General features: G+C 71.6%; 48 protein-coding genes and 1 pseudogene (1 of these 49 cut by a window edge). 17 read left to right on the forward strand and 32 right to left on the reverse strand.

Going from position 1 to position 56653, the window contains the following annotated elements; translation table 11 throughout:
* From ACFY1E_RS27770 to ACFY1E_RS27790, 5 genes are all read right to left on the reverse strand, one after another.
* Positions 1–187, reverse strand: partial view of a carbohydrate ABC transporter permease gene (locus ACFY1E_RS27770; RefSeq protein WP_389080537.1) — the start only. 776 nt of this gene lie to the left of the window's left edge; only the first 187 of its 963 coding nucleotides appear in the window; it begins with the start codon at positions 185–187; the stop codon falls past the left edge of the window.
* A 59-nt stretch (positions 188–246) separates the two neighbouring features.
* Positions 247–1623 carry an extracellular solute-binding protein gene (locus ACFY1E_RS27775; protein WP_389080333.1) on the reverse strand — a complete coding sequence of 459 codons (1377 nt, stop codon included), beginning with the start codon at positions 1621–1623 and terminating at the stop codon, positions 247–249.
* 142 nt (positions 1624–1765) lie between these two features.
* Positions 1766–2476: a peptidyl-prolyl cis-trans isomerase gene (locus ACFY1E_RS27780; protein ID WP_389080335.1), complete on the reverse strand. Its 711-nt coding sequence runs from the start codon at positions 2474–2476 to the stop codon at positions 1766–1768.
* Positions 2473–6684 (reverse strand): NEW3 domain-containing protein, encoded by a 4212-nt coding sequence (locus ACFY1E_RS27785; RefSeq protein WP_389080336.1) that lies wholly within the window; start codon positions 6682–6684, stop codon positions 2473–2475. Before ACFY1E_RS27785 ends, ACFY1E_RS27780 begins: the two co-directional genes overlap by 4 nt.
* Before the next feature lie 110 nt (positions 6685–6794).
* Positions 6795–7679, reverse strand: a complete 885-nt coding sequence (locus tag ACFY1E_RS27790) for a MurR/RpiR family transcriptional regulator (RefSeq protein ID WP_123968103.1) — start codon at positions 7677–7679, stop codon at positions 6795–6797.
* A 170-nt stretch (positions 7680–7849) separates the two neighbouring features.
* On the opposite strand from ACFY1E_RS27790, the gene ACFY1E_RS27795 reads away from it, so the two are divergent.
* Both ACFY1E_RS27795 and ACFY1E_RS27800 read left to right on the forward strand, forming a co-directional pair.
* Positions 7850–8614: a sugar isomerase domain-containing protein gene (locus ACFY1E_RS27795; protein ID WP_389080338.1), complete on the forward strand. Its 765-nt coding sequence runs from the start codon at positions 7850–7852 to the stop codon at positions 8612–8614.
* Positions 8615–8885: 271 nt separating this feature from the next.
* Entirely contained in the window at positions 8886–11753 is a 2868-nt protein-coding gene (locus ACFY1E_RS27800; RefSeq protein WP_389080340.1) for a SpoIIE family protein phosphatase, read from the forward strand.
* 2 nt (positions 11754–11755) lie between these two features.
* On the opposite strand, the gene ACFY1E_RS27805 is transcribed toward ACFY1E_RS27800, so the two are convergent.
* A complete protein-coding gene (locus ACFY1E_RS27805) occupies positions 11756–13069 on the reverse strand; it encodes a hypothetical protein (protein WP_389080341.1) in 1314 nt (437 codons plus the stop codon).
* Between the two features lie 115 nt (positions 13070–13184).
* On the opposite strand from ACFY1E_RS27805, the gene ACFY1E_RS27810 reads away from it, so the two are divergent.
* Positions 13185–14423 (forward strand): molybdopterin-dependent oxidoreductase, encoded by a 1239-nt coding sequence (locus ACFY1E_RS27810; protein WP_389080343.1) that lies wholly within the window; start codon positions 13185–13187, stop codon positions 14421–14423.
* Positions 14423–14878: a hypothetical protein gene (locus tag ACFY1E_RS27815; RefSeq protein ID WP_389080344.1), complete on the forward strand. Its 456-nt coding sequence runs from the start codon at positions 14423–14425 to the stop codon at positions 14876–14878. The genes ACFY1E_RS27810 and ACFY1E_RS27815 overlap by 1 nt, the downstream gene beginning before the upstream one ends.
* Positions 14879–15152: 274 nt before the next feature.
* On the opposite strand, the gene ACFY1E_RS27820 is transcribed toward ACFY1E_RS27815, so the two are convergent.
* The 3 genes from ACFY1E_RS27820 to ACFY1E_RS27830 all read right to left on the reverse strand — a co-directional run bounded on the left by ACFY1E_RS27820 (position 15153) and on the right by ACFY1E_RS27830 (position 17877).
* Positions 15153–15851 carry a methyltransferase domain-containing protein gene (locus ACFY1E_RS27820; RefSeq protein WP_389080538.1) on the reverse strand — a complete coding sequence of 233 codons (699 nt, stop codon included), beginning with the start codon at positions 15849–15851 and terminating at the stop codon, positions 15153–15155.
* Positions 15852–16579: 728 nt separating this feature from the next.
* Positions 16580–17188, reverse strand: a complete 609-nt coding sequence (locus ACFY1E_RS27825; protein WP_389080540.1) for a DUF2064 domain-containing protein — start codon at positions 17186–17188, stop codon at positions 16580–16582.
* A gap of 5 nt (positions 17189–17193) precedes the next feature.
* Positions 17194–17877, reverse strand: a complete 684-nt coding sequence (locus ACFY1E_RS27830) for a glycosyltransferase family 2 protein (RefSeq protein ID WP_389080541.1) — start codon at positions 17875–17877, stop codon at positions 17194–17196.
* A 184-nt stretch (positions 17878–18061) separates the two neighbouring features.
* Between ACFY1E_RS27830 and ACFY1E_RS27835 the strand changes: the two genes are divergently transcribed.
* Both ACFY1E_RS27835 and ACFY1E_RS27840 read left to right on the forward strand, forming a co-directional pair.
* Positions 18062–18799: a response regulator transcription factor gene (locus ACFY1E_RS27835; RefSeq protein WP_389080345.1), complete on the forward strand. Its 738-nt coding sequence runs from the start codon at positions 18062–18064 to the stop codon at positions 18797–18799.
* Between the two features lie 2 nt (positions 18800–18801).
* Positions 18802–19914 carry a sensor histidine kinase gene (locus ACFY1E_RS27840; RefSeq protein ID WP_389080346.1) on the forward strand — a complete coding sequence of 371 codons (1113 nt, stop codon included), beginning with the start codon at positions 18802–18804 and terminating at the stop codon, positions 19912–19914.
* Between the two features lie 4 nt (positions 19915–19918).
* Here the strand turns inward: ACFY1E_RS27840 and ACFY1E_RS27845 are convergent, their stop codons facing one another.
* The 4 genes from ACFY1E_RS27845 to ACFY1E_RS27860 all read right to left on the reverse strand — a co-directional run bounded on the left by ACFY1E_RS27845 (position 19919) and on the right by ACFY1E_RS27860 (position 23630).
* Positions 19919–20224 carry a hypothetical protein gene (locus ACFY1E_RS27845; protein ID WP_389080348.1) on the reverse strand — a complete coding sequence of 102 codons (306 nt, stop codon included), beginning with the start codon at positions 20222–20224 and terminating at the stop codon, positions 19919–19921.
* Between the two features lie 200 nt (positions 20225–20424).
* Positions 20425–21426 carry an NAD-dependent epimerase/dehydratase family protein gene (locus ACFY1E_RS27850; RefSeq protein WP_389080349.1) on the reverse strand — a complete coding sequence of 334 codons (1002 nt, stop codon included), beginning with the start codon at positions 21424–21426 and terminating at the stop codon, positions 20425–20427.
* Positions 21427–21507: 81 nt separating this feature from the next.
* Positions 21508–22944, reverse strand: coding sequence for a sensor histidine kinase (locus tag ACFY1E_RS27855; RefSeq protein WP_389080350.1), 1437 nt, complete (start codon positions 22942–22944; stop codon positions 21508–21510).
* A complete protein-coding gene (locus ACFY1E_RS27860) occupies positions 22941–23630 on the reverse strand; it encodes a response regulator transcription factor (RefSeq protein WP_389080352.1) in 690 nt (229 codons plus the stop codon). The genes ACFY1E_RS27855 and ACFY1E_RS27860 overlap by 4 nt, the downstream gene beginning before the upstream one ends.
* Positions 23631–23783: 153 nt before the next feature.
* On the opposite strand from ACFY1E_RS27860, the gene ACFY1E_RS27865 reads away from it, so the two are divergent.
* Genes ACFY1E_RS27865 through ACFY1E_RS27880 form a run of 4 tightly spaced genes read left to right on the forward strand, consistent with a single transcriptional unit; the run spans position 23784 to position 29726 of the window.
* On the forward strand, positions 23784–25121 hold the full coding sequence (locus ACFY1E_RS27865) for a ferric reductase-like transmembrane domain-containing protein (protein WP_389080353.1): 1338 nt from the start codon (positions 23784–23786) through the stop codon (positions 25119–25121).
* 19 nt (positions 25122–25140) lie between these two features.
* Positions 25141–25839, forward strand: a complete 699-nt coding sequence (locus ACFY1E_RS27870) for an FMN-binding protein (RefSeq protein ID WP_389080354.1) — start codon at positions 25141–25143, stop codon at positions 25837–25839.
* 5 nt (positions 25840–25844) lie between these two features.
* On the forward strand, positions 25845–26585 hold the full coding sequence (locus ACFY1E_RS27875) for an FAD:protein FMN transferase (RefSeq protein ID WP_389080356.1): 741 nt from the start codon (positions 25845–25847) through the stop codon (positions 26583–26585).
* Positions 26586–26618: 33 nt separating this feature from the next.
* Positions 26619–29726 carry an ATP-binding protein gene (locus tag ACFY1E_RS27880; RefSeq protein WP_389080357.1) on the forward strand — a complete coding sequence of 1036 codons (3108 nt, stop codon included), beginning with the start codon at positions 26619–26621 and terminating at the stop codon, positions 29724–29726.
* Here ACFY1E_RS27880 and ACFY1E_RS27885 read toward each other — a convergent pair.
* The 3 genes from ACFY1E_RS27885 to ACFY1E_RS27895 are packed head-to-tail and all read right to left on the reverse strand — an operon-like array spanning position 29716 to position 32767.
* Positions 29716–30945, reverse strand: coding sequence for a cytochrome P450 (locus ACFY1E_RS27885; RefSeq protein ID WP_389080358.1), 1230 nt, complete (start codon positions 30943–30945; stop codon positions 29716–29718). The two genes, ACFY1E_RS27880 and ACFY1E_RS27885, sit on opposite strands and share 11 nt — an antisense overlap.
* A 35-nt stretch (positions 30946–30980) precedes the next feature.
* On the reverse strand, positions 30981–31778 hold the full coding sequence (locus ACFY1E_RS27890; RefSeq protein WP_389080360.1) for an ABC transporter permease: 798 nt from the start codon (positions 31776–31778) through the stop codon (positions 30981–30983).
* Positions 31775–32767, reverse strand: a complete 993-nt coding sequence (locus ACFY1E_RS27895; protein ID WP_389080361.1) for an ATP-binding cassette domain-containing protein — start codon at positions 32765–32767, stop codon at positions 31775–31777. The genes ACFY1E_RS27890 and ACFY1E_RS27895 overlap by 4 nt, the downstream gene beginning before the upstream one ends.
* A gap of 244 nt (positions 32768–33011) precedes the next feature.
* On the opposite strand from ACFY1E_RS27895, the gene ACFY1E_RS27900 reads away from it, so the two are divergent.
* From ACFY1E_RS27900 to ACFY1E_RS27910, 3 genes are read left to right on the forward strand one after another with little or no spacing between them, the layout of a single operon-like run.
* Positions 33012–34139: an ABC transporter ATP-binding protein gene (locus ACFY1E_RS27900; protein WP_389080362.1), complete on the forward strand. Its 1128-nt coding sequence runs from the start codon at positions 33012–33014 to the stop codon at positions 34137–34139.
* The gene (locus ACFY1E_RS27905; protein ID WP_389080363.1) at positions 34136–34846 is read left to right on the forward strand and encodes an ABC transporter permease; all 711 of its coding nucleotides are present in this window, start codon (positions 34136–34138) and stop codon (positions 34844–34846) included. Before ACFY1E_RS27900 ends, ACFY1E_RS27905 begins: the two co-directional genes overlap by 4 nt.
* On the forward strand, positions 34843–35514 hold the full coding sequence (locus ACFY1E_RS27910) for an ABC transporter permease (RefSeq protein ID WP_389080365.1): 672 nt from the start codon (positions 34843–34845) through the stop codon (positions 35512–35514). Before ACFY1E_RS27905 ends, ACFY1E_RS27910 begins: the two co-directional genes overlap by 4 nt.
* A 94-nt stretch (positions 35515–35608) precedes the next feature.
* Here the strand turns inward: ACFY1E_RS27910 and ACFY1E_RS27915 are convergent, their stop codons facing one another.
* Genes ACFY1E_RS27915 through ACFY1E_RS27930 form a run of 4 tightly spaced genes read right to left on the reverse strand, consistent with a single transcriptional unit; the run spans position 35609 to position 39930 of the window.
* The gene (locus ACFY1E_RS27915; protein ID WP_389080366.1) at positions 35609–36211 is read right to left on the reverse strand and encodes an ATP/GTP-binding protein; all 603 of its coding nucleotides are present in this window, start codon (positions 36209–36211) and stop codon (positions 35609–35611) included.
* Positions 36198–36614 carry a DUF742 domain-containing protein gene (locus ACFY1E_RS27920; protein ID WP_266961866.1) on the reverse strand — a complete coding sequence of 139 codons (417 nt, stop codon included), beginning with the start codon at positions 36612–36614 and terminating at the stop codon, positions 36198–36200. Before ACFY1E_RS27920 ends, ACFY1E_RS27915 begins: the two co-directional genes overlap by 14 nt.
* A gap of 17 nt (positions 36615–36631) precedes the next feature.
* Positions 36632–37090, reverse strand: coding sequence for a roadblock/LC7 domain-containing protein (locus ACFY1E_RS27925; RefSeq protein ID WP_389080368.1), 459 nt, complete (start codon positions 37088–37090; stop codon positions 36632–36634).
* Positions 37087–39930 carry an ATP-binding protein gene (locus tag ACFY1E_RS27930; protein ID WP_389080369.1) on the reverse strand — a complete coding sequence of 948 codons (2844 nt, stop codon included), beginning with the start codon at positions 39928–39930 and terminating at the stop codon, positions 37087–37089. The genes ACFY1E_RS27925 and ACFY1E_RS27930 overlap by 4 nt, the downstream gene beginning before the upstream one ends.
* Positions 39931–40194: 264 nt before the next feature.
* Between ACFY1E_RS27930 and ACFY1E_RS27935 the strand changes: the two genes are divergently transcribed.
* Positions 40195–41154, forward strand: a complete 960-nt coding sequence (locus ACFY1E_RS27935; RefSeq protein WP_389080371.1) for an ABC transporter substrate-binding protein — start codon at positions 40195–40197, stop codon at positions 41152–41154.
* 65 nt (positions 41155–41219) lie between these two features.
* On the opposite strand, the gene ACFY1E_RS27940 is transcribed toward ACFY1E_RS27935, so the two are convergent.
* From ACFY1E_RS27940 to ACFY1E_RS27975, 8 genes and pseudogenes are all read right to left on the reverse strand, one after another.
* Entirely contained in the window at positions 41220–42626 is a 1407-nt protein-coding gene (locus tag ACFY1E_RS27940) for a glycoside hydrolase family 43 protein (RefSeq protein WP_389080372.1), read from the reverse strand.
* A 110-nt stretch (positions 42627–42736) separates the two neighbouring features.
* On the reverse strand, positions 42737–43339 hold the full coding sequence (locus tag ACFY1E_RS27945; protein WP_389080374.1) for an ATP/GTP-binding protein: 603 nt from the start codon (positions 43337–43339) through the stop codon (positions 42737–42739).
* The gene (locus ACFY1E_RS27950) at positions 43326–43685 is read right to left on the reverse strand and encodes a DUF742 domain-containing protein (protein ID WP_389080375.1); all 360 of its coding nucleotides are present in this window, start codon (positions 43683–43685) and stop codon (positions 43326–43328) included. Before ACFY1E_RS27950 ends, ACFY1E_RS27945 begins: the two co-directional genes overlap by 14 nt.
* A gap of 1 nt (position 43686) precedes the next feature.
* Complete coding sequence (locus ACFY1E_RS27955) at positions 43687–44118, reverse strand: roadblock/LC7 domain-containing protein (protein ID WP_030940055.1); 432 nt, start codon at positions 44116–44118, stop codon at positions 43687–43689.
* 15 nt (positions 44119–44133) lie between these two features.
* Positions 44134–46485: a nitrate- and nitrite sensing domain-containing protein gene (locus ACFY1E_RS27960; protein ID WP_389080377.1), complete on the reverse strand. Its 2352-nt coding sequence runs from the start codon at positions 46483–46485 to the stop codon at positions 44134–44136.
* A 172-nt stretch (positions 46486–46657) separates the two neighbouring features.
* The gene (locus ACFY1E_RS27965) at positions 46658–47665 is read right to left on the reverse strand and encodes a substrate-binding domain-containing protein (protein WP_389080378.1); all 1008 of its coding nucleotides are present in this window, start codon (positions 47663–47665) and stop codon (positions 46658–46660) included.
* 236 nt (positions 47666–47901) lie between these two features.
* A pseudogene (locus ACFY1E_RS27970) lies at positions 47902–48009 on the reverse strand (SAM-dependent methyltransferase); the annotation flags it as partial.
* 105 nt (positions 48010–48114) lie between these two features.
* Complete coding sequence (locus ACFY1E_RS27975; RefSeq protein WP_389080380.1) at positions 48115–48801, reverse strand: Lrp/AsnC ligand binding domain-containing protein; 687 nt, start codon at positions 48799–48801, stop codon at positions 48115–48117.
* 388 nt (positions 48802–49189) lie between these two features.
* On the opposite strand from ACFY1E_RS27975, the gene ACFY1E_RS27980 reads away from it, so the two are divergent.
* Positions 49190–50641, forward strand: a complete 1452-nt coding sequence (locus ACFY1E_RS27980; protein WP_389080381.1) for an MFS transporter — start codon at positions 49190–49192, stop codon at positions 50639–50641.
* A 293-nt stretch (positions 50642–50934) separates the two neighbouring features.
* On the opposite strand, the gene ACFY1E_RS27985 is transcribed toward ACFY1E_RS27980, so the two are convergent.
* The gene (locus tag ACFY1E_RS27985) at positions 50935–51954 is read right to left on the reverse strand and encodes an Lrp/AsnC family transcriptional regulator (protein WP_389080383.1); all 1020 of its coding nucleotides are present in this window, start codon (positions 51952–51954) and stop codon (positions 50935–50937) included.
* A 40-nt stretch (positions 51955–51994) separates the two neighbouring features.
* Between ACFY1E_RS27985 and ACFY1E_RS27990 the strand changes: the two genes are divergently transcribed.
* Entirely contained in the window at positions 51995–52690 is a 696-nt protein-coding gene (locus ACFY1E_RS27990) for a magnesium transporter (RefSeq protein ID WP_389080384.1), read from the forward strand.
* Positions 52691–52795: 105 nt separating this feature from the next.
* Here ACFY1E_RS27990 and ACFY1E_RS27995 read toward each other — a convergent pair whose 3' ends face one another.
* Complete coding sequence (locus ACFY1E_RS27995; protein ID WP_389080386.1) at positions 52796–53224, reverse strand: DUF6114 domain-containing protein; 429 nt, start codon at positions 53222–53224, stop codon at positions 52796–52798.
* Positions 53224–53877 (reverse strand): DUF6230 family protein, encoded by a 654-nt coding sequence (locus ACFY1E_RS28000; RefSeq protein ID WP_389080388.1) that lies wholly within the window; start codon positions 53875–53877, stop codon positions 53224–53226. Before ACFY1E_RS28000 ends, ACFY1E_RS27995 begins: the two co-directional genes overlap by 1 nt.
* Before the next feature lie 662 nt (positions 53878–54539).
* Between ACFY1E_RS28000 and ACFY1E_RS28005 the strand changes: the two genes are divergently transcribed.
* A complete protein-coding gene (locus ACFY1E_RS28005; RefSeq protein ID WP_389080389.1) occupies positions 54540–55193 on the forward strand; it encodes a Tat pathway signal sequence domain protein in 654 nt (217 codons plus the stop codon).
* Positions 55194–55211: 18 nt separating this feature from the next.
* Here ACFY1E_RS28005 and ACFY1E_RS28010 read toward each other — a convergent pair whose 3' ends face one another.
* A complete protein-coding gene (locus ACFY1E_RS28010; RefSeq protein ID WP_389080391.1) occupies positions 55212–56147 on the reverse strand; it encodes a lytic polysaccharide monooxygenase in 936 nt (311 codons plus the stop codon).
* Between the last annotated feature and the right edge of the window lie 506 nt (positions 56148–56653).

Here is a 56653-nt window from a genome sequence, read left to right on the forward strand (position 1 = left end):
ACGACAGGAGGACGGTGTTGAGGAACGGGAACACCCCGAACACCACCGCGCACACGATCGCGGGCGCGGTCCACAGCCAGGGCAGCCACCAACGGCGGTACAGCGCCGCGCCGTTGGCGCCCGGCACGGGGCCGGGCAGCAGGGCCCGGCCGATGCGGCGGATGCGGGACGGGGCCGTGCCCGGCACGGCGGCAGTACGCCCCGTACCAGGCACGGTCACCGGCTCAGCGGTCTCGGTCGCCACGCTCAGCCCGCCTGCTTCAGCAGCTCGTTCGCCTTCGCCTGGGCGTCCTTGACGGCCTGCGCGGGGCTCTTCTTGCCCTGCATGGCCAGCTGCACCTGCCCCACGATCGCGTTCTGCACGGCCGGGGAGAGATTGGTCTGGTTGGTGTCGGCCGTCTTGAGCTGGTCGGCGACCAGCTTGCGGGCCTGGGAGAACGGGTCGCTGCCGGTGACGTTCTGGAAGAACGGGTCGTTCAGCGAGTCCGTGGTCGTCGGGAAGATCACCACGTTGGGGTCCTTGCACCAGGCCGTCTGGTTCTCGGCGTTGGTGAGGTACTCGGCGAAGGCGAGCGCCACCGGCGCGTGCTTGCTGGTCGCCGCGACCGAGATGTACTGCGGGGCACCGGCGGAGGCGCGGCCGAGCGCGTCGTAGGGCTGCTGGCCCACGGCCGTCCTGGCGTAGATCGACGGGCTGTTCTGCTTCACGAAGCGCACGAAACTCGGGTTCGTCGAGCCGTAGGCGACCTTGCCCTGGCTGTACAGCGTGGACGGGTCGTTGCTGGAGGACAGCGAGTCCTTCGGCATCGCGCCCTCCTTGTACAGCTTCGCCATCCAGGCCACCCACTGGGTGGTCCTCGGATCATCGGCGAAGACGGCGGACCTGCCGTCCGCAGAGAGCGTCTTGATGTTCATCTGGTCGAAGTCCGACGGTATCCGCCAGATCGGGTTGGCCATCGTCGCGTAGAACTTGCCCTTGCCCGCCTTGGCGACCTTCTCGTAGTCGGCGAACAGGCCGAACAGCGTCGTCGGCGGCTTCGCCGGGTCGATGCCCGCCTTGTTCAGCAGGTCCTTGTTGTACGTCAGCAGGACGCCGCCGGTGTACCAGGGGAGCGTGGTGTGGATCGCCGAGCCGGAGGCGTCCTTGAAGGTGGCGGACTTCCAGAAAGACGGCACGAACGGCTTCGCGACCTGCGGATCCTTCACGCTCAGGTTCAGCAGGTAGCCGGCCTTGGTGAGGGCGGTCGCGGTCGGGGCGTTGACGTTGATGACGTCCGGCAACGTACAGGCCTGGGCGTCGGCGACGGTCCGCTGGGTGAAGGTGTTGTCGCCCGGGTCGTCGATCCACTTGACCTTGGCGCCGGGGTGCGCCTTCTCGAAGGAGGCGATCACCCCGTTGAAGAAGCTCCCGAAGTCCTTCTTCAGGTTCGTCGTCTGGAAGGTGATCTGGCCCGCGACGTCACCTGTCAGCTTGCCCGAGCCGACGTTGCCCTTGTCGACCTTGCAGCCCCCGGCGGTGCCGTCCCCGCCGCCGGATCCGCCGCCGGACAGGCCGCAGCCGGCCGCCGTCAGCGTCAGGGCGATGATTCCCGCCACGGATGCGGTGAGTCTTCCAGCGCGCATGTCCACCCTCCTGGGACCAGCCGAGAGACTGGTTCAATCAACCAACTTCGACTCCGATTGATGAAAAGGTGGACCAGAATTCATCGGAGGTCAATGGTTTCCCGTGTTGCGTTTCGGTTCCGCCCGTGGTTCCGCCGATGACTCAGTGGCGGTGCTCGTGGTCCGGGTGCGTGGGGTCGCCGGGGTGCTCGTGCCCCGCGGCGTACACCACGTCGGCCCGTGCCTGGTCGAACCAGGCGAAGAAGGCACGTCGGCCTGCGGCGCGGCGCAGGTCCCGCGCGATGCCCTCGCGGGCCTGTTCGTACGGCAGGAAGTCCGCGGGCGCCGCCCTCCGTCCGAACGGGTCGACTCCCCGCCGTAGGGCGTCCGGGGTGAGGAAGCGGTCCCGGTTGCGGTCGTAGTAGTCCTGTACGGCTTCCTCGGGGATGTGCTGCTCGGCCTCGAGTTCGGTGAGGAGGGTGCGGGCGGCGGGGGAGTGGGTGAGGGCGGCTGCGACGATGCTGCCGAGGTCTGCGACGTCGTTTTCGGCCACGGCCAGCAGCTGTGTCGGGGACGCCTCTGCCACCGGGGGCAGGCCCCGTTCCGCTACGGCCCTGCGGGCCAGTTCGTCGGCGACGACCACCTGCGTGGCCCAGCGTCTGCGTTGGCGCTCCGCGCGGGCCGGGGCGGATAGTGCCGCGTAATGTCGGTGGTTGACCGACTCGCCGTCGTGGCTGGTCGCGCCCCGCGGCGGAGCCGCTGATGAATGCAGCCCCGCGCCCCTGAGGGGGCGCTCTGGCACCGTCTCCAGGAAAGCGTCCACGCGGTTCTTGGGGACCGGCTCGCCCTGTACTACGGCCGCGGGCTCCGTCATGGCGTTACCTCCAGCTCTACGGCCTTCGTGTAGGCCACCCGGCCGTGCCAGGCGAGCTTTGCCAGCAGCCAGTACGAGCCCGGTGTTAGCGCGGCGCCGTTCACGTCGATCGTGCAGTCCAGTTGTTGCCCGGCCGCGATCGTGAAGCCCTGGCAGCCAGGGGTGACCCCGGGCCAGGTGCCCCAGGAGGAGACCGCCCAGAGGGTGCCGTTGACGGGGCCGTGGGTGGTGTTGTGCAGGGTCACCGGGACGTGGGCGCGTTCGCCGCTCCTGACCGTGATCCGGTCAACTCCCAGATCCGTCAGCAGAGTTGGCCCAGCCGGTTCGCCCGGTACGTCGACGGCCACGACGTCCTCGTACGTCTGCCCCTCGTACGACAGCCGTGCCGCCAGCCAGTGTCGGCCGGCTGGTGCGTCGGGCGGCGGCGTCACCGTGACCTCGGTGAGGGTGAAGCCGCCGGGGGCCAGGGCGTACGGCAGTGCGGCGGGCTCAACGGACCAGCCGGGCGGGGACTCGACGGCCACCGTGCCCGAGACGGGGGCGTCGGTGACCTCCGAGGAGATGCGGACGGTCGCGTTGAAGGGGCCGTCGGAGGCGGTGAGCGTCGTCGGTGAGATGTACACCGCGACCGGCATGTTGCCGCGGGGTGCGGGGCCGGAGTTGTGGAGCCAGTAGCGGGTGTGGACCGGCTGGGCGGGCTCGTGGGCGGCGACTCCGGGGTCGTAGGGAACGCGGATGCCCTCGGTGGGCGTGGCCAGGACCGTCGCGACCTCGAACCCCGTCAGGCCGGTGGGGAGCGCTCCCTGTTCGTCCGGCGCCAGTTGCTCCCCGGGTGTTTCCAGTACGTCGGTGCGGGCGCCCCGCGTCCAGGGCCGCGGCCCGTGCACGCGCGCCCGTACCGGACGGCCGTTGACCTCGTGCATCCGCACGACGACCCCGCGCTGTGGGTCCGCCGGTGCCACGCTCCCGCGGGCGAGCGGCGAACCGGCCGGCTTGAGGGCGTCGAGCAGCACCTCACCCGCCGGTTCCAGGCGCAGCAGGCTCAACTCCCTTGGTAGGCAAGCCGCTTCCGATGCCCGGCGCACACGGGCGCTCAGCGGGTGGTTGAACTCATGCCCCACGCGGGGCAGTTGCTGCTCGCGCCAGTCGCCCTCGCCGCCCACCACCGCGTACTCGAAGGTGTGGGACCAGCGTTGGAGCTGGAAGCCCGAGCCGTCGGGCGCCGTGCGGCGGGGCGGGTCGACCCAGATACCGGAGGGCCAGCCCGTGCAGGAGCGCATCAGTGACATGTAGAGGTCGCCGGAGGAGGTGACGACACAGCCCGGCGTGCCGCGGTTGAGGACGGCGAAGCCGCGCCCGTCCCAGGCGTCGCCCGGCGGCAGGGCCTCGCCACCGCCGGCCGCCGTCGCCGTGACGGTCGCGTCGTCCAGGTCGGCGATCAGTGCGTCGACCGCCTTCGCGTCGCCCGCCGCGTCGGCGCCCGCCACCACCAGCAGCGGCAGCCGTTCGAGGTCCCGCAGGTCGGCCCCGGGCACCCACTCCTCGCGCAGTGAGGCGCGCGGCGCGACCCAGACAGCGGCCACGCCGCCCTCGGCGAGCTGCCGGTGCAGCTCGCGCCCGGCCGCCGGATCCCAGCCCAGCGCCTCGGCGACGAGGGAGTTGCGGTCCGGGCCGCCGACGGCGATCCGGATGTCGGGCAGGTTGGAGTCGACCTCCAGGTCGCCGTAGCGCGGGCCCTCGGCGATCGTCGAGGTCGCCGTGACCCCGGCGCGCACCAGGGCGGCCGCGAGCGGCGTCCCCAGCTCACCGGCCTCGTCCCAGGAGGCGTACACCAGCTCGGCGACCCCGATCGACCGGCGGCCGAGCAACGCGCCCGTGTCGTCGCGCAGTTCGACCCGCGCAGTCGACCCGAGCCCGAACCAGGTGTTGGCCGGGTTGTCCAGCGTCCACGGGAACTCCTCGCTGTCCACGTCGACGAAGCCGAACCCACGCCCGATCACCGCGTCCGCCACCTCGTGCACCGGCAGCCCGCCCTGCACGTCGGACGGCCAGCGCACCCGGATCAGCCGGTCGGCGCCGTCGTAGCCGTCGACGGTGGTCGTCACGTCGACGCGTGGAACGCCGGTCCACAGCGTCAGGCGCTGGGTGTAGCGGAACAGGCCGAGGTCGCCGCGGACGGTGATCCGGGACCCCGCCGGAGAATGTGTCACTTCCACGGAAGCTGTCACGTTTCCGCCGCGCGCCACCGTCGTACCCGTCGGCGTGAGGTGCCAGGGCCCCTCGCCGAACCGCGGGTGCCTGGGGTACTCCTCCTGCACGACGAGCTCGTTGCCGATGTCCCCGGCGCGCAGCAGCTCCCGGCCGCCCTCGACGAGCGCGCGCAGGCTGCTGACGCCGCCGCCGCGCGCCGGGTCGACGGTGACCTCGTAGAACTCGTTGCGGACGGTGGCGCCCTCCCCGGGCACCCACTCGGGGGCGGTGCCATCGGTGAGGGGGAGGGCCTTGAGTCCCATGCCGGGCAACTCCGGTACGACGATGTGGAGTTGCCCGTTCTCGCGGACCGCGGGGACGACTCCCGGGTCGTCGACCGTGAGGACGTCCCGCCGCTGCCAGGTCGCGGAGTTGAAGACGACCAGGTCGGCGCCCTCGCCCGGGGTGACCCGGTCGGCCAGTGCCTGTGTGGCGTCGGCGTGCACGGTCTCGGCCAGGTCGGCCAGCTCGCGCCAGCCGGTCATCAGGTCGATGTAGACCTGGTCGGACTCGGAACCCGTGATGGCGTCGTGGTGGGCTCCGTAGATCAGCTGCCGCCAGGCCTTGTCGAGCGCCGCGTCCGGGTACGGATGCCCGGTGACCAGCGAGGCGAGCGTCGCCCAGGCCTCCGCGTCGGCGAGCAGCGTCTCGCCGTACCGCTGGGCCTGCTTGGTGTCGATGTAGGAGACGTCCTTGCCGGTGTAGACCGGGTTCATGTCCCGCGTCTGCGGGGACGCCTTGCGGCCCTCCGCGTCGAGCTCGGCGCGCACCGCGGCGAAGAAGTCGCGCGGTGTGCCGCTGATGAAGCGCGGCCAGACGTAACGGGCGTTCCAGTCCCGGTGGATGTCCATCACCCAGCGGCACGGCGGCGCGTAGTCGCCGCCGACCGGGAGCAGCACGTTGCGCGTGAGGGCGACCGACCTCAAACCCCGGAACAGCTTGAGGGCGGCCGCCTCCGCCGCCGGCAGGGTGGGCGCGTTGTCGATCGCCCAGCCGGCGCCGTAGTGGTTGACCATGTAGGCCGTCAGCAGCCCGCGACCCGACGGGGCGATCCAGCTGAACTCGGCCGGGAACTGCATCCGCCCGGGGTCGCGCGGCTCCTCGCCGAAGACGGAGAGCGTCGGCCCCCACTGGTGGAACGGCCCGCGCGCCCACGAACTGGAGCTGATCCCCGCGTCCGCCATCAGCCCCGGGAACTGCGGATCGTGCCCGAACGCGTCCAGTTGCCAGGCCGTCTCCGGCGACGAGCCCATGATCCCCCGCTGGAACCCGTCGCCGTACAGAGCGTTGCGTACGGTGGCCTCGGCGCCGGTGAGGTTGGTGTTGGGCTCGTTGTAGGTGCCGCCCATGATCTCGACGCGGCCGGTGCGGATCAGCTCCCGCAGGAAGGCGCGCTCCTCCGGGAAGGAGTCCCAGTACGGCTTGAGGTAGTCGACCTCGGCGAGCACGAAGGTGTACGCCGGGTCGCGGCGGGCCAGGTCGCAGTGGGCGCGGACCAGGCTCATCCCGGACTGGCCGCGCGAGTCGAAGGTCCGGGCGGGCAGTCCGGTGGAGGCCGGGTCGTCGGCGACGTCCCAGGTCTCGGTGTAGGCGGCCTGGGTGTTCCACCACACGGGGTCGTAGTGGAAGTGGCTGACCATGAACATGGTCCAGCCGGGCTCCGCGGCCGTGAAGGGGACCGTGAGCGCACCGGTCTGCGCGGGGTCGCCGGCATCCTCGGCGGTGACCGTGACATGGGTGCCGGCGCCGGGGGCGAGGTCGGTCGTCACGGCTGTCTCGGCGCGGACCGTGCCGTCGTCGCCCGTCGTCGCGACCGTCGTCCCCAAGACGCCCGGGCCGGCGACGGTGATGCGGACCGTGCGGCCCGGGGCGTGGCTCAGCTCTACGGCCATCACCTGGCGCGGATGCTCGGCGGTCCCGACGAAGAGCTCGGTCGACTCGGCAGAGGTGACGCGCATGGGTCTCCTACGAGAATGCTCGGGGGAGCCCCATCCTGGCACCGCCGGGATGATTCAAACAACCACCTTCACGCATTCTCGGTGGTTCATCCATGCAGTCGTGTCCGGTTTCACCTCGTCCGGCGCGACTTCACCGCGTGCTGCGGGGCGATGTGGTCGGTGAGGGCGAGTGAGGCGCTGGCCCGCTGGTAGGAGAGCTGGCCGACCCGGACGTAGAGGCAGTCGACGATCATCAGGACCGAGTGGCGGCCGCCGATGCTGCCCGTACGGAAGCTGGTCTCCGAGGTGGCCGAGATGAGCCGGATGTCGGCGGCCCGGGCGAGCGGTGAGCGCGGGTCGGTGGTGATCGCGACGGTGGTGGCGCCGCGCTCCTTGGCCATCTCGAACGGTTCCAGGGTCTCGCGGGTGGCGCCGGAGTGGGAGATGCCGATGGCCACGTCGGCAGGCGTGAGCAGGGCCGCGGAGGTGGCCGCGCCGTGCACCTCGGTCCAGCCGCGGACCGCGCAGCCGATGCGGAACAGCCGGGTCTCGGTCTCCTGCGCCACCGTGCCGCTGCCGCCGACGCCGTACACGTCGATCCGCCGGGCCTTGGCCAGCGCCTGGGCCGCGCGCTCGACGGCGTCGAGGTCGATCCGGTCGATGGTCTGCTGGATCGCCCGCAGGTCGGCGCTGCCGACGACCTGGACGACCCGCTCCAGGCTGTCGTCCGGTGAGATGTCCGGCCCGATCTCGGCGGAGCCCCAGTCGGAGACCTCGCCGCGGCCGCGCTCCTGGGCCAGCTCGATCAGCAGGTGCTGGTAGGAGTCGAGCCCGATGGCGCGGCAGAAGCGGGTCACCGTGGCCTGTGAGGTGCCGGTGCGGCGGCCCAGTTCGGCGGCCGAGCAGTGGGTCACGGCGGCCGGATCCTCCAGGATCAGCTCGCCGACCTTGCGAAGGGATCCGGCCAGCCGGGGAAGCTCGGTGCGGATCAGTGTGGTGACGTCCGTCGAGGGCATGAAGAGAAGGTACCAGCCACCCACAGGCGGATGGATTGAATACCAGGACCACAAAGACGAGCCATGTTCATGCATCGGCCCGCGCATTGCTCGCTGCATGGCGCATGTGATTTATTGATTCATCTATAGAGTCGGATGGGGTGGTTCAATCCACCAGTGGGGAGTGTCGTGTGTCCGTCGAGTCTGTGAGCGCCGAGGGCTTCGCACGGGAGAGCCTGGCCGTCCTGGCGAACCTCACCGAGTCCGCACGCGAGGAGGTGGCGGGCGCCGCCGGACTGATCGCCGACTGCGTCCGCTCGGACGGCGTGATCCAGGCCTTCGGCACCGGCCACTCCCAGGCGATGGTCCTCGAAGTCGCGGGCCGGGCGGGCGGTCTGGTCCCCACCAACCGGCTCCAGATCGCCGACCTCGTCCTGTACGGCGGCGACGCCCCGAGCGTTCTCGACGATCCGCTCCTGGAGCGCGAGCCCGGTGTGGCCGAGCGGCTCTACCACCTTGCGGCGCCGAGCCCCCAGGACCTTTTCGTGATCATCTCCAACTCCGGCGTCAACAACGTGATCGTCGAGATGGCGCTGGCCGCCAAGGAGCGGGGGCACCGGGTTCTGGCGATCACCTCCCTCACGCACACCAGGGCCGTCCCCGCCGGACACCCGAGCGGGAAGAAGCTCGCCGATCTGGCCGATGTGGTGCTGGACAATCGGGCGCCGCGGGGGGACGCGTTGCTGGGGCTTCCGGGGGGCGGGGCGGTTTGTGCGCTGTCCACCCTCACCGGGGTGATGTTGGTCCAGATGGCCGTCGCCGAGGCTTCGAAGCTGTTGCTTGCCGCCGGTGAGCGGCCGCCCGTGTATGTGTCGGCCAATGTGCCCGGTGGGTTCGAGGGGAACCTGGAGCTGGAGAAGCGGTACGCCGGGCGGATTCGGCGTACGGCCAGTTGAGAACTCCTTTTATTGGTGTTGTGGTCGGCTGCGGGTCGGTTGGGGTTGAACGCGCCCCGCGGCGGAGCCGCTCATGTCACAGCCCCGAGCCCCTAGGGGGCAGTGCCACCGCCAGGGGATGTGCGCCGGTGGCGAAGGGTGCCCCTGCTGTCTCCGTGAGGGCCTGATGTTGTGGTGTGGGTCACAGCGGAGCTAGGGTGAAGGCGCTTGGAGGACCACGCCCGGGCGTACCGATCGGCGGCGCGCGACCGGGCCTGCTCCAGGTGAGGAAGTGATCTCGGTGTCCGTCGCCTGGGACGACATCGGCGGACTCGTCGATGCCCACGAACGTTTCCTGGCGGGTGCGCGGGTCGAGGCGGACGTCCGGGGTTCGGTACTCGAATCCTGGAAGCGCTGCCGATCCGCGGGGCTCGAACCCGGCCAACTGCTGGTCCCCTACGAGCAGGGCCTGACGCTGGACGAACGGTTCCTGCGCGCGGCCGACCCCGTGCTGACGAAACTGGGCGCCTCCCTGGCGGAAATGGGCATGTCGATCGCGCTGTGCGACGCGCGGGGCCGCATGGTGCGGCGTCTCGACGGCGACCGGCAGCTGCGCGACCGGCTGGACGAGGTGAACTTCGCCCCGGGCTTCGACGCCTCCGAGCCGGTGGTCGGCACCAACGGCGTCGGCACCGCCCTCGCCGAGCGCGGCCCGATCTATGTCGTCGGCCGTGAGCACTTCGCCGACTGTCTGCAGCCCTTCGCCTGCGCCGGCTCACCCGTTCGCAACCCGCTGAGCGGCCGCATCGAGGCCGTCCTGGACCTCACCTGCCTGCGCGACGACGGCGACATCACCATGCTGCGGCTGGTCCGGGCGGCCGCCCGGGACATCGAGGGCCGCCTCCTCGAACAGGCCACGGAACGGGAACGCGCACTCCTCGCCGCCTACCGGCGGGCCGCCCTCCATGTGCGCGGAACGGCACGGCCGGCCGTCCCCTCGGCGCCGGTCGACGGCGACGGGCACGACGGCGACGGCCTCGGCCGGGTCGACCTGGCCGTACTGCGCGAGCGGGCCGAGGAACTCATCGCCTCGCCGGGCCGCACCCTCGACGAGGTTCCGCTCTCGGGCGGCCGTATCGCCACGCTGCTGCGGCGTCAGGTGATGGGCGAGGCCGGGGAGACGGGCGTCGCCGTGGAGGCGCGCATCCTGGGCGGGCCACGGCTGAGCGGCCTCGGGCTGCCGACGTCGCCACCGGTCGCCGGGCCGGTGCCGGTGGCGACCCCCGGGCCGAACGGGGCGCCGGTGGCCGCGCGCGAGGCGACAGCCCCGACGGTGTCCCGGCCCGCCGTCGTCGTACGAGCCGTCGTGCCTCCGCCCCAGCCTCCGGTGCCACAGCCCGCCGAAACCGTCGGCGACATCCTCGACGGCGCCGAGAGCCGGCTGCTGCTCGTCGGGGAACCCGGGGTCGGCCGGCTGGCCGTACTCGCGCGCAGGCGGCTGGAGTTGCTCCATGACGCGGGGCTGCGGATCGGCACCACCCTCGACGTCACCCGCACCGCGGAGGAACTCGCCGAGGTGACCGTGCCCCGGTTCGCCGACTTCGTCGCCGTCGACCTGCCCGACGCGGTGCTGCGCGGCGAGGAGCCGGTGGCGCTCGGCGGCCGGACGGCACTGCGCCGGGTCGCCATCCGTTCCGTACGCAAGCAGCCCGCGAACCTGTACGACGTCGGAGACTCCGTCGAGTACGTCCCGTCCACCCCGCAGGCCCGCTGCCTGGAGCTCACGCAGTCCGTCATGGAGCCCGTCCTGGCGGCGGCGGGCGGCTGGATCGCGCAGGATCCCGAGCGGATGGAGCGGGTGCTCGCGGCGGGCGTCCACTCCCTGATCACCGTGCCGCTGCGGGCCCGCGGCACCACGCTCGGCGTGGTCAGCTTCTACCGCTCCGAGCGGCCCGCGCCCTTCGAGGACGACGACCTCTCCCTCGCCCAGGAGCTGGTCCTGCGCGCCGCGACCTGCATCGACAACGCCCGCCGCTACACCCGCGAGCACAACACCGCCCTCGCCCTGCAGCGCAGCCTGCTGCCCAAGGGCCGCCCCGAGCAGAGCGCCGTCGAGGTCGCCTACCGCTATCTGCCCGCGCAGGCCGGAGTCGGCGGCGACTGGTTCGACGTCATCCCGCTGTCCGGTGCCCGGGTCGCCCTGGTCGTCGGGGACGTCGTCGGCCACGGTCTGCACGCCGCCGCCACCATGGGCCGGCTGCGTACCGCCGTGCACAACTTCTGCTCCCTGGACCTGTCGCCCGACGACCTCCTCGCCCACCTCGACGACCTGGTGGGACGGCTCGACCGGGGCGAGGGCTGGGCGGTGGAGAGCACCCAGGCCGACTCCGGCATCGTCGGAGCGACCTGCCTCTACGCCGTCTACGATCCGGTGTCCCGGCGCTGCACCCTCACCCGCGCCGGGCACCCCTTGCCCGCGGTCGTCGCCCCGGACGGCACGGTCGAGTTCGTCGACCTGCCACCCGGGCAGCCCCTCGGCCTCGGCGGCATGCCCTTCGAGACCGTCGAGCTGGAACTGGCCGAGGGCAGCCAACTCGTGCTCTACACCGACGGGTTGGTGGAGGACCGGCTGCGGGACATCGACTCCGGTCTGGACCGGCTCCGCAGCGTCCTGGGCGTTCCCGGCCGGTCGCCGGAGGACACCTGCGAGGCGGTCCTCGACGCGCTGTCGGCGGAGCGGCCGAGTGACGACGTGGCGCTGCTGGTGGCCCGAACCCACGTCCTGGGCCGGGAACGGGTTGCCGAGTGGGTGCTGCCCAGCGACCCGGCGGTCGTCTCACGTGCCCGCACCGCGGTCACCGGACAGCTCGCCGCCTGGGGGCTGGACGAGCTCGCCTTCACGACCGAGCTGGTCGCCAGCGAACTCGTCACCAACGCCATCCGTCATGCCACCGGGCCCGTGCAGCTGCGTCTCATGCGCGATCGGGCGCTGCTGTGCGAGGTCTCCGACGGGAGCAGTACCTCGCCGCGGCTGCGGCGCGCTCTCACGGAGGACGAGGGTGGCCGCGGGTTGTTCCTGGTGGCTCAGCTCACTGAGCGGTGGGGGACCCGGTACACGCCGCACGGCAAGGTGATCTGGACGCAGCAGCCGCTTCCCTGAGCTCACCACCAGGTGAACAGCAGATGATTGACGAGCAGCGCCAAGGTCGCCTGTGCGGCGAGCCAGGCGCGCGGCCGGGTCAGGAAGGCGCAGGCCGGGAGCAGCCACACCGCGAACGGCAGCCAGATGCGCTCCGTCTCCGCCTTGCTCATGCCGGAGACGTCGGCGACCAGGAGGGCGATGAGGGCTGCGGTCGTGAGAACGGCCAGGCGTAGGGCGGGACTCGGGGAGCGTCCGACGAGGGCCGCTCCGGTGCGCCCCAGCGCCGCCGCCGTCGCCGGGCCCACGATGAACACCGTGCAGGCGAAGTTCGCCCACACCCAGTAGGAGTACGGCCGTACACCGCCCACCCCTTGGTAGTAGCGCGTGACCAACAGGTGGTAAGCCTCCCACCAGTTGAAGCCCAGCGCGGTGAACACGGCCGGGACGACGGCCAGTCCCGCCAGCAGGAAGGGGAGCGGTCGGGCGCGGCGGGAGCCCAGCAGGAGGACGGCGGCGGCGATGAGGGCGAAGAGCGTGAGGCCGTAGGAGAGATAGGCCGTCAGCCCGAGGAGAAGGCCCGAGACGAAGCCGGTCGCCCGCGGGCGGTGTCCCGTCACCGCCAGGGCCAGGAACGCGACGGCCCAGGCGGCGACCCCCGTGAAGTAGCCGTCCGCCGAGGCACCCACCCACACCGCGCCCGGCAACAGGACCAGGAAGGGCGCGGCACGGCGGGCCAGCTGCTCGTCGGCGAGCGCCCGTACGGCGACCAGGACCGCGGCCGCCGCGCTCGTACCGACGGTGATGACGAAGGCGCCGGCCCAGCCTCCCCCGCCGAGGCCGATCCGGTCGAGGAGGACGAAGGTGACGGTCGCCCCCGCCGGGTGCCCGGCGACATGGGCCGGCCAGTCGTGGGGGCCGCTCACGATGTGCTGGGTGAAGTCCCGCAGGGTGTGCGGGATGTCGTGGAAGCGGCCGATGACCTGGAGGTACTCGTTGCGGGTGGTGAGCCGCTGGGCCACGCCCCGGTACCAGCCGTCGACCAGGGCGAGGGACCACGTCCAGGCCATGGCCGCTCCCCACGCGGCGAACAGCAGGGGACGCCAGGGCAGGCGGGCCGCGATCGTGGGGCCGTAGATCACTACGGCCACCGCGACGGCGATCGCCGCCGGGGTGCCGGGGCCGATGTGAGGTTCCCATTTCGCCAGCAGCGGTGGCCAGTGCACGTGGAGGGAGCGGTTGCGGTGCTCGATTCCGGTGCCGATGACGGCGGCCGTCACGACGAGCAGTGCGGCTGCCGCGGCGGCGTAGAGGTCTCGGCGGAGGTCGCGGTTCACGGCGGACACGCTAGGCCGCGGGACGTCCACCGGACGGCTGACATGCAACGGACGTCAGAGTTTCGTCATGGTTCACGAAGCCGATTCCGGGCCGGTCCGGACCTACGGTCGGGGCATGAGACGGACTCCCTTCTCGCCCTCCTTCTGGCGCAGCCCCCTGCGCGGTCCCTGGTTCACCTCGGTCCTCGGCATCGTCCTGCTCGGCGGCATCACCGTGCTGTTCGTGACGGGGCTGCTGTCGTACGCGGCCTACAACCCGGACCTGTCGCCGGTGAACGACCAGACCCCGGACAAGGGGATCCTCGGCTTCTATCTCTTCTCCTGGCCGACCGATCCGCACTGGCTGTACCGGCTGACGCAGGGCGTCCACGTCACCCTCGGGATCACGCTGATCCCCGTGCTGCTGGCCAAGCTGTGGTCGGTCGTGCCGAAGCTGTTCACGCTGCCGCCGGCGCGCTCCCTCGCGCACGCCCTGGAACGGATCTCGCTGCTGCTGCTGGTCGGCGGCGGCCTGTTCGAGTTCGTCACCGGCGTGCTGAACGTCCAGCTCGACTACGTCTTCCCGGGCTCCTTCTACCCGCTGCACTTCTACGGGGCGTGGGTGTTCTTCGCCGCGTTCGTCGCCCACGCGGTGCTGAAGACCCCGGCGGCCCTGCGCAATGTGCGGGGTATGCGTCAACCGTCTCAGATGACGGAGGAGGAGCGGGAGTTGGTGGCTCCTGACCCCGCCCCCCCGACCGTCTCCCGGCGGGGTGCCCTCGGGCTGGTCGGAGGCGGCTCGCTGCTGCTGTTCGGCACGACGGTCGGGCAGGACTTCGACGGGCTGCGGTGGTCCGCCGTTCTCGCCCCGCATGGGGGCGCCGACCCGGGCAGCGGTCCGGGCGGCTTCCAGATCAACAAGACCGCCGCGTACGCCGGTATCAGCGCGGTGGAGCGGAGTGCGGAGGCGTGGCGGCTGACCGTCAGCGGGCGGTCCCGGACCGTCCGGCTCAGCCGCGCCGACCTGCTCCGACTCCCGCTGCACAGCTCGGCGTTGCCCATCGCCTGCGTCGAGGGCTGGTCGACCTCCGACCAGTGGTGGCGGGGCGTGCGGCTGCGGGATCTCGCGGCCCTCGTCGGGTACGAGGGCGATCCGCCGGACGTCTTCGTGGAGTCGCTGCAACGGCACGGCGCGTTCCGGCGGGCCGCCCTGCGCGCCAACCAGGTCGCCGACCCGCGTTCCCTGCTCGCCCTGTTCGTCAATGGCGAGGAGCTGACCCCCGACCACGGCCATCCGGCACGGGTCATCGTGCCCGCGGCGCCCGGTGTGCTCAACACCAAGTGGGTGGCGCGGATGACGTTCGGAGACCTGTGATGAGGCGCCCCCGGTTCGCGCTGCCGCTCGGCAGCCCGCTCCAGATCCTGCTGCTGGCCTGCTCGTTCGCGCTCGCCGCCTATGCGGGGGTGCAGCTGCTCGCGGGGGACTGGTTCGGGGTCGCGCTGTGGATCGTGGGCGCGGCGCTGCTGCACGACCTGGTCCTGCTGCCGCTGTACGCGGCGGCGGACCGCGCCCTCGTGCAGGCGGCGGGCCCGCGGCGCAGCTGGGTGGGGTACGTCCGGGTGCCGGCCGCGCTGTCGCTGCTGCTTCTGCTGGTCTGGTTCCCGCTGATCGGCGGGCAGGTGACGGCACGCTACGCGTCCGCCACCGGCCTGCCCGCGGACCGCTTCCTGCCCCGCTGGCTGCTGCTGACGGCCGTGCTCTTCGGCGGTTCGGCGGTGCTGTTCCTGCTGCGGCTGCGCTGGGCGTCGAAACGGCAGTCTGTCGACTGATCGGCGGTATGGCCGTCGACGTGGTGTGCGTGTCGCAGCGTGGCGGCCCGGCGGCGGGCCGAAGTGCCCTGTGACCGGCGTGGCCGCCGATGGCTACTTTCTCGCCCGGCGGCTGCCGGTGACGGCGGTGCTGTTCCTGCTGCGGCTGCGCTGGGCGTCGAAACGGCAGTCTGTCGACTGATCGGCGGTATGGCCGCCGACGTGGTGTGCGTGTCGCAGCGTGGCGGCCCGGCGGCGGGCCGAAGTGCCCCGTGACCGGCGTGGCCGCCGATGGCTACTTTCTCGCCCGGCGGCTGCCGGTGACGGCGGTGCTGTTCCCGCTGCGGCTGCGCAGGGCGACGAAACAGCGGCCTCCCGCCGTCCACTGATCCACGGCACGCCAGCCCGCGCGGCGCGCGTGCCGCAGCAGGGCCGGCGTGCCCAGCCGGGCCCACGGGAAGGGGCTGCCGGCGGCCCCTCGGGCGTCGGTGACATGCACCCGGACCCGCTCGTCGACGTCCGGGTCCGGAACCGTCTCGGCGATCAACAGGCCGCCGGGGGCGAGGATTTGGGCCATGCGGTCCAGCAGGGCGCGTGGGTCGCCGCCGATGCCGAGGTTGCCGTCGAGCAGGAGTGCGGTGCCCCAGCGGCCCTCGGCGGGCAGCGGTTCGAAGACGGAGCGGCGCAGCGCCTGCCCGCCGAGGGAGACCGTGCGTGCCACGGCCGCCTCGCTCACGTCGATCCCGAGCACCGGCAGCCCCCGCTCACCCAGCGCGACGACCAGCCGCCCGGGCCCGCACCCCACGTCGAGCACCGCACCCTCACACCGCCGCAGCACCTCCAGATCGACCCCATCGGCCTCCGCGCACCACCGCTCGACCTCCAGCAGAAGCAACCAGCCGTCGGCACGGCGCAGGAACAGGGGGCCGCGGCCGGTACGCAGGGCGTAGGCGTAGGGATCGGCGGACCAGGTGCCGTCGTCCACCGGAGTGATCGCTGAGCGAGGACCGGCGCCGGCGCCCCGACGAACCGCGACACGACTCGACGCGAGGGACCGCACGCCCCCGAAGCCGACGCCGGAGTCCGCCGGGCGGGTGCCTGACCGGGAGTTGTCTGCGTCCCGGGCCGGCTCGCGGTGGGCCGTGGGGCCGCTCGGGTCGGAGGGCTGTTGGGCGCTGAAGCCGGCGCCCGGGTTCGTTGGGCGGGCGTGTGGTGGGGAGATGTCGGGGTCCCAGGTGGACTCGCGGTGGGCCGCGGGCCCGCCCGGGTCGGAGGGCTGCTGGATGTTGCAGCCGGTGCCCGCGTTCGTTGGGCGGGTGTTCGGTCGGGGGCTGTCGAGGTCCGGTGTCGGCTCGCGGTGGATCACGGAACTGCTCGGGTCGGAGGGCCGCTGGGTGGTGAAGTCGGTGGCCGGGTTCGTGCTCGGTGGGGAGTTGTCGGGGTCCGCTGTCGGCCTGCGGTGGGTCGCGTTGTCGCTCGCGTGGGAGGGGCAGGGGGTGTTGAAGCCGGCGGTCGGGTTTGCCGGGTGGGTGGACGGTGGAGAGGGGTTGGCCTCAGGGGGCGGCGCGAGGCGGGGCATGGGGGCGCTCGCCTCGTGGGAGCCCTGGGCGTTGAAGCCGGTGTCCGGGTTCGTTGCCGGCGGGGGCTCCGTGGGCGGGTCGGCGGGAGCCGTGTCGGGGTGTGGCTGGTGTCCGATCCGTGTTGTCAGTTGCCGGATGCCGCTCATCGGTCCGCCGCCGCCAGGTGGGCCAGCCGGGTCGCGAAGCGGCCGGTGGGTGCGGTCTGGGCGACCAGTTCGGCGTCGTACGCCGTGTCGACGTCCCGTAGGCGAGGCAGGTCCCGCACGCGCAGGCCTGCCAGCCGGTCGCGCTGGACGGCGCCCGTGCGGGGTGTCGACATCGGGACGCCGAGGAGGAGGGCCGGGTCCGGGGCGGCCAGGCCCAGGGCCCAGAAGCCGCCGTCCTCCGCGGGGCCGAAGTACGCGTCGCAGTCGGCGAAGTCGACGGTCAGCAGCTCCGGTGTCACCTGGGGCGTGTCCATGCCGATGAGCAGGGCCGGGCCGGTGCAGTGCGCGAAGGCGGCGGCCAGGCGTTCGTCGAGGCCGCCAGGACACTGCCGTACGACCTCGAAGCCGGACGGCAGCCAGGGGCCCGGCTCGCCCTCCAGGACCAGGACCCGGCGGTGGGCCGGGGTCCGGGCGACGGCGTCCAGGGTGTCCGCCAGCGCCGCCTCGGCGAGTGCAGCTGCCTCGTGAGGGGTGAAGGGCGGCGTCAGCCGGGTCTTCACCCGCCCGGGCCTCGGTTCCTTCGCGATGACCAGGATCGTGGGCAGGGGGGTCATGGGCGGACTCCTTCGCGTACCTGCGGTGCCACCGGCGGCTCGGCCAGGACGTGGCTCATGTCCCGCACCGCCTGCCAGGTGCCGCGCCAGGTGCCGGTCACCTTGGAGGCGCCCGCGCGCGGCAGATACGGGACGTCGTACTCGGCGACCCGCCAGCCGGCGTCCGCGGCCCGGACGACCATCTGCAGGGGGTAGCCACTGCGGCGGTCCGTGAGGGCCAGGGACAGCAGCGGCTCGCGGCGGGCGGCCCGCAACGGGCCCAGGTCGTGCAGGCGCAGGCCGGTGCGGCGGCGGAGGAGACGGGCGAGGGCGAGGTTGCCCGCGCGGGCGTGCAACGGCCAGGCGCCGCGCGTCCCCGGCCGCCGCCGGCCCAGCACCAGGTCGGCCTCCCCGGCCCGGATCCGCTCCACGAACGGCACCAGCTCGGCCGGGTCCAGCGAGGCGTCGCAGTCGCAGAAGCAGACGATGTCCGCCGTGGCCGCCGTCAGACCGGCGTGGCAGGCGGCGCCGAAGCCGCGCCGCGCCTCGCGCACGACCCTCGCGCCGAGCGCCCGGGCGATCTCCGCCGAGCCGTCGGTGGAGCCGTTGTCCACGACGAGCGCGCGCCAGCCTGGCGGGATGCGCTCCAGCACCCACGGCAGCGCCTCGGCCTCGTCGAGGCAGGGGAGTACGACGTCCACGGACGTCGCGCCCGGTTCTCGTACGTCGGATGCGTCTTTGCCGGATACGTCTTTGTCGGAAGGGGGCGTCACGGCACTCACCCTACGAATGAGAATCGGGTAAATCGGGCATCGGCTCCTTACGAAACGGGGACGTCAGGAGCCCGGCGGCGCGTCCGCGCGTGCGCGGTGCGAGGCTGGCTCCATGGAGCAGCAGCAGTACGGACAGGGCGGCGCCCGGGTGCTCGTCGTCGACGACGATCCCACCGTCGCAGAGGTCGTCACCGGCTACCTCGACCGCGCCGGGTATGTCGTGGACCGGGCCGGTGACGGCCCCGACGCGCTCGCCCGCGCCGCCGCCCACTGGCCCGACCTCGTCGTCCTCGACCTGATGCTGCCCGGCATGGACGGCCTGGAGGTGTGCCGGCGGATGCGGGGGCGCGGGCCGGTGCCGGTCATCATGCTCACCGCACGCGGCGACGAGGACGACCGCATCCTCGGCCTGGAGGTCGGCGCCGACGACTACGTCACCAAGCCGTTCAGCCCCCGCGAACTGGTCCTGCGTGTCGAGTCCGTGCTGCGCCGCACCCGGCCCTCCCAGCCGTCGGGCCTGCTGCGGGCGGCCGGGCTCTCCGTCGATCCGGCGTCCCGCCGTGCCCTCAAGAACGGCACCGAACTCGCCCTCACCATCCGGGAGTTCGACCTCCTCGCCTTCTTCCTGCGGCACCCCGGCCGGGTCTACAGCCGCGAGGACCTGATGCGCGAGGTGTGGGGCTGGGACTTCGGCGACCTGTCGACCGTCACCGTCCACGTACGGCGGCTGCGCGGCAAGGTCGAGGACGACCCCGGCAGGCCCCGGCTGATCCAGACGGTGTGGGGTGTCGGCTACCGCTTCGACGGCTCCGAGGACGTCACCGAAGGCGTCTCCCGAGCGGAGGCGTGACCATGCACGACAACCTCCTCATCGCCCTGTTCGCCTTCCTCGGCGCCGCCGCTGCCGGACTGCTCGGCGCCTGTGTGCTGCTGCTGATCCGGCGCCGCTCGCTCGCCCTGCACCTCGGTGTGGTCGCCGCCGTCGCCGTCACCGCGATGCTCGCGGGCACCCTCGCGGTCGCGCAGGCCATGTTCCTGTCCGGGCACGACCTGAAGGTCGTCACGACCGTCGTCGCCATGGCCGCCGTGGTCTCCCTGGCCACCGCCCTGCTGCTGGGCCGCTGGGTCGCCGCCCGCAGCCGCGCCCTCACCCTGGCCGCCCGTTCCTTCGGCGACGGCGGCGACTTCACCTCGCCCGCGGGCCCCGCCACCGCCGAACTCGCCGCCCTCAGCCGGGAGTTGGAGGCCACCAGCGCCAAACTCGCCGAGTCCCGGGAGCGCGAACGCGCCCTGGAGTCCTCCCGGCGCGAACTGGTCGCCTGGATCTCCCACGACCTGCGCACCCCCCTCGCCGGCCTGCGCGCGATGTCCGAGGCGCTGGAGGACGGTGTAGCCGCCGACCCGGACCGCTACCTCAGACAGATCCGCACCGAGGTCGAGCGCCTCAACGACATGGTCGGCGACCTCTTCGAACTCTCCCGCATCCATGCGGGCACACTGGCGCTCAGCCCGAGCCGGATGTCCCTCTACGACCTCGTCGGCGACGCGCTTGCGGGCGCCGACCCCCTGGCCCGCGAGCACGGCGTACGGCTGGTCGGTGACCGGGTCGAGCCCCTGCCGGTGGAGGTGGACGGCAGGGAGATGAGCCGGGTGCTGGGCAATCTGCTGGTCAACGCCATCCGGCGGACTCCGGCCGACGGCACGGTGGCGATCGCCGCGGAGCGCTCGCCGGACGGTGTGGTCGTGTCCGTGACGGACGCCTGCGGCGGCATCCCGGAGGAGGACCTGCCCCGCGTCTTCGACACCGGATGGCGGGGCACGCATGCCCGGACTCCCCCTGCCGGGGCGGGCCTCGGCCTCGCCATCGTGCGGGGCATCGTGGAGGCGCACCAGGGCCGCGCGACCGTCCGCAACATCCCGGGCGGCTGCCGCTTCGAGGTGATCCTCCCCGTCGCCGAGGCGTGAGGGGTCACCTCTCGGGGCGACACTCGATGTCGGTCGCGGAGATCTCCCGGCAGGTGAGACCACTCCCGGGGCCGATGGCATGCGAGAGGAGCGGTGCGACGAGCTTCTCGCAGGTCCCGTCCGCGCCGTCCTCGGAGTCCTCGCTGGCGTGCTTGCAGGCCCTGTCGATGACGTGGGCGCTGTCGACCTTCTTGCCGGGCGGCGGCGTGTCCGCAACCGCCGACGGGGCGAGGAGGAACACGCCTGCCACGGGCGCGCCGATCAGGGCGGCGATCCGGGTGCGGGTGGGCTTGAGGGTACGCCGGAGCATTCTGCGGTCCTTTCAACTGATTTGTCGCGAACAGCGCCATGATCGACGACAACGACGTCGTCCAGGCGTGGACACGCTCAGTGCGTCCGCGTGAACTCCCGCTTCCCCGGCGGCCCCCGTGTGTGGTGGTGCTGCCCGCTGCCGCTTCGTGAATGCGGGCAGCACCACCGGTCTGTCGTCGCCACCGGTCCGGAGGTTGCCTATGCCTCCCGCATTCCGGCCCGTGCGAACTCCCGCATGCCCTCCTCGAAGCCCACCTCGGCCTTCCAGCCCAGCTCGGCCCGCAGCCGCGCCGAGTCCGCCGTGATGTGCCGTACGTCGCCGAGCCGGTACTCCCCGGTGACGACCGGATCCGGGCCGCCGTACGCCGCGGCCAGCGCACGGGCCATCTCGCCGACCGTGTGCACCTCGCCGCTGCCGGTGTTGTACGCGGTCAGCGCCCCCTCGCCGGAACCCGCCTCCAGCGCCGCCACGTTGGCCGCGGCCACGTCCCGCACATGCACGAAGTCCCGCCGCTGACGGCCGTCCTCGAAGACCCGCGGGGACTCGCCGCGGGCCAGCGCCGAGCGGAAGAAGGAGGCGACGCCCGCGTAGGGGGTGTCGCGGGGCATCCCCGGCCCGTACACGTTGTGGTAGCGCAGCGACACCGCAGAGCCGCCCGTGGCGCGCGCCCAGGCCGCCGCCAGGTGTTCCTGGGTGAGCTTGGTCGTCGCGTACACATTGCGCGGGTCGACCGGGGCGTCCTCGCCGACCAGTCCGGGGGACAGCGCCGCACCGCACACCGGGCACGGCGGCTCGAAGCGGCCGGCGTCAAGGTCGGCCACCGTGCGCGGGCCCGGCCGTACCACCCCGTGCCGCGGGCAGGCGTAGCGCCCCTCGCCGTACACCACCATCGACCCGGCCAGCACAAGGCGTCGTACACCCGCCTCGGCCATGGCCGTGAGCAGGACGGCGGTGCCGAGGTCGTTGTGGGAGACGTAGTCGGCCGCGTCCGCGAAGCCGGTGCCCAGGCCGACCATGGCCGCCTGGTGGCACACGGCGTCGACCCCGGTCAGGGCGCGGCGGACGGCTGTGGGGCTGCGTACGTCCGAGGCGGGATCGGCCCGGACGTCGTAGACGACGGGCTCGTGCCCGTGCGCCTCCAGTGCCCGCACGACATGGGACCCGATGAACCCGGCACCGCCGGTGACCAGTACTCGCATGCGGCCACGCTAGGGCCGTGACGAGGTGGGACGGGTGGGCCGCGCCCGGGACGTCACCGGTCCGTAAGACCCCCGGAGCCACTAGCCGTGCACCGGCAGCGACACCGTGAACACCGTCGACCCCGGGGCGCTGCGCAGCTCGATCGTGCCGCCGTGGGCGCGGACCAGGGAACTGGCGACCGACAGGCCGAGCCCGCTGCCGCCACGGTCCCGGCTGCGGGCCTTGTCGACGCGGTAGAAGCGGTCGAAGACGCGTTCCTGGTCGGCGGCCGGAATTCCGGGGCCGGCGTCCTCGACCCGTACGACGGCCCTGTCGCCCGTCACCTCGACCGCCATCGACACCGGCGTACCGGCCGGCGTGTGCACGGCCGCGTTGGTGAGCAGGTTGTCCAGGACCTGGCGGATGCGGTGCGGGTCCAGACGGAGCCTCAGCGCGGGCGGGCCGGACGTCACCTTCAGGGGGCGCTCCGGGTGGGTCGCCCGGAAGGCGGCGGCCGCCTCGTCCACCAGCTCCACCAGGTCCGTGTCCTGCATCCGCAGCGGCGCGTCCACCTCCGCCGCGTCCAGACGGGCGAGCAGCAGCAGGTCGTCCAGGAGCACGCCCATCCGGGCCGCTTCGGCGCGCAGCCGGGCCAGGTGCTTGTCGCGCTCCTCGGGGGCGTTGGCGGCGGCGTACTGGAAGAGGTCCGCGTAGCCCCGTACGGACATCAGGGGGGTGCGCAGTTCGTGCGAGGCGTCCGCGACGAAGCGGCGCAGCCGCTGTTCGGCCTCCGCGCGGACCGCGAGCGAGTCGTCGATGTGCTCCAGCATGGTGTTGAAGGCGGTGCGCAGCTCCTCGACCTCCGGGCCGCCGCCCCGCTTGTCGGCGCGCAGCGGCAGCCGGGCCGCCGACTCGGTGAGGTCGTGCGAGGCGATGCCGTGGGCGGTGTGCGCCATGTCGCTCAGCGGGTTCAGGCCCCGGCGCAGCATCCGCCGGCCCGCCAGCACCAGCGCCAGCAGGGCGAGCCCGAAGGCGATGACCTGGACCGTGATCAGCCGCCGTACCGTGTCGTCGATGTCGGCCATCGGCGCACCGCTGATCAGGACCAGACCGGGCTTGACCTCGCAGGCGCGCAACCTGTAGGCGCCGTCGCCCGTGAGGTTCGCGGTGCGCACCACTTCGCTGTCGGAGGCGGCCTGGGCCCTGGCCAGGGAGGTGAGGGGGGCGATGTCCCGAGGGAGGTCGCCGGGCTCCTCGGGCTTGCGGAGCACCGCCTTGCCGCCCGACACGTCGTACACGGCGTAGTACCAGCCCCAGTACTTCTTGCCCTGGAGGGTGCCGGTCTCCGCGACGTTCTTCGACTGGGCGACCTGGGCGAGCCCCAGCTGGTCGTCGAGCTGGTGCGACAGATAGTCCCGCATATAGGTCGTCAGGGCCGTGCCGACGACGGCGAACACCACCAGCGCCAGCGCCCCGAGCCCCAGCGCCAGCCGGGTGCCGAGCCGCAGTCTCCGGTACGAGGGCAGCCGGCGGATCACTCGGAGGCCTGCCGTATGACGTACCCGAAGCCCCGCACCGTCTGGATCAGTGGTTCGCCCGTGTCGTCGAGCTTGCGGCGCAGCCGGCTGACGACCAGCTCCACCACGTTCGAGCGCCCCCCGAAGCCGTACTCCCAGACATGGTCGAGGATCTGCGCCTTGGTCATCACCGTCGGCGACTTGCGCATCAGGAAGCGCAGCACCTCGTACTCGGTGGGGGTCAGCGTGAGCAGCTTGCCGCAGCGGCGCACCTCACGGGTGTCCTCGTCCATCGTCAGGTCCGCCACCCGCAGTACCGAGCGCTGGAAGCCGGGGCCGGAGCTGCGCCGCAGCACCGTGCGCAGCCGGGCCATCAGTTCCTCCACGGCGAACGGCTTGACCAGGTAGTCGTCGCCGCCCCGGGTCAGGCCCGCGACCCGGTCGGCGACACCGTCGCGCGCGGTGAGGAACACCACGGGCACCATCGTGCCGGTGGCGCGCAGCCGGTCCAGGACGCCGAAGCCGTCCACGTCGGGCAGCATCAGATCGAGCACCACGATGTCCGGGTGGAACTCGGCGGCCAGCCGCAGCGCCTCCTCGCCGGAGTTCGCGGTGACCGCGTCCCAGCCCTCGTAACGGGCCACGGTCGCGACGAGATCGGCGATGGGCGGGTCGTCGTCCACGACCAGGAGGCGTACTTTTTCCACCCGCTCATAGTGCGGTACGCGGCAGGCCGGGCCCTGTGGTCGGGCACACAGCCGGCACATCGATAAGTACTTGTAAGTTGTACGACAGGTTATCGACAGCTTCCGCCAGCCAAGCTCGGTCTCCCCAGGATCCGATGAAGGAGCTGCCGTCCCGTGACGACCGTCCAATCGCCCCCTGCGCCCCCCACGGCGATACGCCCCAGGGTGGTGGCCCGCACCGGCCTGTACACCGTGCTCGCCGCGAACGCGGCCGTGGTCGCCTGCTTCTTCGCCCAGGCGGGCTTCGCCTCCAACGCCCTGATCGTCATAGGCCGCCTCCTCGGCCTCTACGGCGCCCTCGTCATGGCCTTCCAGCTGGTGCTGGTGGCCAGGCTGCCCTGGCTGGACCGCCGCATCGGCATGGACCGGCTCACCTCCTGGCACCGCTGGACCGGCTTCGCCCTCCTGTGGACGCTGCTCGGGCACGCCGTCTTCATCACCTTCGGCTACGCCCAGGGCGCGGGCGTCGGCCCGATCACCGAGATCGTGGACCTCGCCCGGACGACGGAGGGCGTGCTCCGCGCGATCGTCGCGCTCGGCATCATCCTCGTGGTCGGCGCCGTCTCGGCCCGCTACGCCCGCCGCCGCCTCGCCTACGAGACCTGGCACTTCATCCATCTCTACACGTATGTCGCCGTGGTGCTCGCGTTCACGCACCAGGTCGCGGTCGGTACGACGTTCACCGCGTCGTCCGCCGCGAAGACGTACTGGTACGGCGTGTGGGGCGTCGCCCTCGGCGCGGTGGTCCTCGGCCGCCTGGTCCTGCCGCTGTGGCGGAACCTGCGGCATCAGCTGCGGGTCTCCGCGGTCGTCCACGAGTCCGACAACGTCGTCTCGATCCACATGACCGGTCGCGACCTGGACCGGATGCCCGCGCAGGCCGGCCAGTTCTTCCTGTGGCGCTTCCTGACCCGCGACCGCTGGTGGCAGGCGAACCCCTTCTCCCTCTCCGCGGCCCCCGACGGCCGCACCCTGCGCCTCACCGCCAAGGCGGCGGGCGACGGCAGCGCCGCCCTGCGCCATGTGAAGGTCGGCACGCGCGTGTTCGCCGAGGGCCCCTACGGCGCCTTCACCACACTGCACCGCACGAAGTCCGAGTCCCTGCTGATCGCGGGCGGCGTCGGCGTCACCCCCATCCGGGCCATCCTGGAGGACATCGCGGGCCACGCGGTCGTCATCTACCGCGTGGCCTCGGACCGCGACGCCGTCCTCTACGACGAACTGCGCGAGCTGGCGGCGGCCAAGGGCGCCGAACTGCACCTGGTCACCGGACCGGCCGTCCCCGACAAGCTGGCGCCGCGCGAACTGGCCCGGCTGGTGCCGGACATCGCCGACCGGGACGTCTTCCTGTGCGGGCCGCCGCCGATGATGAACGCGGTGCTGCGCAGCCTGGGCGACCTGGGCGTGCCCAAGCAGCAGATCCACTTCGAGCGCTTCAGCCTGGCCGGATGAGGAAGACGGGAAAGACATCGTGAAGCGAGCCATACCTGTCGTCGTCCTGAGCATCGCGGGCCTGGTCCCGGTCTGGCGCTACGAGCCGTCCGTGGGCGCTGCGACCTCCACCACCGAGCCCGCCTCGACGCCCTCGGCATCCGCGGGCTCTTCGTCCGGCACGGTCGTCAAGGGCACGACGATCCAGACGGAGAAGGGTCCCGTGCAGGTCCAGGTGACCTTCTCCGGCGAGAAGATCACGGCAGTGAAGATGCTGCAGCAGCCGAACCATCCGCAGACGGCGGCTGCGGTGCCGAAGCTGGTCGCGGAGACGCTGAAGGCGCAGAGCGCGGACATCGACACCGTGTCCGGCGCGACGATCACCAGCGAGGCCTACAAGAAGTCCCTCCAGGCGGCGATCGACTCGAACGGTGCGAGCGCGAAGACGTCCGCGTCCCCCTCGGCCTCGGCCGCCTCCGCCGCGCAGACGGTGTCGGGTTCGACGGTGAACACCGACAAGGGTCCCGTGCAGGTCCAGGTGGCCTTCTCCGGCGAGAAGATCACGGCAGTGAAGATGCTGCAGCAGCCGAACCATCCGCAGACGGCGGCTGCGGTGCCGAAGCTGATTGCGGAGACGCTGAAGGCGCAGAGCGCGGACATCGACACGGTGTCCGGTGCGACCATCACGAGCGACGGCTACAAGGAGTCCCTCCAGGCCGCGATCGACGCGAAGGGCTGATCCGAATGCACCGCGTCGAACACGTCATGGGCTTCCCCGTCTCGCTCCGGGTCGACGACGAGCACGTTCCTGAGTCGGCCGCGGACGCGGTCTTCGCATGGCTGCGCGAGGTCGACGCCCGGTTCAGCCCCTTCAAGCCCGACAGCGAGGTGTCCCGCCACGGCCGCGGCGAGCTGGCCTCCCACGAGCTCAGCGACGACCTCGTCGAGGTCCTCGGCCTGTGCGAGCACTACCGGATCGCGACGGGCGGAGCCTTCGACGTACGGCTGCCCGGCCGCGGGCTCGACCCCTGTGCGGTGGTCAAGGGCTGGTCGGTGCAGCGTGCGGCGGAGCTGCTGAAGGCGGCCGGCGCGCAGAGGTTCGTCCTGAACGCCGGCGGTGACGTGGTCGCCGCCGGCGGCCCATGGCGGGTCGGAGTACGGCACCCCGAACACGCCGACAAGCTGTGCACCGTCCTCGAGCTGACCGAAGGCGCGGTCGCCACCTCCGCCCGCTACGAGCGCGGCGACCACATCATCGACGGCCGTACGGGACTCCCGGCGACCGGGCTGCTCAGCATGACCGTCGTGGCGTCGTCGCTCACCGAGGCCGACTCGGTCGCGACGGCGGCCTTCGCGCTGGGCGTGCAGGGCATCGAGTGGGCCGCCTCGCGCGCGGGCTGCGAGGTGTTCGCGGTGGACGCAGACGGGCAGGTGCTGCGGACGGAGGGGTTTCCGGCCGTACGGGAGTCTCCCGCGGCTGCCTGACCTCCGGCCGCCCGCCCTGACTAACCTGGCGCGGTGACCATCGAGTTGACGCTGCTGTCGTCCGTCGCCCATCGGGGGCAGGAGATCACCGCACCCCGGCTGCGGGGGCTGCTCGCGCTGCTGGCGGGGGAGTTGCGGGCGGGGTGCGGTGCCGGGCGGCTGGTCGACGGGCTGTGGCCGGACGGGCAGCCCGAGAACCCGGTCAAGGCGTTGCAGATCCTGGTGTCGAGGGCCCGCCGTCAGCTCGGTGCCGAGGTCATCGCCAGCACCCCGACCGGTTACCGGCTCGCCCTGCGCGAGGACCAGGTCGACACCTCCGCCGTCCTGCTGTTCGCCGCCGCCTGCGCCGAGAAGGCGCGGGCCGGGGACCACGCGGGCGCCCTCGCCGAGGCGGAGGAGGGGCTCGGGCTGTGGGACGGCGCCCCGGCCGACGCAGCGGGCGCCTTCGGTGATCCCGTCGGGGAACTGCGCGCCGAGCGGGCCGTGACCCACCGCGCGCTCGTCCGCTGCCGCGCACTCTCCCTCGCCCGCACCGGCCGCCGGGACGAGGCTCTCGGCCCGCTCGCCGAACTGGCCGCCGACCGTCCCCACGACGAGGAACTGGTCCTGGAGCTGATGCGCTGCCGGACGGCTGCTGAGGGGCCTGCCGCCGCCCTGGCCACGTACGACGCCCACCGCCGTCGTCTGCGCGACGAACTCGGCACCGACCCCGGGCCCGCCCTCCAGGAACTCCATCAGGAACTGCTGCGGGGCGAGGCACCCGTCGTGCGCCGCGGGGTTCCGCACGAGCCCAACCCCCTCCTCGGCCGGGACGCCGATGTCGCGGCCGTCACCCGGCTGCTGCACAGTGCCCGCGTCACCTCGGTCGTCGGGCCCGGCGGCCTCGGCAAGACCCGCCTCGCAAGCGCCGTCGCCCGGGACGCCGAGCAGCGCGTCGTACACCTGGTGCCGCTCGCCGGTGTCCGCCAGGACGCCGACGTGGCCGCCGAGGTCGCCTCGGCGCTGGACGCCTCCGGCACCGACCCGGTCGCCGGCATCGTGGGCATCCTCGGCTCCGGACCCGCCCTGCTCGTCCTGGACAACTGCGAGCACGTGGTGCGCGGTGTCGCCGACCTGGTCCAGGCCGTCGTGTCGAGGACCCGGGACCTGCGGATCCTCACCACCAGCCGGGCGCCGCTCGGACTGTCCTCCGAGACCGTCTATCCACTGCCCGAGCTGGACCCCGCGACCACCGTCGAGCTGTTCGAGCAGCGCGCCCGCGCCGCCCGCCCGGACCTCGACCTGCACGCCGAGACCGTGGCCGCGCTGTGTCGCCGTCTCGACGGGCTTCCCCTGGCCGTCGAACTCGCCGCGGCCCGGGTGCGGGTGATGTCCGTCGCGGAGATCGCCCGGCGTCTGGAGGACCGCTTCGCGCTGCTGCGGGGCGGCTCCCGGGACGCCCCGCAGCGGCACCGCACCCTGCACGCCGTCGTCGACTGGAGCTGGAACCTCCTCGCCGAGCCGGCGCGGTCCGCCCTGGCCGCACTGTCCGTCTTCCCCGCCGGGTTCACGGCCCAGGCGGCCGAGCAACTCGTCGACGACGCCTGGGAGATCCTGGAAGACCTTGTCGACCACTCCCTGCTGAAGGTCGCCGACACCGCCCACGGCTCCCGCTTCCGCATGCTGGAGACAGTCCGTGAGTTCGCCGCCGCGCACCGGGAGGCCGCCGTGACGGAGCGGTTCCTCGGCTGGGCACGGGACTTCGGGACCGTCCACCACGACGCCCCGTTCGGCGCCGATCCCTTCGCCTCCTGGCAGCTGATCCGCGCCGAGCAGGACAACCTCGTCCACGCGCTGCGGCTCGCGCTCGCCCGAGAGGACCTCGACACCGTCGCCGCGGTCACCGCCGTACTCGGCAGTCTGTGGACCACCGAGGCGAACCACCCGCGGCTGATCGCCCTCACCGAGGACTGCGCCCGGCCGCTGTCCCACTACCGGCCCGGCCCCGCACACGTCGAGCCGGCCCGCACCGCCGCCGCTCTGCTGGCCGCCAACCTCTTCCTCGGCGTCGGACCGGGTGCCGCACGCACCCTGGTCGCCCTGCGCCGGCTGCCGCCTGCCGAACCGGACACCCTGGTACGGGCCGTGGCGGCGGTGCTGCGGGCGTTCCCGCAGGTGCTGACCGACCGGGACACGCTGGCCGAACTGTGCGATGCCGAGCAGCCGTTGCTCGCGGGCGTCGCCAACTGCGTCGCCACTTATGTCTGGGAGGGCGAGCAACGGTCGGACCTCGCCCTGGCCGCCGCCCGCCGCATGGTCGAGCTGCTCGGCGACCGGGACATCCCGCTGCTGCGGATCTGGCCCGCATCCCGGCTCGCCGAACTCTGCCTGCAGACCGAGCGCGGCGCCGAGGCCCTGGTCCACCTGCGGGCGGCGCTGGACGCCCTGGAGAGCCTCGGCGAATGGAACGACGCCATCGGCATGCGGTGGGGCCTGATGCTCGCCCATCTGCAGACCGGCGACCTCGACACCGCCGAACACTGGCTGGAGGAGGCGCTGCGGCACCAGCCGGAGGACACCGGCTCCGACGCCTTCACCCCCGACCTGGGCGCCCGCGCCGAACTGGCCCTCGCGCGCGGCGACACCGAGACCGGGCTCGGGCTGTGGCGCCGGGCCCTGGAACGGCTGGAGAACGGCCGCGCGACCCCGGTCTTCGGCGACGAACTCCTCAGGGAGGGCTGGGTGCTGGAGCTCCAGTCGGTCGCCCTCGTCGCCCACGCCCGGCACGCTCGCACCGACCTGGTGGCTCCCCTGGCCGCGGCGCTGAACGACCGCCTGACCACCCTGCTCACCCGGCCCGGGCCGGCCCCGCACCACGGCACCGTCGAGTACCCGGTGTGCGGCGCCATGCTGCTCGCCCTGGCCACGGTCGCCCTCGCGGACGGCGAGAACGAGCGCGGGGCGCGGCTGACCGCCCTCGCCGAACGCTTCCGTGCCCTGCGCAACTTCCAGCCGACCATGTCCTCGGCGCGCGCCCGCGAGGCCGCGCGGAACGCCGACAAGGCGGCGTACGAGGACGCGGTGTCCATGTACGCCGCCCTGGACGGGGACGGGTTGCGCGAGGTCGCACTCGGCCTGGTGGGGCCCGGGCTCACAGCCTGACCGGCAGGCTCAGCAGATGGAAGCCGTCGCCGGGCCAGTGCCCGAACCGCACGTCGGCGCGGTCCACGGCGAGCTCCGGTGCCGTCGGCCGCCGTACCAGAAGCTCCTCGAACACGACGCCCGTCACCAGCCGGCCGAGCGCCGCGCCGATGCAGTAGTGCGGGCCGTGCCCGAACGCCAGGTGCCCGTCCCCGCGGCCGAACTCCCTCGCCACGTCGAGCCGTTCGGGAGCCTCGTAGGCGGCCGGGTCGTGGTCCGCGGCGAACAGTGCGACCGTCACCGCCTCGCCCTTGCGCAGCCGGGTGCCGGCGAACACGAAGTCCTCGGTGGCGTACAGCGTGGCCCCCATCCGCACCAGGGTGACGTACCGCAGGAGCTCGGGGACGGCCCGGCCCAGCAGCTCGGGCTCGGTGCGCAGCCGCTCCAGCTGGTCCGGGTGGTCGAGGAGGGCGAGGACGGCGTGCGCGAGGAACAGGGCGGGCGGGGTGATACCGGTGTTGATCAGCAGGAAGAAGACGGTGATGATCTCGTCGTCGGTCATCCCGCCGTCCGCCAGCAGCGCCGACACCAGGTCGTCCGCGGGCTCCGCGCGCCGCCGCGCCACCAGGTCCTTGGTGTACTGCACGACACCGCCGAGCCCTTCGAGGGCGTGGCTGCCGTCGCCATAGGCGAAGTCCCGGATCCAGCCGCAGACCTTGTCCTGGTCGGCCGCGTCCACGCCGACGAGCGCGCAGATGACCGCCGTGCTCAGCGGGTACGCGAACTCGCCCAGCAGATCGGCCTGTTCGCGCCCGGCGAGGGTCTCGATCAGCTCCTGTGCGGTCTTCTCCACGAACGGGCGGAGCGCGGCGACCCGGCGGGCGGTGAAGGCGCGGGTGAGCGGGTTGCGGCGTCTGGTGTGCTCGTCGCCGTCGAAGAGCGCCAGGTGGCCCGAGAGGTACTGCGCGTACTCGGCCGGTAGGCCGTCGGCACCCTGGGCCAGCAACTCGGCCTGCGGATCCGGCATTTCGGAGTCCGGGATCGTCGAGCGGTCCCGGACCAGACGGGGTTCGGTGAGCGCGGCCTTCACGTCCTCGTGACGGGTGACGAGCCGTACGGCGGTGTCCAGGCCGGGGAGGACGACATGGCCGAGGCCGGGGCGCGTGCGCAGGTCGGCGTAGGCGCCGACGGGGTTCTCGACGAGTTCGGGGGTGAGGTGAACGGGGGTCTCGGTGGTCATCTCGGGTTCCTTTCCGGGTCGTTGGTGATATCTGATCAGCTGGGGTCGCGGTCGAACAGGCGGAGCGACCACACGAACCCGAGGACCGCGATCCCCACGCTCCAGGCCACCGCCATCCAGCCGTCGTGCCCGATCGCCGTTCCGGTCAGCAGCCCGCGCACGGTCTCGATGACCGTGGTGAACGGCTGGTACTCGGCGAACCAGCGGATCCAGGACGGCATCGAGTCGACCGGCACGAAGGTGCTGCTGACGAAGGGCAGCAGGAACGAGATCGGCAGTGGGGCGTTGCTGGCCCCCTCCGGGGTCTTGCTGATCAGCCCGAGGGCGACCGAAAGCCAGGTCAGGCCGAGGACGAACAGACCGAGCAGCCCGCCGGCCGCCAGCCACTCCAAGGGACCCGCGTCGGGACGGAAGCCGATGGCGAGGGCGACGGCGGTCACCAGGACCAGGTTGATCACCGTCTGGATGACACTGCCGACCACATGGCCGACCAGGATGGACGCCCGGGAGATCGCCATCGTGCGGAAGCGGGCCACGATGCCCTCGGTCATGTCCGTGCACACGGCGACCGCCGTCGGCACGCCTCCCATGCCCGCGGTCATCAGCAGGATGCCGGGGACGAGATAGGCGAGGTAAGCGGTACGGCCGCCGCTCTGGCCGATTCCCGCGCCGAGCGCCGAGCCGAAGACGTACACGAACAGGAGCAGCAGGGAGACGGGGATGAGCGCGACCTGGAGCGTCATCGACGGGTAGCGGCGGGCGTGCAGCAGATTGCGGCGCAGCATGGTGAGCGAGTCGCGGACGTGCGGGGCGGGCGGGGCGGCGGTGGTCATCGGGCCTGCACCTTCTCGTGGCCGGGGCGGTCGGTGACCGCGAAGAAGACGTCGTCGAGGTCGGGGGTGTGCACGGTCAGGGAGTCGACGTCGACGCAGGCGCTGTCGAGTACGTCGAGCAGGGCGCGCAGGGTGTGCACGCTGCCGTCGCCGGGGACCCGGAGGGTCAGCGCCTCGTCGACGGGGGTCCCCCCGCTCGAGCGAAGCCGAGAGTGGGGGAGCAGTCCCGGGCCCAGCGCCTGGGCGGCGCGGGTGAGTTGAGCGGGGTCGAGGAACCGGAGCCGGACATGGCCGCCGGGGACGAGACGCTTGAGTTCGTCCGGAGTGCCTTCGGCGACGATCCGGCCGTCGCTCAGCACCGCGATGCGGTCGGCGAGCTGGTCGGCCTCCTCCAGGTACTGCGTGGTGAGGAAGACGGTGACTCCGCCGTCGACGAGCTCGCGGATGATCTGCCACATGGTGTGCCGGGAGCGCGGGTCGAGACCGGTGGTCGGCTCGTCGAGGAAGATCACCTCGGGGGAGCCGACCAGCGTCATCGCGATGTCGAGGCGCCGTCGCATACCGCCGGAGTAGGTGGCGGCGGGCTTCTTCGCGGCGTCCGACAGGTCGAAGCGCTCCAGGAGTTCGGCGGCGACGCGCCTGCCCTCGGGGCGGGGCAGGTGGTGCAGGTCCGCCATGAGCGCCATGTTCTCCTCGCCGGTGATCAGGTTGTCGACGGCGGAGAACTGGCCGGTGACGCCGATCGCGGCCCGTACGGACTGCGGTGCGGCGGCGACACCGTGGCCGGCGACCCGGGCCTCGCCGCCGTCGGCGCGGACCAGTGTGGAGAGGATCTGGACGGTGGTGGTCTTGCCGGCTCCGTTCGGGCCGAGCAGCGCGAAGACCGTGCCGCGCGGGACGTGCAGGTCGATGCCGTCGAGGACGACCTTGTCGCCGTATGCCTTGCTCAGGCCGGTGGCCTCGATGGCCGCTGGTGTCGTCGGGTTCATGCCGCAGAGCGTGCGGGACGCCGGATTCAGGGCGGCTTCACGGCGGTTTCAGCGGGGCGGAGGGACTGAAACCCGGCATGGGAAGGAAACGCCTTCCAGCGGCGGCCATGACCGTCGGGGCCGTGCCTGCACTGAGCGCGTGCCGAGGCCGGGGCCGGATCCGGCCAAACTCCCGAAGGAAACGCGAAACACAACAGGTCTAGACTCTGCCTGCAACGGCCCAGACCGAAGGGTGTTCGGCGTCTTGATACGCATAGATTCAGTCACCAAGCGCTACCCCGACGGTACGGTCGCGGTCGACAACCTCTCCCTGGAGATACCCGACCGCTCCATCACCGTCTTCGTCGGACCGTCGGGCTGCGGCAAGACGACGACCCTGCGCATGATCAACCGGATGATCGAGCCCAGCGAGGGCACGATCACCCTCGACGGCAAGGACATCACCCAGCAGCCGGTCAACACGCTGCGCCGGTCCATGGGCTACGTCATCCAGAACGCCGGCCTCTTCCAGCACCGCACCATCGTCGACAACATCGCCACCGTGCCCCGGCTGCTCGGCTGGAGCAAGGACAAGGCGCGGGCGCGGGCCCGGGAGCTGATGGAGCGGGTCGGACTGGACGGCGCGCTCGCCAAGCGGTACCCGTACCAGCTGTCCGGGGGCCAGCAGCAGCGCGTCGGCGTGGCGCGGGCCCTGGCGGCGGATCCGCCGGTGCTGCTGATGGACGAGCCGTTCTCGGCCGTCGACCCCGTGGTGCGCAAGGGCTTGCAGGACGAACTGCTCCGAATCCAGGGGGAGTTGGGCAAGACCATCGTCTTCGTCACCCATGACATCGACGAGGCCGTCAAGATCGGCACCATGGTCGCCGTGATGCGCACCGGCGGTCACCTCGCCCAGTTCGCGCCGCCCGCCGAGCTGCTGTCGAACCCCGCGGACGCGTTCGTCGAGGACTTCCTCGGCGCGGACCGCGGTATCCGGCGGCTGTCGTTCTTCTCCTCCGCCGGACTCGACCTGCTGACCACCCCCGTCGTGGCCGTCGACGCCACCGCTGAGCAGATCGCCGAGCGCAGCGCGAACAGTGCGCCGTACCTCCTGGTCACCGACGTGGACGGCAGGCCGCTCGGCTGGAGCGAGCCGGGCGCCCTGACCGCGGGGAGCATCGACCCCGCCCGGCTCCTCACCCACGGCCGCCCCTTCGAACACGGCAAGGACTCGCTGCGCGCCGCGCTCGACTGCGCCGTGCTCTCACCCACCGGGTGGGCCGTCGCGGTGGGCGCCGACGGCCGCGTCGCGGGCGTGGTCTCGCAGCAGACCATCGGCGAGGCCATCCGCACCGCCCACGCGGAAGGCCGTACGGAGAAGGTCGTCGGATGAGCGGGGGCTTCTTCGGCATCCCGAGCGACCTGCAGAACACCTACTGGGGTCTGGTCGGGCTGCATCTGCGCGAGGCGCTGATCCCGGTCGTGGCCGGACTGGTGGTGGCGCTGCCCATCGCCCAGCTGTGCGTGCGGCTGCGCTGGCTGTACCCGCCCGTGCTGTGGGTGACGACGATCCTGTACGCGGTCCCCTCGCTCGCCTTCTTCGTCGTCCTCATCGACTACACCGGCCAGACCGAGACGACGGTGATGATCCCGCTGGGCATCTACAGCCTGGTGGTGTTCGTCCCGGCGATCGTGGACGGCGTCCGGTCCGTGCCGCAGGAGACCCTCGACGCGGCCACGGCGATGGGCCTCGGGCCGGTACGCCGGTACTTCCAGGTCCAGTTGCCGATCGCGGCGCCCGCGATCATCGCCGGGCTGCGGGTCGCGACCGTCTCCAGCATCTCGCTGGTCAGCGTCGGCATGCTGATCGGCAACCAGGGCGGCCTGGGCAATCTGCTCAACGACGGCATGATCTACCACCAGCCGCGCCTGGTCTGGCTGTCCGTCGTCGGCACTGCCGTACTCGCCATCCTCGCGGACGCCCTGCTGGTCCTCGTCCGCGTCCTCGTGACCCCGTGGATGCCGCGCGGCACCCGCAAACCCCGTCCCGTCGACGAACCCGAACCGATGCAGGCAGCACTGGAGGACGCCGTCCGATGAACGTCCTCCACTTCATCAACGCCTTCTTCAGCGACAGCGCCCACTGGCACGGCTACGACGGCATCCCCACCCGACTGCGCGAGCACATCCAGTACTCGCTGACCGCGCTCGCCATCGCCGCCGCGATCGGCCTGCCGGTCGGCCTGCTCACCGGGCACACCGGGCGCGGCGGCAACACCGTGGCGTTCGTCGCCACCGCCGGCCGGGCCCTGCCCAGCTTCGGCCTGCTGGTGCTGATGTTCGTGCTGCTCGGGCTCGGCCTGACGCCGGTGATGATCCCGCTGGTCGTCCTCGCCGTCCCGCCGATCCTCGTCACCACCTACGAGGCGGTGCGCTCCGTCGACCCGTCCCCGGTGGACGCGGCCCGCGGCATGGGCATGGCCGAGCCGCGCATCCTCTTCCAGGTCGAACTCCCCGTCGCCCTCCCCCTGATCCTCAGCGGCCTCCGCTCGGCGGCCATCCAGATCGTGTCGACGGCCACCATCGCCGCGTACGTCTCGCTGGGCGGCCTCGGCCGGTACATCGTGGACGGCCTCTACCAGCGCAACTACGAGAAGGTGGTGGGCGGCGCGAGCCTGGTGGCGATCCTGGCTCTGCTGACGCTGGGGCTGTTCGGGGCAGTAGCGCGGTTCACGGTTTCGCCGGGGGTGCGCCGGAGCGCCCGATAGGGGCGCGGGGCTGTGTCGATCAGCGGCTCCGCCAAGGGGCGCGGCCAGCCCCCACCGACCCGCGGACGAACGAGGACCGGTTGGGGGCTGCCCGTCACCCCTCCGTACGAGCCAGCGCAAGCTCGAGCACGACCAACAGAGCGTCCCGCACAGACCCCCGCTCCCGCGCATCGAACACGATCACAGGGATGTGCTCGGCAACGTCGAGGGCCCACCGCACCTCGTCCAGACCGTGCTCCACCTTCCCGTCGAAGGCGTTGACGGCGACGGCGAACGGGATCTGTCGGTGCTCGAAGTAGTCGACGGCGGCGTAGCAGTCGTCGAGACGGCGGGTGTCCACGATGACCAGGCCGCCGATCGCGCCCTCCACGATGTCGTCCCACATGAACCCGAACCGCTCCTGGCCGGGCGTGCCGAACAGATACAGCTTCAGCGTCGGGTCGATGGTGATGCACCCGAAGTCCATCGCCACCGTGGTCGTGGTCTTGCGCGGGGTGTGGCTGAGGTCGTCCACGCCCGCCGCGACCTCCGTGATGGCGGCCTCGGTGGTCAGCGGTTCGATCTCGGAGATCGCACCCACGGCGGTGGTCTTTCCCACGCCGAAACCGCCCGCAATCACCATCTTGACCGGCAGCGGCGGTCGTACGGCGGCCCCCTGGTCGGCCGTGGCGAGGGTGGCCGGTTCAGTCGGTGTCACGCAGTACCCCTCGGGAGTTCGGGATGGCCCGCAGGCCATCGATCACCCTGCGCAGGACGGATGCGTCGTGGGTGACGTCGACGTCGGGCACGTACACCGTCAGATGCCCGGCGGCGCGCAGGTCCTCGGCGAGGACCCGCACGACGTTGAGGTGCAGCCGCAGCCGGGCCGCCAGTTCCGCGACGGACTGCGGCAGCCGGCAGGCGGCGACGATGTCGTGCTGCTCGAAGGAGAGGCCGTCGAGGACGGCGAGGCCCTCGGCGGTGGCCACCACCTGGGTCTCGACCGGCATCGGTCTGCCGGACGCCGTCGGCGCCACCCGGCCGGCCGTGACCAGGAACGGTCGTACGGCGGGGGCCGGACCGACCGGGTCCGGGCCCGGAGGTGGGGAGCCGTCCGCCATGGGGTCGCCGGTCCCGGTCAGAGGGCCGTCGGCGAGCCGACGCTGTTCTTGAGCGCGAGCACGAGCTGCGGGTTGAGGGCGCTGCCGGCCCGGTTGGCGAACAGGGTCATCTCGTAGGCGATGTTGCCCAGCTTGGCCTCCTTGTCGGTGACGACGCCGAGCACGGCGCCGCTGCCGATCGCGGAGACCAGGACATGGCCGCCCTCCAGGTCGATGATGACCTTGTTGAGGGCACCCAGGCCGTAGTTGCCGGACGCGCCGGCGGCCAGGCTGGTGATGCCGGAGACGATCGCGGCGAGCCGCTCCGAGTCCGCGGGTTCGCGCAGCTCGGAGACGGCGATGAGCAGCCCGTCGGACGAGACCGCGATGGCGTCGACGACACCCGCGGTCTCGGTAGCGAAACGGTTGAGCAGCCAGGTGAAGTCGGCTGCGGCGGCCTGCAGTTCGGCGGGCGTGGCGCCAGTCGGCGTACTCACTGCTCGGCTCCTTCCGGGAGGTGCTTCTGGTCGTGCGGGTCGGGGATCGCGGGCCGGCTGCCGGCGGCGCTGTCGCGGTGCGCGCGTTCCACGGCCGCCTCGAACTCGTCGAGCGCGTCCCGCACGGCGTCGGCATCGGCGAGCCGCGGGGCCTGCCGTGCCGCCTGCTGGGCAGCGGCGTCGACGGTCGTACGGAGAGTGGCACCGCGGACACGGCGACGCAGGGGCCGCGAGGAGCCGTCACCCAGGGGCGCCTGGCCGGTCCCGCCGGGGGCGGACGGCACTGTCGCGCCCGGGGTGGCCTGGAAAGACGATACCTCCGGTCCAACACCCGAAGAACCGCCGGGGGTTGTGTCCTCGGACCGGGAGTGGCTCACGTCGCTGAACGCCTCGGTACGGAGGACTTGCCCGGAACCGGACGGGAAGGAATCAGCAGCCCCGGCGCCCGGGTCGGGCGTTGCCGACGCCGTGCCCGGCGCGGGTGCACTCGGCGGCATGTCCGCGGTCGTGCCGGTGACCGGTTCGGGCCCCGCTGCGGCTGGTGCCGCGTCCACGGCCCCGCTCGGTGCCGGTGCGGGCGTCGCCTCGTCCGTCGTGTTCGGCGTGGGGGCGGTCGGGTACGGAGTCTCGTCGGCAGGGTCTGCTTCCCGGCGGGGCACCCGGCGCGGGAGCGGTCCGCCGGGGCGCGTGGTGTCGGCCGTCGTTGCGGAGGCTTCGGCGACGGCGGCGGACCGGCGCGGGCCGGAGACGGCACCGGACAGCGGCCGTTCAGCGGCCGTCCGCCCCACCGCCACCGCCGTGACGTCGTCCCGAGCCTCCGCCGACGCGGTCGTGAGGTCGCCCCGAGTCTGCATCGGCCCCGTCGGCGCTTCGCCCCGGTCCACCGCGGGCCCGACCGGGCTCATCGTCAGCAGCAGTGACGACGGCACCGTCACCTCCGCCGTCAGGCCGCCGCCCGGTGTGCGGGACAGCAGCACGCTGACGTCCCAGCGGCGCGCCAGGGTGCCGACCACGAACAGGCCGAGCACCTTCGTCGGCACCACGTCGAGGCGTTCGCGGCGGATCAGCCGGGCGTTCTCCTCGGCGAGCCGCTCGGCGCTCATGCCGAGGCCGTGGTCGGAGATGACGATGGAGGCACCGCCCGAGAGGGCTGCTTCCTCGCCGGAGGTGTCCCGTACGTACACCTCGACGGGGCTGCCCGCCGGCGAGAACGACACGGCGTTCTCCAGGAGTTCGGCCACCATCAGCGTCAGGTCGCCGATGATGTCGGGCTCCACCATGACCTCGGTGCGCGCATGCAGCCGTACCCGCTGGAAGCCCTCGATCTGCCCGAGCGCGGCGCGTACGACGTTGGTGAGGGCGGTGGGCCCGGAGTCGAGGACCGTCTCGCGGATGCCGGCCAGCAGCATCAGACTGTCCGCGTTGCGGCGCAGACGGACGGCGATGTGGTCGATGGAGTAGAGGCGTTCGAGCAGGGCCGGGTCCGTCTCGCCCCGCTCCACCGCGTCGATCAGCGCGAGTTGACGAGTTGTCAGGTTGCTGACCCGGCGGCCCACGTTGCCGAACATCTCGGCGACGTTGCGCCTGCTGAGCACCTGTCGTTCCAGCAGCGCGATCGCGGTGGTCTGCACGCGGTTGATCACCTCGGCCAGCTCACCGATCTCGTCGTCCGCGGTGACCGGCATCTCGCGCAGCTTCGGCGGGCTGTCGTCCTCGGCGTCGTCGTCGGCCACCCGGGCCAGTTCCCGGCCCGCCACCTCGGCGACCTCCCGCGCAGCGCCGGTGAGGGCCTGCACCGGCCCGACCACCGAGCGGCGCACCAGCACCGAGAACGCGAGCCACAGGACGAAGCCGAGCAGCGCCGCGGCCAGCAGCAGACCCGCGCGCCACCAGGCCTTGGTGGAGGCGTGGTCGGCGCCGTCGGCGATCTGGGCGATGAGGGACGAGGTGATCTTCAGCCGGGCCGCGGCCTGCTCCGGGTAGGCGGGATAGTCGCTCAGGGCGTCCTGGAACGCGGCCCTGATCTCCGCCGGCGTGGTGGCCTGCAGGGTGCTGGGCGCCACCTGCAGCTCGGCGTACGCCTGGGCGATCTCCCGCTGGGCGGCGGTGTGTTCGACGGCGCCGAGCTCGTCGGCCTGCTGCTCGGTGCCGAACCGGGAGAAGCGCTCGGCCTGGCTGGTGTAGAGCTGGTAGGCGCCGACCGCGGTGGTGAACTCGATCTGCGCGTTCGTGTCACCGGTCGTCGCGGAGAACACGCCGGTCTCGAAGGAGCCGTGCGCGGCGTCGGCGCGCAGCAGCGAGTCCAGCAGGTTGCCGGTGAAGGTGGCCGCCAGCTCCGCGTTGCGGTCGAGGCCCAGGCCGTCGATCACGGTCCTGGCGGCGTTGTCGTAGGCGGGGTCGATGTTGCTCGCGGGCAGATAGCTCTGCTCCACCGTCCCGCGCAGGCTGGTGAGGCCCTCGACCTCCTTCAGCGCCTGCGCCTCACCGTCCGGCAGCCCGTCGCCGAAGCTCCGGCGCACCTGCGCGATCTGCGTGTCGACCGCGTCCTGCGCCTTGCGGTAGGCGGTGAGCGTGGACTGGACGCCCCGGCTTCCCGCCTCGTAGCGCACGGACAGCAGGATCGCCAGCTGGTGCTCGCTCTCCAGGTCGTTGACCAGTGAGGCCACCTGCTCGCTGTTGCGCACGAGGTCCGCCGCGGACGCCGCGTCCCGCGCCTGGCCCACCTGGCCGGCGATGAGATAGGAGAGCAGGGCGGCCACGACCGCCAGGGGGACACCGACCAGGAGGTTGAGCTTGCGCCGGAACGACCACCGGTCGGCGAAGCCCCGTATGCCGGCCACCGGGCCTCCTCTATTTGACCGATTCTGAGCGCCAACTGCGTGGAGACTATCGCCTCATTGAACGATCAAGCACGTTGCCCTTAGTCAAGAATCCATTACGAAGAGCCTCCGGTTCAGCCTCCGTCCGTTTACACAGAATTCACAACTGATCACGCATCGAGGCCAATTGGTGACCCGGCTGCTCTTGACTGACCAAGAAGAGGCTGGATTGGATCAGTCCCAGAGCTTGCTTCTCATTAATCCCCAAGGTCCGGAACGGGAATCGTGACTTCCAACAGCCCACGCAGCAGGTCCCTCAGGAGCTACCCCGCGGCGGCCGTCGCGCTTGCCGCGACCACGGCCCTGCTGGCGGGATGTGGCTCCTCCGACGGCAGCAAGTCCTCCGACCCGCTCCAGGACGGAGGGTCCGACGGCAAGACCGTCGTCGTCGGCTCGAACAACTTCCCCGAGAGCATCCTGCTCGCCGACATCTACGGTGAGGCCCTCAAGGCCAAGGGTGTCAAGGTCACCTACAAGCCGAACATCGGCAGCCGCGAGACGACGTACGGGCTGCTGAAGAACGGCTCCATCACCGTGCTGCCGGAGTACAACGGCGCCCTGCTGGCCTACCTCGACCCCAAGGCCGCGCCGAAGACGGTCGAGGCGACCACCGCCGCGATCGAGGCCAAGCTGGACTCCAAGCTGACGCTCCTCGACCCCGCCGCCGCGCAGGACAAGGACTCGGTCACGGTCAACAAGGCCACCGCCGACAAGTACAAGCTGACGTCCGAGTCCAGCATCGCGGACCTGAAGGGCATCGCGAAGGGCCTGACCATCGGCGCCTCGCCGGAGTTCCAGACCCGGCAGCAGGGCCTGGTCGGTCTGAAGTCCGTGTACGGCCTGGAGTTCGAGGGCTTCAAGGCGCTGGACGCGGGCGGCCCGCTCACCCTGGCGGCGCTGAAGAAGAACACCGTGCAGGTCGCGGACATCTTCACCACGGACCCGAACATCACCAAGGAGAAGTTCGTGGTCCTCCAGGACCCGAAGAACCTCTTCGGCTTCGAGAACGTGCAGCCGCTCGTCTACAAGAGCGGACTGTCCTCGAAGGGTGTCGCCGCGCTCAACGCGGTCTCGGCCAAGCTCGACACCAAGTCCCTGCTCGAACTGGACACCCAGGTCCAGCTCGAGAACAAGGACCCGCTGGACGTCGCCAAGGCCTGGCTGAAGTCGGCCGGCCTGGGCTGACCCCGGACGAACACCACGCGGGCGTCCCCACTCGGGGGGCGCCCGCGTCGTGTGCGCGGGCCCGCTCAGTAGCCGACGTAGAAGGTCGCGTCCTGCTTGTCGGTGGTGGTCGAGATCGGGTCGATGCGCAGGACGTAGTCGTAGTGGCGGATGTAGCGGGTCGGGTTGTTGTACGAGCGGAAGGACGCCCAGGAGGAGTCGGCCAGCCCCGCGGTCCGGTAGAACGTGGCATCCGCGGCGAACGTCGACGTGCCGTCGTTGGCGTCCAGTTGGAGCGCGTAGTTGTAGTGCCGCAGGTAGCGGGTGGGGTAGTTGACCGACTGGAAGGACACGCCCGCGCTGTCGGCGAGGCCCGGCACCAGCTTCCACTGGGAGTCGATGTACGGGTCGAAGGCGTACTCGTCGATCCGGCCGACGTAGTTGGCGTGGCGGACGTAACGGGCCGGGTAGTTGTAGGACTTCAGCCGGTTCCAGGCGGGCGTGCCCCACTTGGCGAGCAGGTTGTCGTACTCGGTCGAGGTGATCGGCTGGATGCCGCAGTGCTTGGAGTTGAGCGGCTGGGTGTAGGTCCTCTGGTCGAGGGCCGTCCAGGTGCCGGCGGCCAGGCTGCTGGTCTGCCAGGCGTAGAAGACGCCGTTCGGCGACCAGGTGTCACCCCAGAGGTACCAAGTGGAGCTGGACGTCAGGGACTTGACCAGGGTCGGGGCCTCGGTGCCGCCGTGCGAGACGGGTGTGCTGAACGGGGTGAAGCTGCCCGGGTCGAGTGAGCTGGAGCGGGCGCCGACCAGGGTCGAGTTCTTCTTGAAGTAGAGGTAGTTGACGCCGTTCACACCGATCGCGAGGTCGCCGTCGATGACGTCGTAGCCGGGGTCGAAGAAGACCTGGGGGCTGCCCGCGGTCACGAAGTCGCCGGTGTAGTTCACCATGATCACGTTGTGGCCGCTGGAGTTCACGGCCGAGTAGATCACGCCGTACGTGCCGCGGCCCGCGTCCCAGTAGGCCTCGGGCGCCCAGCTGTGGGTGTTCATGTCGTGCAGCTTCATCCGCCGGTAGCCGGTGAAGGTGCGCAGGTCGGTGGAGTCCCAGACGTGGATGTACTGGCTGACGTACGTCCAGTCGGTGCCCTTGAGGTCGGTGGCGAGGACGACGAACGTGCCGTCCTGCTTGCGCAGGATGAACGGGTCGCGCAGGCCCAGGGAGCCCTCGGTGGGGGTGGCGACCGGGTTGTTCTGGTTCAGCGGGGTCCACTGCAGGCCGTCGGGGCTGACGGCCAGGTGCAGGCCGTAGTTGGCGGCCAGCATGTCCGGAGACTCCGTGAAGTAGCACATGACATGGGCCGAGTCGGTGGCGGCCCGCGCGGTTCCCGCACCCAGGGCCAGCACACCGGTGGCGGCCAGTGGGGCGGTCGCCGCCATGCCGAGGAAGGAGCGGCGGGAGGGGTGGGGGTGCGCGGGGTGCGGCGTCGCGTTCATTCCTGCTCCTGCGGTCGATATGTCGAACAAGGTTCGGTAAATCGATCAGAAGTTAGGGATGTGGCGCATGCGCGTCAATGAGACGGTCGCGCTTGGCTGAATTTCGCCGTTCACTTTTCCGTCGGCCGTGGACCGCCTGTGTGGACCGCCGCCGCGATCAACTGGTCGATCAGCGCGATCAGTACGTCCCGGGACGACTCCCGCTCGCGTGCGTCGCACAGCAGCACCTGGACGTGGTCCGGGAGGGCGAGTGCCTCGCGGATCTCCTCGGGCGGGTACGGGTGGTCGCCGTAGAAGCCGTTGACGCCCACCACGAAGGGGATGCCCCGGCGTTCGAAGAAGTCGATGGCGGCGAAGCTGGTCTCCGGGCGGCGGACGTCGATGAGGACGACCGCGCCCAGGGCGCCCAGGGCGAGGTCGTTCCACATGAACCAGAAGCGCTGCTGGCCGGGCGTGCCGAAGAGATAGAGGACGAGGTCGCTGCCGATGCTGATGCGGCCGAAGTCCAGGGCCACGGTGGTGGCCCGCTTCTCCTCGATGCCGTCCAGGTCGTCCACGCCGAGACCGGCGGCGGTCAGCGGTTCCTCGGTGCGCAGCGGGGCGATCTCGCTGACCGAGCCGACCATCGTGGTCTTGCCGACGCCGAAGCCACCGGCGATGAGGATCTTCACCGTGTCGGGCGCCGCCCGGGTGACGAGGTCAGAGCCGGTCAAGGCCGTCCCTCACTTTCTGCAGCAGGTCCAGGTCTTCCGGTCGGCAGGAGACGGGGTGCGGGGCACGGACGGTGATACGGCCGCTCTCCAGCAGATCGCAGAGCATGATCACCACCACGCTCACCGGCAGGTCCAGCAGTGCGGCGAGTTCCGCGACGGCGATCGGCTCGGCGCAGCGGCGCAGGATGCGCTGGTGCTCGGGCTGCGGTCGGGTGGCCCAGGTCGGCGGCGGGTCCACCGCGGTCACCGTCGTGATGAGCGTGAAGTCGGCACGGCTGGGCCGGGTCCGTCCTCCGGTGAGCGCGAACAGCCGTACCAGACGGCCGTCCGTGTCGCCTCCGCTCACCTCACGCGCCGGACTCGGCGGTCGGGCCGAGACCCGCCCTCGGTGCCGCGCTGAGGTGCTCGCCGATCTTCTTCACCAGCATGTTCATCTGGTACGCCACCACGCCGACGTCCGCGCCCTGACTGGTGAGGACGACGAGATGGGCGCCCGGGCCGGCCGAGGTCAGTATCAGATAGCTGTGCGCCATCTCGATCAGCGCCTGCCGCACCGGGCCGCCACGGAAGTCCATGCTGACGCCCTTGCTCAGGCTCATCAGACCGGACGCGGTCGCCGCAAGGCGTTCGGCGTCGTCGCGCAGGAACCCGGTGGACTTGCTGACGACCAGCCCGTCCTCGGAGAGCACCACGGCGTGGTTCACCTCGGCGACCCGCTCCACGAGTCCGGTCAGCAGCTGGTCGAGCTGGGTATGGGTGGCTGGGATGGGGCGTGTCATGGCGGTGTTCCTTCGTCAGCGGTCGGCGGGCGGAGTCGAGGGGACGTCGGTTCCTTCGGCAGGGAGGTGCGCACCCGGTTCCCGAGTGCCGGGCGCTTCCTCCTGGCCCTGGTCGTACTGCGTCTCTGTGCCGTCGTCACGCGCCTGGAGCGTGCCGCGCTGGAAGCCGGCGAGCGAGGCCGCGGCCCGCTCGGCGGTGAACTCCTCGGCGTGACCGTTGTGTTCGCCACCGGCGGGCTCCTCGCGCAGCTCGGCGGCCAGGCTGGTCTGGGGGACACGGCGGGGCAGCGGGGCGAGGCTGTCGCGCCGGACGGCGGGCACGGCTGCGGCGAGGGCGGTGCGCGCCGGGGCTGCGGGGCGGGGCTCCCGTACGGCTTGAGCGGGCTCCTCCGCAGGGGGCGGTTCCTCCGCGGCGGGGGTGTCCTCGGCGGGGGCCGGGATCGGCTCCCGTACGACGATCTCGTGCGGGAGCAGCACGATCGCCGTCGTCCCGCCGTACGGTGAGGGGCGCAGCGTGACCGCGATGCCGTGCCGGGTGGCGAGCCGGGCGATCACGAACATGCCGAGCCGGAGGTCGTCGGCCAGCGCCACCACGTCGAACTGCGGCTGGACCGCCAACTGCGCGTTGAAGGAGGCGTAGTCCTCCTCCGACAGGCCGAGGCCGCGGTCCTCCACCTCGATCGCCAGGCCCTTGGCGACCAGCGCGGCCCGCACGTCGACCGGGGCCGGAGAGGGCGAGTACGCGGTCGCGTTGTCGATCAGCTCGGCCAGCAGATGGATCACGTCGGCCACCGCGGGCGGTGCGATGCACACGTCCTCGTCGGTGTGCACCTCGACCCGCTGGTACTCGGCGACCTCGCCGACGGCGCTGCGCAGGATGTCGATCAGCGCGACCGGCTCCCGCCAGCTGCGCCGCGGCTGCTCACCGCTGATGATGACCAGGTTCTCCTCGTAGCGGCGCAGCTGGCTGGCCGTGGAGTCCAGTTCGTACAGGCCCTTGAGGACGTCCGGGTCGGAGTGGCTGCGCTCCAGCGCGTCCAGCTTGGTGAGCTGGAGATTGACCAGGTTCTGGCTCTGCCGGGCGATGCCGAGGATGACCTTCTGGAAGCCGCGCCGGGTGTCGGCGAGCTCGACCGCGGTGTGCACGGCCGTGCGCTGCGCCTTGTTGAACGCCCGCGCCACCTGGCCGAGTTCGTCCCGGCCGTAGTCCAGCGGCGGGGTCGCCAGGTCCGCGTCGACCTTCTCGCCCCGGTCGAGGCGGGCCACGACGTCCGGCAGCCGTTCCTCGGCCAGGCTCAGGGTGGCCTCCCTGAGGCCGCGCAGCCGCCGGGACAGGGAGCGGGTGATCCGCCAGGACATGCCCACGGACAGCAGCAGAGCGAGCAGACCGCCCGCGCTCAGCGAGGCGGCGGTGAGCAGCAGGCTGTCGGATTTGTCGGCGCTGCGGTCGAGCAGCCCGGACGTCTGGGCCCGGATCATCTGCCCGTACTCGTCGCCGACCTTGGCGAACGCGACCGCCCACTGCTTGCGCGCACCGGGCAGGGTCACCTTCCCGTCCGGACCCGGCCGGGCCGCGAGCACCTTGTCCTCGATGTCCTGGACGCTCTGCCACTCCGGGCTCTGCAGGATCCGCTCGGTCTGCGTCTTCGCTTCGCCCTGCAGCGAGGGGACGATCTGGTCCTCGACCAGCCAGCGCCGGGTGTCGACCAGCTGCGTGAACGTGGCCCACGACTTGTCGCTCAGCCGCCCCGCCGGCCAGGCCAGCGTGAGCTGTGTGTCCTCCTGCGCGACCAGCTCCGCCGCATGCTCCAGGGCGACCAGCGGTCCGGCCTGCGAGGTGAGGTCGCCGTCGTCGACCTGGGAGAGCTCCTGGAAGGCGTGGATCTGGTCGTCGATGATCGAGCTGTACTGGTCGAGCGCCTGCGCCGCGGTGATGTCGGTGGGATCGTCCACCTGACCCCGGTAGTACTCCAGACTGCCCACCGAGCCGAGGACCGAGTACAGCCGGTCCGAGATGCGCGCGGGCGCCTTCCTGATCGCGTCGGACTGGCCGACCAGCTTGGCGACAGCCTTGTCCGTCTGCTTGCGCTGGGCGACCAGCGCGCTGCGGGAGCCGCGCGGGTCCCCGGCCAGCCAGGCCGCCGACAGGCTGCGCTCCCGCTGCAGCGCGAGCGTCGCTTCCGTGCCCATGGCCCCCGTCGAACGGCTCAGTTCGGTCTGCCCGCGCAGCCGCAGCCCCTCGTCGAACATCTGCGTGGTCGTCAGGGCCCACATCGCGGCGAGGGTGACGCTGGGCACCAGGGCCAGCAGGATCAGGGAGAGACGTATGGAGCCGAGACGGCGCCGGGCACCTGTCCGTGGAGACATCGTCGTCCTAGGCGGTCAGCGGAGCGGAGGGAGCGGAGGGGGAAACACAGGAGTGGCCGTGAGCGGGGAGAGAAGGGGTGCACAGGATGCTATCCGTACAAGTGACCGCACGTGCCACAGGTCTCCGAATCTTTCGCGACATTGGTGTACGAAGTGTCGCCGGCCGTCCGGCTCAGCGTGTGCCGCGCGCCGCGTACCTGGCGACCGAGGCCACGTTCGCCTTGGTCACGAAGGCCGGGCCGGTGAGCACGGGGGACACACCGCCGCCGCTGATGTTGCCGTTGGTCTTGTACAGCCACAGCGCGTCCACCGCGAGATAGCCCTGCAGATACGGCTGCTGATCCACCGCGAACTGCACGTCACCGCTCTCGACGGCCTTCACCAGGTCCTGGTTGAGGTCGAAGGTCGCGACATGGGCCCTGCTGCCGGACTGCTGTACCGACTTCACCGCGGTGAGCGCGAACTGGGCGCCCAGGGTGACCACTTCGTCGATCGTCGGGTCCTGCCGCAGCTTCGTCGTGATCGCGGCGGCGGTGGCGTTCGCGTCTGCGCCCTCGACGTAGAGCATCTCGGTCCTGCCGTCGAAGGTCTTCTTCACACCGGCACAGCGGGCCTCCATGGCGACGTTGCCGCGCTCGTGGATCACGCACAGGGCGTGCTTGGCCCCGAGGGCGTCCAGCTTGTCGCCGACGGCCCGCCCGGCGAGGCTCTCGTCCTGCCCGAAGAACTCCAGCACCCCCTCGGACTGCCAGGAGTCGATGCCGGAGTTGAGGCCGACCACGGGTGTGTCCGCCGCCCTGGCCGCCGCTATCGGGCCCTTCATGGCCTGCGGTTTGGCGAGCGTCACCGCGATGCCGTCGACCTTCTGGCGGATCGCGTCCCGCACCAGTTCGGCCTGCCCCGCCGCGTCGGAGTCATTGGCGTAGGTCAGGTCGACGTCGTCCTTCGCCGCCGCGTCCTCGGCGCCCTTCTTCACCAGGTCCCAGAAGGTGTCGCCCGGCGAGGCGTGCGTGACCATGGCGACCTTGAGACGGGCGGTGCCCGCCCCGCCGGCGCCGTCCTTGGAGTCGGACGTGGCGCCGGCCGCGGAGCAGCCGGCCGCGAACAGGCACACGGCCGCGGCCAGGGCGGCCATGCGCGCGGATCTGTGGGAGGCGGGCGGTGGGGGAGGAGTGTTCATGAGGGTGCGGCACCTCGCTGTGCGGCCGAGCAAGCGGAACGGCGAGAGGAGTTCCCGGACGGCGTCCGACACGCCGTGCACCGCCCGGATGACTCTCGCTGGCCGGAGCCAATCGTGTGTGACCGCCGGTAGTCAAGTGATCAGCAACATTGAGTGAGTTGTCGCTGCCGCATCGTGATGATGCATTCGGGCTGGCGGCGGGCGTCCACGGCCCGCGGGGCCGCGGTGCAGAGCTCGTACACGGTCCTGCCCTCCGGCGTGCTGTTACGCCGGCCCTGGGACAGGGCGAGGACGAGCGGGTCGTCGTCGACGTACACGACCCGGGCGGAGGGGGCCTGGCGCTGTCCTCGGGCACGGCGGCCCCTCCCGTAACGTCGTCGAGATCCACCGGATCCCGACAATTAATTTCGTCAACTCGAGGGCGACGCAAACCACTTGGGCCACAGCAGTCACCGGTTCACCCTCGCCGGCCCGGCGGGCGTGATCGTGCCCACCGCCTTGAGCATGCGCAGCACGGGTGCGGTTTCCAGGGTGCGGATCGCCTTGACCGCGCCCAGGCCATGGGTGAGGTACCGGTACAGGGCGGCCGTGTCCCGGCACAGGGCGTGCGCCACCAGGTTGGTGGGGCCGGTGGTGTGGGCGACGAAGGCCAGCTCGTCGTGGTGGGCCAGAGTGGTGGCGACCTCGTCGAGATGCGCCGGGGCCACCGCCATCCACAGGAGGGTCTTGGCGCTGCCGCCCAGCAGGCCGGGGTCGAGCTCGATGTCGAAGAAGATCGCCCCGCAGGCGCGCAGATGGTCCAGGCGGCGCGAGACCGTCGCCGACGACCATCCGGTGCCGGCGGCGAGCTCCCCGACGGCGGCCCGCCCGTCCTGCCGCAGCGCGTGCATCAGGGCGTGGTCGGCGGGCCTGAGCTGCACCTGGTGGCTGGGCAGCGGCGTGTCCTGGGTCGCGCTCGCGATCAGGATGCGCAGGGTGGCGAAGACATGGAAGAACAGGTTGCGCACCAGCACTTCGCCCTCCGCGGGCGCTGCGACGGGTGTCTCGACGACGCCGAAGTGCTCGGGCCCGGGCAGACCGGCGGGCTTGGCGAGCAGGCGGACTTCTCTCTGGGGGCGGGCAGGACGGTCATCCACGCTCCTGAACAAGGTGAACGAAGGAAGTAGGCCTCCGGCACACGGGAGGTGGCCGGGAAACCCCAGCGTGGAGTGATCACGCCCGCCCGCTCCAGTCGCGGCGGCGGACTGGAACACTTCTTCCATCGAGGGCGGCCCTGTGAAGGAACCTCACACCGCCCAGGGGGACGGGTCTTCCCTCCCGGCGGCACGGGCGACGGAGGACGAGCCCGGTCCCGTGGTGTGGGAAATCGACACTGCGGCGGGCGCGGATGGAAGGAATCCTCCATCTTCCCGCTCTGGCTGGAGCCTCCTGTTCACCCCGCCCCACGCTGAGTCGTGGTCGGCCCGAGGCCCTCTCAACGGGGCCCCGCGCCGGCATGTCGACAACGGTGGAGAGGAACCCCCGATGACTGCTGAGCGTGTGCTGACGCCGACTCCCACGGCGTACCGATGGCGGTGGCCGGCGCTCACCGCCCTGCTGCTCGGTGAGGCGATGAACCTGCTGGACGCGACCATCGTGCAGGTCGCCGCGCCGGCGATCCATGCGGACCTGGGCGGGTCGGTGTCCGACATCCAGTGGTTCACGACCGCCTACACCCTGCCGTTCGCCGTGCTGCTGATCACCGGCGGGCGGCTGGGCGACATCGCCGGCCGCAAGCGGCTGTTCGTGATCGGTGTCACCGGATTCATGATCGCGTCCGCCACCTGCGCCGTGGCGCCCTCCGTCGGTCTGCTCATCGCCTTCCGGGTGGTGCAGGGGGCCGCGGCGGCCGTGATCATCCCCCAGACCATCGGTCTGATCAAGACGATGTTCGCCGGGCCCGAGATGTCCAAGGCCCTCGGCAGCATCGGCCCGGTGATGGGCCTGGCAGCCGTCTGCGGGCCGGTGCTCGGCGGGGTGCTCACCCATGCGAACCTGTTCGGCTCCTCATGGCGCGCCGCCTTCCTCGTGAACGTTCCCGTGTCACTGGTCGTGCTGGCGATCTCGCCCAGGCTGATGGAGAACCGCGCCCCCAAGCGGCCCACCCTCGACCTGACCGGCACCCTGCTGGCCATGGCCGGCATCGGGCTCGTGGTCTACCCGCTGATCGGCGCCGATCTGTCGGCCCTGTCCGGGTGGAGCTGGGCGGCCGTCGCGGCCGGGCTGTGCCTGATGCTGGTGTTCGCGGTGCACCAGCGGTCGGTGGCGGCCGCCGGGCGCAGCCCGCTGGTGGAGCCGAGCCTGTTCGCCCACCGCGGCTTCCCCGCCGCCCTGGTGACCTCGACCGCGTTCTTCGCCGTCACCAACGGCCTGATGATGGTCATCGTGCTCCAGCTGCAACTGGGCCTGGGCACCGACGTGTTGAAGGCGGGTCTGACCCTCGCGCCGTGGTCGGTGGGCCTGGCGGTCGCCTCCTGGGTGGCCGGTGCGCACCTGGTCAGGCGCTACGGGCACCGCATGATGTCCCTGGGCCTCGCCGTGCTGCTGGCCGGCGCGCTCGCCGCCGTCGCCGTGTACCGCGCGGCGGACCCGGACAAGTACCCCACGCCGCTGCTCCTCGCGCTCGGTGTCGTCGGGCTCGGCGTGGGTCTGTTCAGCCCCGCCTTCTTCACCATCGCCCTCAAGCCGCTGCAGCCCCAGGAGATCGGCTCGGCCGCCGGTCTGCTCAATGCCGTCCAGCAGCTGGGCGCCACGCTCGGTGTGGCGGTCCTCGGCAGCGTCTACCTGGGCAGCGCCCGCACCGGCGACGCGTCCTCGGCGCTGCACGCCGTCCAGCTGGCCTTCTGGGTCGCCGTCGCCCTGGTGGTGGTGAGCTTCGCGACGAGCCGCATGATGATCGACAGGAACGCGTCGGCGGAGGCCGGGACGGGACATTAGCCGAGCCCTTTCACACAGGGAGCGGACCAGCGGATCAGCGCAGGGACGAGCGGCGGCCTTCGGGCCGCCGCTTCTTCCATGTGGGCAGGGGGTTCAGAGCCGGGGTCATATGGACGGCCGGGCGCGCGACGCCTGGCACGCCTGCTCGCCGTGTCGTCGAAGGGGTCTGGTAGCGCTACGAGGACCTTCCGGCGCCTCGCGATCGCACGCACCGCCCCCGCTCTCGGCTTCGCCCGAGCCGGAGGACCCCAGGGCGCCGTGCGCTGACCGGGCCGGGGACATGACTCAGGCTCTCAGACCCGGGTACGGGGCGCCGCCGCGGAGCGCCTGGTCCGGGCCAGGTCCGTGATGATCGGGCTCGCCGCCTTGAGGTTCTGCAGGACCGGGCTGGTCTCCAGGGTGTGGATCGCGTCCAGTGAGCCGAGCCGCCGGGCCAGGTAGTGGTGCAGGTCGGCAGGGTCCCGGCACAGGGCCTGGGCCACCAGGTTGGTGGGGCCCGTGGTCGCGGCCACGAAAGCCAGCTCGTCGTGGCCGGCGAGGGTCGTCGCCACGTGCTCGAGGTGCGCGGGGCTCACCGACATCCACAGCAGCGCCCGGGTGTTGGCGCCGAAGTGGCCGGTGTCGACCTCCACGTCGAAGAAGATCGCGCCGCCCGCCTGCAGATCCGCGAGGCGGCGCGCCACGGTGACCGGGGACCAGCCGGTGGCCTGCGCCAGCTCGGCGTGTGTGGCCCGCCCGTCCCGCTGCAGGGCGACCAGCAAGTCCGTGTCGGACTCGGTGAGTTGGCGCGGCACGGGGACGTAGGAGGTGTCCGCCGCCTGGTGCTCGCGCAGCACCCGCTGCTGCTTGTCGTCGAGGCTGTCGGCGCTGCGCCGCCAGTTCGTCGACCCGCCCAGGTAGGTGTGCAGGATGCAGTGCGCGGACACCGCGGTGATGTGGTTGGTGCGCGGAATGTCGCGCAGGAGCAGGGAGTTGCCCGCGCCGGCCTCGGTCGGCGTGTGGATGATCGCGACGATCTCGGTGCCGCCGGAGGTGAGCTTCACCCACGAGGTGTCCTGCCGTCGCACCAGGGCGTTCGCCAGGTCCTGCGCGCTGCTCGCCGCCGCGGTGAGCCGTACGAGCCACTGTGTCTGACCTGCCTGATGAGGATCCGGCAGCCCCACCACCCGCAGGGACGCCTCGGTGCGCAGCCGGCGGTAGCGACGGGCCACGGTCTGCGGCGAGACGTCGAGCGCGGCGGCGATCTGGCTGAACGGCGCACGGCCGTCTATGTGCAGCGCGTGGATCAGGGCACGGTCCAGGTCGTCGAGCATGCACACATCCTTCAGTGGGGGCCTGCTCCGTGGAACAGAGTTGAACATAAAGAGGGAGATCGACGCGCTCGCCCTGCCCGTCGTCGACGGCGAGGAGCGGCTCGTCGGGCTGCTCACCATCGACGACGCCGTCGAGGTGATCGAGGACGCGGACACCGAGGACGTGGCCCGGCAGTCCGGCTCCGAGCCGTGGACGGGGCACTACATGGCGGCCACCGTCTGGCGGCTCGCCCGCTACCGGGCGGTGTGGCTGCTGCTCCTGCTGCTCGCCGCGACGCTGACGGTCACCGTGACCGAGGCCTTCGAGAGCACCCTCGAGAAGGTCACCCAACTCGCCATGTTCATCCCGCTGTTGATCGGAACCGGCGGCAACGCCGGCGCGCAGGCGGCGACCGCGGCCGTCCGTGCGCCGGCCGTGGGGGAGGTGCGGGTTTCGGACCTGCCCGCGGTGGTGTGGCGGGAACGCCGGGTGGGTGTGGTGCTCGGCTCGATCCTTGCCCTGCTCGGACTGGTCCTCGGCACCCTGTTCGTGGGCGTGCACATCGCCGTCGTGGTCGGCGTGGGGCAGGTGATCATCTGCGGCTGGGCGGCGACCGTGGGTGGCACCATGCCCCTGCCGGCCAAGCGCCTGGGCATCGACCCGGCGGTGGTCTCGGCCCCCATGGTCACGACCCTGGTGGACGCCACCGGCCTGGTCATCTACTTCCTCACCGCCCGCGCCGTACTGGGCATCTGAGCACCGCCCGACGGCGACCCGCCCACCGGCGGGCCCCGAGACGGGCCGGCCGGTGCGGGCTGCGGTGCCTGTGGCGGTGCGGCCTCAGGACCGCGGCTGTACGGCTTACGGCTGTACGGCCTCCAGGGCGCGCGCCTCTTTCCTGCGCTTCCGGCGGCTGACCCGCGGCTCCTGGTCCGGCAGCCAGCCGAAGGCGAGGCAACTGCCGACGGTTCCCAGGAGCAGGCCGAAGAAGAAGCCGCCCAGGTTCGAGGTGAGCCAGGTGGCCAGAGAGGCCAGTACGCCGATGATCGAGTAGAACAGGCGCTGCGTGGGGTTGAAAAGGATCAGCAGTCCGCACAGCAGCATCACGGTCGGCAGCAGGTAGCCGGTCAGGGTCTGCGCGCCGGAGTGCAGGATGACCTTCAGTGAGGCCTTCTCGGTGAGCAGGATCTCCGCCCCGCCCAGGGCGAGCAGCAGCCCGCCCCAGAACGGACGGCGGGCCCGCCACTCACGAAAAGCGGGCCGCGCGCCTTGATTCGGACTGTCCGACATCAGCAACCCGAGTCGCTGAAGCTGAGTTTCAGGCCCGGCAGCCTGAACACCCCGGCCGTCGTCGCATAGTTGGTCTGCCGCAGGTTGTCGATGTGCACCGTGTCGGCCTGCTGGCTGAAGACGCCCGCCGGTCCCTTGACTCCGGCCTTGTTGAGCGTGCTCGCGTCGTTGCCGATCTCGATGTTCCTGAAGGCGGCGTCGCCGGTCAGCTGGGTCGAGTCCGTGGTGAGGTCGGTCGCCTGCACCTTCGAGGAGCCGCTGCCCGCCTTGATCAGCAGGTTGGTGCCACCCAGGTCGACACTCTGGCACAGGCTGTCCAGCGTCGCGTTCTTGATGGCGGAGGTGACGATCAGCACCTGACCGCCGGTGTCACCCGCGTTGGGGCTGTTTTCGATCATGCTGTCGAGCCCACCGAACTGCTCGAAGCCGGTGCCGTCGAGCGACTTGGCGGTCACCGTGAAGGGCATTCCGGAGATGGAGAACGAGACCCCCAGTGCCCCCTCGGCGGTCATGATCGCGAGGCCGGCCGCGATCGCGACGGCCGGGACCGCCATCACAGCGGCGCGGCGCAGCCGGACCCGCCCGCGTCTTGCGGGGTCGGGCGAGGAACCGCTTTCTGGGTTCCCTGTGGTGAGTTCGGCGGACGAGGCCATTTCTGCTCCCATGTGCATAGTCAGTGCGGGTTGGGCATCATCGGCGCGTTGTCCTGGCGCGGACAGCGGCTGCAGACGCACGCCTCCTCCCAAACTCCCGGCGGGTGGAAGGGCTTTCTCGTACTCCGCAGTAGCCAGCGAGGAAGTTACCCGTGGTTACTTTCAAGGGTCAAGGGAGTTGTGAAAAAAGAGTGTCGGTTGTGTCCCACCTGTGGCTCAGCAGGTCCGGCGGGTTTCTCCCCGCTCTTGAATGATCGTCAACTCCCTTGTTCCACCTTGACGTTGACTGTCACTCAGGTCTACAACTGCCCCTGGCTTCCCCCAGATCCGTGGCGCCGGATCCAGCCACGCGGCACCGTCCGCGTCTCCCGGACCCCTCATGTCCGCACGGGCCCTTCACAGCCCGAGACCCCCCAGACGGCCCGGTAAGGGCACTTCCCCCCTGGCCTGCTCCAGGCCGTCGCTTCCGCCCGGCCCGGCCGGAGGCCCACCCCCAGGGTCTGCGGCCGGTCACCGGCCGGTCGTCGTTGCCGGTCCGTGGCGTACGGAGAAGGCGTCACGGTCCGGCATCGGCGGACGCCGACCGGCGTCCCCCCACCTTCCTCGCGCCACCTCGGAAGCCCCCAACCCTCAAACCCCGCACAAGAAAGAGGTACGTCCGCATGCGCACTCGCACCCTCCTCACCCTCGTCGGCACCGTCGCCGCGCTCTCGATCCCCGCGGCCGTCCCGGCCTCGGCGGCCGACACCCCGGTCCTCACCACCGGTTCGGCCGGCGGCACCGCCGTCGCGGTCGGCGACGTCCTCTCCGCACCGCTGGCCACCGGCACCAAGGCCACGCTCTACTCCAGCGCGACCGGCACCAGCGGCGTGAGCTGCACGTCCTCGACCTTCACCGCCACGGTCACGGACAACCCCGCCGCGCCGGGCACGGCCACCGAGTCCGTCGGCGCGCAGACCTTCGACAGCAGCAGCTGCACCAGCAACGTCCTCGGCGTGACGGGCGTCACCAGCATCACGGTCGACAACCTGCCGTACACCACCACCGTGGCCTCCGACGGCACGCTCACCGTGACCCCGGCGAGCGGCTCCACCATCCAGACCACGGTCAAGCTGAAGACCCTGCTGGGCTCCATCACCTGCGTCTACCAGGCCCCCAGCCTGACCGGCACGACGAGCAACAGCGACGCCAGCATCAACTTCACCAACCAGCAGTTCACCAAGGTGTCCGGCTCGTCGCTCTGCTTCAGCAGCGGCTACTTCACCGCCAAGTACGCCCCGGTCACCGACAACGGCGCCACCGTCTACGTCAACTGACCCTCAAGCAGGCGTAGTTCAGCGTCGACGCAGACGCAGCGCCAGGGCGGCGCCGCCGGTGAGCACCAGCACCGCAGCGGCGCCGCCCGCCAGCATGGGCGCGGACGGTCCCGAGCCCGCTGTGGAGGTCGAGGCCACCGGGGTGCTGTCGGGCTCGGTGGATCCCTGCCGTGGAGTCGTCGCCGCTTCGGTCGTACGGGACGGGGTCGTACGGGGTTCGGGCGTGACCGTGGGGCTGCTGCTCGCGCTCTTTCCGCCACCGCCCGCGGACGTCGGCGCCGATGCTGCCGTACCGCCGCTCCTGCCGCTCCCGGCCGTCCCGAACACCACGTCGGAGCACGAGTAGTACGTGTCCGTGGTGCTGCTGTTCTGCCAGATGGTGTAGAGCACGTGGCGCCCTCGCCGGTCGGACGGCAGCTTCGCGGTGATGCGGTACGCGCCGTTCGTCAGGGCCGGGTCCTTGACCGACGCGAACGGCTTGTCCGGCAGCTCGGACCAGGTCAGCGGCTTCTTCGGGTCGTAGCCGGGCTTGGTGAGGTAGAGCTTGAACGTGCCGGTGTGCGGGATCGTCGAGGCGTACTTCATCGTCAGGGCCGCACCCGGCCTCAGGGTCGTCGACGGCCAGTCGGAGCGGGCGAGGTCGAGGCCCTTGTAGGCGGGCAGGCCGCCGCTGCACAGCTTTCCGTCGGGGATGACCTGCCGGTCCCTGCCGCCCACGTCCGCGACCCGCAGGTTGTCCCAGAACGTGAAGGGGGCGCCGTTCGCGGCCACGGCCGCCCTGCACGCCGCCGACTGCGCGTTGCTGCCGCCGTCGGGTGAGCAGGCGTAGGCCCTGCTGACCGGATCCGTGGGCGCGCCGTGTGCCCGGGCGGGGGCCGCCGCCCACAGGGGGAGCAGGAACGAGGTCACGAAGGCGGCCGCCAGGGCCGTGCGGTGTGCGGTCATCCGGGGCATCCGGAACGTCTCCTCGGCCGGCGTGGAACGATGTGCTCCCGTGAAGTACGGGCGACCGGCCCGCCGCGTTCAGCAGACGACGCCCGGCAGCGGTCCGGCGCGAACAACTCCTTGAACCTTGACCGTTCACCTGCGCCGTCGCCCCTCGCAGCCGCCCCGGTCACATTGAAGACCAACCGGTCGCCTCGTACCCTGGCAGTCGCCGGGACGGGCACCTCGCCGTCTGGTCTGTCATTCGTTTGCAGGGGACCGAGGGAGGTTCGCGCTGTTCGCACAGTGGCCCTGGGCTCATTGGTTACACGTGTCCTCGGACCGGTCGCCGTATGAGCCGCTGCTCATCGCGGAGACCGTCCGGCCGTCGGCAACTGCGGGTAGATACCGCCCATCCTGTTTTCTTCGGTCCGCTCGATCATGTCCCTTGTGTGCTGCTCCGGGAGGCGGCCCGGTAGCCCACCCGTGTCCGGGCCTTCGGGCCGACCGGGGCGGGTCCTTCCATGCGGCCTTCC

Origin of the sequence: Streptomyces sp. NPDC001604 (assembly GCF_042893475.1) — a bacterium.
Taxonomy (GTDB): Bacteria; Actinomycetota; Actinomycetes; order Streptomycetales; family Streptomycetaceae; genus Streptomyces.

Bases quoted from the DNA above. Each gene is read 5' to 3' on its own strand.
- ACFY1E_RS27775 (WP_389080333.1), bottom strand. From the start codon at position 1,623: ATGCGCGCTGGAAGACTCACCGCATCCGTGGCGGGAATCATCGCCCTG.
- ACFY1E_RS27780 (WP_389080335.1), bottom strand. From the start codon at position 2,476: ATGACGGAGCCCGCGGCCGTAGTACAGGGCGAGCCGGTCCCCAAGAAC.
- ACFY1E_RS27785 (WP_389080336.1), bottom strand. From the start codon at position 6,684: ATGCGCGTCACCTCTGCCGAGTCGACCGAGCTCTTCGTCGGGACCGCC.
- ACFY1E_RS27790 (WP_123968103.1), bottom strand. From the start codon at position 7,679: ATGCCCTCGACGGACGTCACCACACTGATCCGCACCGAGCTTCCCCGG.
- ACFY1E_RS27810 (WP_389080343.1), top strand. From the start codon at position 13,185: ATGAGACGGACTCCCTTCTCGCCCTCCTTCTGGCGCAGCCCCCTGCGC.
- ACFY1E_RS27815 (WP_389080344.1), top strand. From the start codon at position 14,423: ATGAGGCGCCCCCGGTTCGCGCTGCCGCTCGGCAGCCCGCTCCAGATC.
- ACFY1E_RS27835 (WP_389080345.1), top strand. From the start codon at position 18,062: ATGGAGCAGCAGCAGTACGGACAGGGCGGCGCCCGGGTGCTCGTCGTC.
- ACFY1E_RS27840 (WP_389080346.1), top strand. From the start codon at position 18,802: ATGCACGACAACCTCCTCATCGCCCTGTTCGCCTTCCTCGGCGCCGCC.
- ACFY1E_RS27845 (WP_389080348.1), bottom strand. From the start codon at position 20,224: ATGCTCCGGCGTACCCTCAAGCCCACCCGCACCCGGATCGCCGCCCTG.
- ACFY1E_RS27850 (WP_389080349.1), bottom strand. From the start codon at position 21,426: ATGCGAGTACTGGTCACCGGCGGTGCCGGGTTCATCGGGTCCCATGTC.
- ACFY1E_RS27875 (WP_389080356.1), top strand. From the start codon at position 25,845: ATGCACCGCGTCGAACACGTCATGGGCTTCCCCGTCTCGCTCCGGGTC.
- ACFY1E_RS27885 (WP_389080358.1), bottom strand. From the start codon at position 30,945: ATGACCACCGAGACCCCCGTTCACCTCACCCCCGAACTCGTCGAGAAC.
- ACFY1E_RS27890 (WP_389080360.1), bottom strand. From the start codon at position 31,778: ATGACCACCGCCGCCCCGCCCGCCCCGCACGTCCGCGACTCGCTCACC.
- ACFY1E_RS27895 (WP_389080361.1), bottom strand. From the start codon at position 32,767: ATGAACCCGACGACACCAGCGGCCATCGAGGCCACCGGCCTGAGCAAG.
- ACFY1E_RS27905 (WP_389080363.1), top strand. From the start codon at position 34,136: ATGAGCGGGGGCTTCTTCGGCATCCCGAGCGACCTGCAGAACACCTAC.
- ACFY1E_RS27910 (WP_389080365.1), top strand. From the start codon at position 34,843: ATGAACGTCCTCCACTTCATCAACGCCTTCTTCAGCGACAGCGCCCAC.
- ACFY1E_RS27920 (WP_266961866.1), bottom strand. From the start codon at position 36,614: ATGGCGGACGGCTCCCCACCTCCGGGCCCGGACCCGGTCGGTCCGGCC.
- ACFY1E_RS27940 (WP_389080372.1), bottom strand. From the start codon at position 42,626: ATGAACGCGACGCCGCACCCCGCGCACCCCCACCCCTCCCGCCGCTCC.
- ACFY1E_RS27955 (WP_030940055.1), bottom strand. From the start codon at position 44,118: ATGACACGCCCCATCCCAGCCACCCATACCCAGCTCGACCAGCTGCTG.
- ACFY1E_RS27960 (WP_389080377.1), bottom strand. From the start codon at position 46,485: ATGTCTCCACGGACAGGTGCCCGGCGCCGTCTCGGCTCCATACGTCTC.
- ACFY1E_RS27965 (WP_389080378.1), bottom strand. From the start codon at position 47,665: ATGAACACTCCTCCCCCACCGCCCGCCTCCCACAGATCCGCGCGCATG.
- ACFY1E_RS27980 (WP_389080381.1), top strand. From the start codon at position 49,190: ATGACTGCTGAGCGTGTGCTGACGCCGACTCCCACGGCGTACCGATGG.
- ACFY1E_RS27985 (WP_389080383.1), bottom strand. From the start codon at position 51,954: ATGCTCGACGACCTGGACCGTGCCCTGATCCACGCGCTGCACATAGAC.
- ACFY1E_RS27995 (WP_389080386.1), bottom strand. From the start codon at position 53,224: ATGTCGGACAGTCCGAATCAAGGCGCGCGGCCCGCTTTTCGTGAGTGG.
- ACFY1E_RS28000 (WP_389080388.1), bottom strand. From the start codon at position 53,877: ATGGCCTCGTCCGCCGAACTCACCACAGGGAACCCAGAAAGCGGTTCC.
- ACFY1E_RS28005 (WP_389080389.1), top strand. From the start codon at position 54,540: ATGCGCACTCGCACCCTCCTCACCCTCGTCGGCACCGTCGCCGCGCTC.
- ACFY1E_RS28010 (WP_389080391.1), bottom strand. From the start codon at position 56,147: ATGCCCCGGATGACCGCACACCGCACGGCCCTGGCGGCCGCCTTCGTG.